Origin of the sequence: Bradyrhizobium sp. HKCCYLRH2015, assembly GCF_051168215.1 — a bacterium.
Lineage (GTDB): Bacteria > Pseudomonadota > Alphaproteobacteria > Rhizobiales > Xanthobacteraceae > Bradyrhizobium.
In genome coordinates, this window is record NZ_JBNPUO010000007.1 from 56,473 (window position 1) to 113,350 (window position 56,878).

Consider the following 56,878-nt stretch of genomic DNA (forward strand, 5'->3'; position numbering starts at 1 on the left):
GCGATCCTGTTGCTTGATAGGTCACACCCGCTCCAGACGGTCCCCTACTCCCGGCGCAGTCCCTCGTGATGTGCGCGGGAAGGCGACGCCACGGGCCCTTTTCTCGAAGCGCGACTCGAACCGCAAGATCTACTTGCGACTCAACTTCCTAACCACGTCGACCGGGTCGAACCCCAGGATCTTCCCCAGCTCAATAAGCTCGACGACATCAATCCGGCGTTGACCAGATTCCATGTGGGTGACCCAGGACTGGTAGACACCCATCTTTTCAGCCAGGTCGACCTGTCTCAACCCTGCAGCCTTCCTGTGCTCGACCAGCATGGCGGCAAGCTTCTTCTGCAGGGGTGATGTGACCGTTTTCGGCATCTCGGCCTCACGAGGGGGCCAGAGACATAAAACGACTTTTCAGATACCGATAAATTCGGTATTCTACGGGGCCACGCTATTCGCTTCGCGGGGGCTTCAATGGGAATGCCGCTCCGTCTCACGCAGCGTGGCTGCAGGCGCGGGCGCTGGCGCGCACCATGACCAATACATGCAATTTCCCCTGGAATGAGTGTCGAGGGGCAAATGGACAACGTACCGTAAGGGCGAGGCGATGAATCCCACTACCTCTCTGAGAGCGGAAGAGTCGAATGCTCGGAATGAGCTTTCACTGGATCGGACGCCTGCAGCTGAGCAGCTTGATCCCGATTTTGCGCTTGTCCAATTAGACACGACCTTCATCACGCTGTTGTCGGAGATTTCTGCGTTAGAGTCCCATCGCGTTGATGAGCCAGAGCCCCCAGATGCAGAGAACGTCCGCTCGGACGACGCCAGCCAAACGCAGAAAATCGAATCGGTGCTGGCTCGTCTGGCGCCCATCGAGCTGGCAATCATGGCTACGCCGGCGCGGACGATCGTAGGCCTGGGCATAAAGGCTCGCCATGCAGCGCACGTTGTGTCAGAACATTGGGATGCGCCTATTGGGCAAATGGAATGGGATGCCCGAGTGGTTCGGCTCCTGATTGAAGCGATTTGCAAAATAGCCGACGTGCGGTTGCCGTTTCCGAACGACGCGTACGGCGCCTCTCTTGATTGTCAGCGAACTCCAAACTTGTGACCTCAGTCGCGCGAAAGCGATCCGTCGCCCGTAATCTACGCGCATCAGCAACGATCAAGACCGCAAGCATCCACTAAACTGATCCCCGTGAATGCGATCTCGGCGGATGTAGGTTCTCATGCTGAGTACCTGTTCGGGCTCCCGATGGCGAGCTTCATCGCGTCGCTATGCGCAATGTGCCGGCCAGCGTTGGCCTAGCGTATTGGACTGCTAACACTAGAGATCTGCCCTGCGAGCACCTTCTCAGTAGGCCGTCGAGGGCGAATGCGCAGCCAAGTATGCGAGCAGGCATTTCAGGCGCGCATCGAAATGATCTTTTTATCCGCGCCTCCGCTCGACGCACAGAACGTTGCCCAATCGGACATCAGCGATTTCCGCTTCTCGAACAGGTCGCCTCGGCGGTAAGCGGCCTCAACCTTGCTACCAATCGTGTGGGCGAGCGCCATCTCGACCACTTCATTTGGATAATTCGTGGACTCGGCGGCCCAATCCCGGAAGGTCGAGCGGAAACCGTGCGCGGTTAAGTCTGATCGTCCCATGCGGTCGAGCAGCGCCAGCATGGCCATATTGCTGAGCGCCTTGTCGCGCTTGCCGCCGGGAAACAGATGTGCGCCGCCCTGCTCTTTACGTAGCTTCTCGACAATCGCCAGCGCCGCTGCCGGCAACGGAACGCGGTGTTCCTTGGAGGATTTCATGCGTCCGGCCGGCACCGTCCAGACCGTGTCCTTGATTTCTTCCCCGCGCGCACCGATCACCTCGCCGGTGCGCGCGGCCGTAAGGATCAGGAACTCGAGCGCGCGTGCTGCGGTACCCTCTTGGCCGCGCAAGGCCGTCATGAATGCGGGCAGCTCATCGTACGGTAGAGCAGCATGGTGCTTGACCGTGCGCACCTTGGCGCGCGCGGGCAGCAGCTTATCGAGATGGCCGCGCCACCGAGCTGGATTTTCGCCTTGGCGAAAACCCCGCGCCGCCGCCCAATCGAGCACCGCTTCAATTCGACCGCGCAGCCGCGAGGCGGTTTCCGGTTTCTTTGACCACAACGGCTCGATAATTTTCATCACCAGCGCGGTGTCGATGCTGTGAACCGAGAGCGAACCGATCACCGGTTCGGCATACGTCTTCAGCGTCGAACTCCATTGCGCCGCGTGCTTGGCGTTGCGCCAGCCGGCGCTGTGAGCCGCCAGATACTGCTTGGTGCATTCCTTGAAATTCAGCGCGGCGGCGGCCTCAAGGGCAGCCTGGGCGCGCTGCGCTCGGCGCGCCTCGATCGGATCAATGCCTTCGTAGACCAGCCGTCGATACTCGGCTGCCTTCGCCCGCGCTTCGCCTAGCCCAAAGATCGAGAAGGAACCAAGACCCATTTCGCGGGAGCGGCCGCGAAGGGTGAAGCGGAAGATCCAAGATTTGGCTGGCGTGTTTTCGCCGTCGCCCGTGACCTGCAGATAGAGACCCGCGCCGTCGGCATACATGCCGGGCTTCTTGACCTTCGCCACCTTCAATGCCGTCAGGCGGCCCACCAGATGCGCCATCTTCGCCTCGCAGCCTTACCCACGATGCTACCCACGTCCTGCACGCGTTTACCCACGTTCTGGGGCGAACCGGCGCGGACTCCAGACGATATCAGATGCTAAAATTGCGGCGATTTTTCAGGGGGTTGGCGGACGCCAGCGAACAGATGCGAACGCTGGGATGGCGGAGAGGGAGGGATTCGAACCCCCGATAGGCTTGCACCTATGCCGCATTTCGAGTGCGGTGCATTCAACCACTCTGCCACCTCTCCAGGCGCAAATCAGGGGCGAGCCCCCGGGTCGGGCGCCGTTCTAGGGCACGATGCGGGGAGTGACAAGGCAGCCGGTCGAAATTTTCCGGGGGCTCGCGCAGGCGCGCCATTGCGGTCCGCTCGGGGAAGCGGACCGCACGCGGCGGCTGAACGGCTGCACCGCTCGCCCCGCGCTCCGACGGCCCCAGACTGACGCGGGCCGTCGAACCCGATGGTCTGCGCAGCGCCCGTCAGCGGAACAGGTCGAAATGGTAGTTCAAGCCGACCCGCACGGAGTGAATCTTGGCCGCCCGCCAGTCCGGCAGGTCGTCGTGCTTGAGGTCAGTGTAGAGATATTCGAGCTTCGCCGACCATTTCGGCTGGAACGCCCATTCGGCGCCAGCGCCCGCGGTCCAGCCCATCTTCATCTTGTGGATCGGCCCGTCCTTCAACTCGCCCGCCGCAAGACCCGCCGTACCATACAGCCACAGGCGCTGGTCGAGCACCGCGATGCCGGCGCGTGCGCGGCCGGAGGTGAGCCAGGGCATGCTGACGGCCGGATTGACGACGTCGCCCTTGCGCGAGAGGCCGGTGAATTCGAGATCGTTCTCGATGCCGACCACGAACATCGGCGAGATCTGGTAGTTGTAGCCGGCCTGCCCGCCGCCGATCACGCCGGACAGCTTGCCGCCATTGCCGCCGGCGGCGTTCGTGAAGGAGTCGTTTCCGGTGAAGGCGCCGCCGACATTGGCGCCGGCATAGAAGCCGGTCCAGGAGAACGGCGCCGGTGCGGCCGCATAGGCCGGCGCCTTGTAGGAAGTCGCCGCCAGGTCCGCCGCCTCCGCCCCGCCGCAGCCCAGCGCCGCCAGCGCCATGGCGGCCATCCCGTATCTCGCGCGTCCGATCATCATGTCCTCACACTCCATCCGGCGCGAGATTGCGCCGTCAAAATCCCACCGCATTCGGGACATTGATTTATAAACCGACTAGTCGGTTTGTAAATAGATCTGCGTGATATCGATGGCGATTTCTGCCTGCGGTCGGCGCGGCGGCCGGCGACGGGAGGTCAGGGACAAAGGTGGGACCGCCGTACGCTGACACATACCGGCGGTCCCGTGTCGCTACATCTTGGGGAAACCGACGGAAGAGACGGGGGTCAATCCGGCCGGCCTGAGCGACACCGGCGACCCTGGGCCATCTGCGCGTGCATCGCAATGCGAACCGTTCCTTAACCTAACCAGTCAAGGTTACCGGGTTCCATCCCATCCGACTGGTTGTACGGCGGTTTTCCGCACGTCCTGGCGCCGGGAGACACCCCTGCTGCAGCGCAACATTGCCATCCCGTCAGGCCCTGGCAGACACGGTGCGGCCGCGTCAATGCTCAATCCTTCTTCTTCTTGGCCGCCTTCTTGTCGTCGGCCTTGTCCTCCTTGGCCTTGTCGTCCTTGTCCTTGCGGCCGTTCTCCTTGCGGCGGTTGGTGAAGCGGGCATTGCCCAGGCCGGTGCCGATGGTCAGCACGCCCCAGCGCTCGAACTCCTGCATGAACGGCACCTCGGAGAGCCCCTGCACGACGCCGTCATTGTGCATCAGCACCGCGGTGTCGTGGTCGCCGATCATCGGGATCGCCTCGACCAGGCTGGCCGGCAGGTTGAACTTGCTGCTCTCCCAATTGCCCGGCAGGTTCTGCGCGCCCTTTTCGATCGAGCCGTCCTCGTTGATGACGCCGGGACAGGCGATGCCGATGAAAGGCGCAAGCTTGAGGCCCTCGGTGTCAGCCTCCTCGATCAGCCCCTTCAGCATCTTGGCGAGCCGCTTGACCGCACCTTCCCGCGTGGGCTCGTCATCGGCATGGCGCCAGAGATCGGACTTCCACACCGACGCTTTCGACAGATCCGGCGACTTCTTCCAGGCGGTCTCGACGACGCCGCAGCGGATGTTGGTGCCGCCGATGTCGACGGCGAGGATGCTGTCATGGGCCTCGAAGATCCACGACGGCGCCAGATGCAGTGCGCCGATCAGGCCGGCATCGTCGGGATGATAGCGGATCGGCTCCAGCTCGACGCCAAAGCCCTCGTCCTTGAGGATGATCTCGGTGCGCGCGATCGCCAGCTCGCCCAGGCGAGAGTCGCGAAAACCGCCGCCGACCACGATGCATTCGGTCTTGGCCCAGGCCTTGGTGCGCAGGAAGCGGCGGGTGACATGGGCAAGCTCCTGGGCGAACTCCTCGATCGCCGAATGCACCACGGCCGAGGCCTCGGTGTCGTCGCCGACCAGGATCGCGTCCAGCGTCTTCTTGCTGATGGTCTCGCTGTCCTCGTCGCCGAACGGGTCCTTGCCGGACTTGCGCAACGGCTTGCGCCAGCGCTCCAGGATCTTGCGGAAGGCGCCCTTGGAGGCGCGGTCGCCGAGGAAGCCGTCCTCGTCCTTGAGCTCGATGTTGAAGCTGTCGATCTCGACCGACGGCAGCCGCGCGGCGCCGTGGCGGGCGATGCCCGTGGTGGTCATGACGTCGTCGGCCATGTGATCCTGCCCTGTTGTACGTTGGGCTCGAACAACGGCGGAGGGAACAGTTGGTTGCGGGTCCGGTGCGCCGGGTCGAGCGAATAGCGGCCGGGGGGGCCGGGCATCCGTCCGGCCGGCAACCGTCCATTCACCTTGACTCGCCGGCTCACCCCGCTATAAGCGCCCGATCGACCGGCGCGGGCGTTCCTGCGCCGTTTGTTGTTGCGCTCTTTTCGGAGGCGTCAAAGCCTCGGGCGTAACTGCCGGCCCCGATCGGGCCGGACTCCATGAACCATAACGACTGAACAAGAAGCCGACCCGGGGCCATCGCGCTCTGAGGCCGGGATCGAACACGAAGGATGAGAACGATGTTCGCAGTCATCAAAACCGGCGGCAAGCAATACCGCGTCGCCCCGGATGATGTGCTCGAGATTGGCAAGATCGACGGTGAGCCCGGAACGATCGTGCAGCTGAACGAGGTGCTGGTGGTCGGCGGCGATACGCCGGTGCTGGGCATCCCTGCGGTGGCCGGCGCGTCCGTGGCCGTCGAGGTGCTGGACCACAAGCGCGGCCCCAAGGTGATCGCGTTCAAGAAGCGCCGCCGCAAGAATTCCCGCCGCAAGCGCGGCTACCGTGACGAGCTGACCTTGATCCGCGTCTCTGAGATCCTGACCGACAACGCCAAGCCGACCAAGGGCCCGCGCCCGAAGAAGGCCAAGGCGGAAGCCCCGGCGGCCGACGCCGCGGAGTAAGCGTGCCGGCGCGCGTCTCGCGCGCCGCACCGGCTTGAACCTCATCGCGCGTGGATTTTTTGTCCGCGCAGGTTGCAAATGTGAATGATCCCTTAGCGGAATCGCGCTAAAGGTGATCGCAAGAGATCGGAGACGAGCGATGGCTCACAAAAAGGCAGGCGGTTCATCCCGCAACGGACGCGACTCCAAGGGCAAGCGCCTCGGCATCAAGGCGTTCGGCGGCGAGCGCGTGATTCCCGGCAACATCATTGCGCGTCAGCGCGGCACGACCTGGCATCCCGGCCTCAACGTCGGCATGGGCACGGATCACACGATCTTCGCGAAAATCGACGGCGTCGTCGAATTCCATGCTCGCGCTAACCGCACGTTCATTTCGGTGCGTCCGGTAGCCGCCGAGGCTGCTGAATAGAATACGGTGGAACGATACGCGTCCGCCGGGTCCTGATGAACCGGCGGAGCGCCAGATGGCTCCAGGGGAGGCGGGACAACCGGCCTCCCCTTTTCATTTTCGCTGATCCGAAACTGATCCCGAAGCGTCGATGGAGCCCGACATGCTGCAGGACATCACCACCCCCACCTTGCGCGAGGCGAGACCTTGCGTCCTCGAGACCCCCCGGCTGACGCTGCGGGCGCCGGTGCTCGCGGACGTGACAGCCATCGCCCGGCTCGCCGACGACCGTGTTATCGCCGAGAATACCCGCCGCCTGCCGCATCCCTATTCGGAGGTCGATGCCGCTCGCTTCGTTCGCGGGCTGGAGCAGACGGGTGAGACCGCCTTCCTGATCGAGCACCTCGATACGCCGATCGGGATGGTCGGGATCAATCGACCAGCAACAGGCCGCGCCGAGCTCGGCTACTGGCTCGGCGTTGCGCATCGGGGCCGCGGCTTCGGCACCGAAGCCGCGCGCGCCGCGATCGACCATTTCTTCGAGACGAGCGAGGACAATGTGCTGATCGGGCACGCCCGCGTCAGCAACCCAGCCTCGCGCAACATCCTCGAAAAGTGCGGCTTCCAATGGACCGGCGTCGAGCTGCACCGCTTCGAGGTGATCGGCTCCTCCGCCCCGGTCGACGCCTTCCGCCTGACCCGGGGGGTCTGGTCGTCGCTGAAGGCCTGGGCCAATGCGGGGCGGCGGATTTAGCCGAGGCGACCGCTCCATCACTCGTGTCGTCCCGGCCTCGAGCCGGGACCCATAGCCACCGAAATCGGTGGTGGGATCACGCTGGAGCCATAGCCTTCTCCACCACAGGCCGCACGGAGTCTGGGTCCCGGCTCGAGGCCGGGACGACGGCGGTGAACGCCGCTACACCGGGGGATTCACCGCACCCTGTCCCTGCCCCAGGCTGCGTTCGCGCAAGTAGATGTACAGCCCCGCGCCGATGATGATGATGGCGCCGATGATGGTCGCCGGGTGCGGCACATCGCCGAACACGACGAAGCCGAACAGCACGGCCCAGACGATCATCGTGTACTGATAAGGCACGACGACCGAAGCCGGGGCCAGCTTCAGCGAGCGGTTGACGCAGAAGAGAGCGGTCACCGAGATGAGACCGGCGGCGGCGAACAGCACCAGGCTGCCGGGTGTCGGCGTCACCCAGCCGAACGAGGACATCGCGGCGCCGAGCAGGAAGGTCCCGACGAACTGCGACGACGCCATCACGATGTCGGGCGTCGAGCGCAGCGAACGCGTGATCAGCATCAGCACCGCGAACGACAGACTGCCGCCGAGCGCGATCAAGGCCGGCAGGCTGAAGGTCTGCGCCGAGGGCCGCAGCGCGATCAGCACGCCGCAGAAGCCGATCAGGATCGCGGTCCAGCGCCGCCAGCCGACATGCTCGCGCAGCACCAGCGCAGACAGCGCGGTGACGAAGATGGGGCCGGCGAGATAGTAGGTGATGACGTCGGCGAGCGGCAGATAGACGGTGGCGAGGAAGAACGCCGCCACCTCCAACGTCGACAGGATCACGCGCACCAGCTGCAGCCAGGGACGCTCGAGCTGCAGGAACGCGGCGCGGTTGCGCCAGATGAACGGTGCGAGCAAGAGCAGGGCCGCACAGGCGCGCAGCCACAGCAGCTGGCCGACGGCATAGGTCGAGACCAGGAACTTGCCCAAGGCATCGCCGAACGAGAACATCGCGATCGACAGCAGCATCAGGCCGATGCCGGCGAGCCGCGCCGAGCGCTCATCGTTGGCGGTGGAGATTCGGGACAGCACGCTCATGACGAGGCTGCCTTATCAGCCCGACCGCGGTGGCTCCAGCCCTTCCGCCGAAAGCGTGACGCAGCCCTGCCGCAACCCCTGCGCAACGCTTGTCCAAGTCGTGCGCAGCGCGGCTTTACCGCTCGAAATTAAGGCTTCGGGCCGAATTAAACCCATTCCGCGGTTGCCGTGGGGACCCGCCTCGCCTACGTAGGGCGCATCATGAAATTCCTCGATGAAGCCAAGGTCTATGTGCGCTCCGGCGACGGCGGCAACGGTTGCGTTGCGTTCCGGCGCGAGAAGTTCATCGAGTTCGGTGGGCCGAACGGCGGCAATGGCGGCCGCGGCGGCGACGTGATCATCGAGGCTGTCGATGGACTCAACACCCTGATCGACTACCGCTACCAGCAGCATTTCAAGGCCCAGAAGGGCGAGAACGGCATGGGCAAGGACCGCCATGGCGCCGGCGGCAAGTCCGTGGTGCTCAAGGTTCCCGTCGGCACCCAAATCTTCGACGAGGACCGCGAGACGCTGATCCACGACTTTACCGCGGTCGGCGAACGGTTCGTGCTGGCCGAGGGCGGCAATGGCGGCTTCGGCAACGCGCACTTCAAGTCGCCGACCAACCGGGCGCCGCGCAACGCCAATCCCGGCCAGCCCGGCGAGGAGCGCTGGATCTGGCTGCGCATGAAGCTGATCGCCGATGCCGGCCTGGTCGGGCTGCCGAATGCCGGCAAGTCGACCTTCCTGTCCAAGGTCTCGGCCGCCAAGCCGAAGATCGCCGATTATCCGTTCACCACCCTGCATCCGCAGCTCGGCGTCGTGAATTCCGACGGTCGCGAATTCGTGCTGGCCGACATTCCCGGCCTGATCGAGGGCGCGCATGAGGGCGCGGGCCTCGGCGACCGTTTCCTCGGCCATGTCGAGCGCTGCCGTGTGCTGCTGCATCTGGTCGATGCCACCTGCGAGCACGCCGGCAAGGCCTACAAGACCGTGCGGCACGAGCTCGAAGCCTATGGCGGCGAGCTGACCGACAAGATCGAGATCGTCGCGCTGAACAAGATCGACGCGGTCGACCCGGACGAGCTGAAGAAGCAGAGAGACCGGCTGAAGCGCGCCGCCAAGAAGACGCCGCTGCTGATCTCCGGCGCCACGGGCGAAGGCGTCAAGGAAGCCCTGCGCAAGCTCGCCGACGTCGTTGGGGAGTCGCCGGTCTCCAACAAGGCCAAGAACGCGGTCGAGAATGCCGCGACCGAAGAGCCGTGGGCGGCCCCGGTGCCACCGCAGGGCTGAGGCTCGAACCGAACCTTGCGCTGCGGACTGAGCCCGGCGCATATGTCGCAGCACCAAATTCGTATCTTACCTCTGAAGGACTGCCGACCGGCATTCGCTCAAGGTTGTTTGCAAGCGATCGCCTAGAGATCGGTGCACTCCCTCCCCCCTTGTGGGGGAGGGTTGGGGAGGGGGGTGCCCCGGCGGCGGTCTTGCCGTGTGGACCCCCACCCCCGCCCCCTCCCCGCAAGGGGGAAGGGAGCGCACCACCTTTCGTGGCGCCAGCTCCGCTCGATCTTGAGAGTCCGCCCATGGCAGCTGACTTGACCGAATTCACCATGGCACCCCGTCTCGAAAATTTCCGCCGCATCGTCGTCAAGGTCGGCTCGTCGCTGCTGGTCGATTCCGAGGCCGGCGAAGTCCGCGCCTCCTGGCTGACGGCGCTGGCCGCCGACATCGCCCGGCTGCATGGCCGCGGCTGCGAGCTGCTGGTGGTGTCGTCGGGCTCGATTGCGCTCGGCCGCAGCCGGCTGAAGCTGCCGCGGGGACCATTGAAGCTGGAGGAGAGCCAGGCGGCGGCCGCGGTCGGCCAGATCGCGCTGGCGCGGATCTGGTCGGAGGTGCTCGGCGCCCATGGCATCGGCGCCGGCCAGATCCTGGTGACCCTGCAGGACACCGAGGAGCGCCGCCGCTATCTCAACGCGCGCTCGACGATCGCCAAACTGCTGGAATGGCGCGCGGTGCCTGTCATCAACGAGAACGATACGGTCGCCACCGCCGAAATCCGCTACGGGGACAATGACCGTCTCGCCGCCCGCGTCGCCACCATGGCCAGCGCCGACCTGCTGGTGCTGCTGTCGGACATCGACGGCCTCTACACCGCGCCGCCCGCGCAGGATCCCAACGCCCGGCTGATCCCCGTGGTCGAGAGCATCACCGCCGACATCGAGGCGATGGCCGGCAGCGCGGCATCCGAACTGTCCCGCGGCGGCATGAAGACCAAGATCGAGGCCGCGAAGATCGCGACCACCGGCGGCACCCACATGCTGATCGCCTCCGGCAAGATCGAGCATCCGCTGGCGGCGATCGCCAATGGCGGCCGCTGCACCTGGTTCCTGACCCCGGCCAATCCGGTCACCTCGCGAAAACGCTGGATCGCCGGCTCGCTGGAGCCGAAGGGCACGCTGACGATCGACGCCGGTGCGGTCAACGCCCTGCGCGCCGGCAAGAGCCTGCTGCCGGCCGGCGTGATCAAGGTCGAGGGACAGTTTGCCCGCGGCGACGCGGTGGTGGTGCGCGGGCCCGACACCCACGAGATCGGCCGCGGCCTCATCGCCTACGACGCCGATGACGCCGAGCGCATCAAGGGCCGCTCCTCGCCTGACGTCGCAATCATTCTCGGCGTGTCGGGACGAGCGGAGATGATCCATCGCGACGATCTGGTGATCGGCCCGGCGGGCGTGGGGCCGGCCTAGAGCCCCGCCGCCGACGTTCGCAAATGGCCGCTTTCCGTGCTACTGGAGAGCCTTAATTCAAGGTTGAACCGCCCATGACCGCGCCTCTCAAGGCTATCGACGGCAGCGCCGATCTGCCCCAGCTGATGAACGATCTCGCCAAGCGCGCCCGTGCGGCGGCGCGTGTGCTGTCGCTGGCGCCGGCCGAGCAGAAGAACCGCGCGCTGGAGGCGATGGAGCGGCGGATCCGCGCCCGCGCCGACGCCATCATCGCCGCCAATGCCGAGGACGTCGCCGACGCCAAAGCGGCCGGCATGACCTCGTCCTTCCTTGATCGCCTGACATTGACCCCGGCCCGCGTCGCCGCGATGGCCGACGGCATCGCCGTGGTACGTGGCGTCGCCGATCCGGTCGGCGTGGTCACCGAGAGCTGGCAGCGGCCGAACGGCATGACCATCGAACGCGTGCGGGTGCCGCTGGGCGTGATCGCCGTGATCTTCGAGAGCCGCCCCAACGTCGCGGCCGACGCCGGCGTGCTCTGCCTGAAGTCCGGCAATGCCGTGATCCTGCGCGGCGGCTCGGACTCGTTCCGCTCCTGCCGCGCCATCCATGAATGCCTGGTGGAGGGCCTGCGCGAGGCGGGCCTGCCGGAGGCCGCGATCACGCTGGTGCCGACGCGCGACCGCGCGGCCGTCGGGCTGCTGCTGTCGGGCCTGAACGGCGGTGTCGACGTGATCGTGCCGCGTGGCGGCAAGAGCCTGGTCGCGCGCGTCGAGGCCGAGGCGCGCGTGCCGGTGTTCGCGCATCTCGAAGGCGTGAACCACGTCTATGTCGATGGCGCCGCCGACCTGGAGATGGCCAAGTCGATCGTGCTGAACGCCAAGATGCGCCGCACCGGCGTGTGCGGCGCGGCCGAGACCTTGCTGATCGATCGCGCCTCGCAGGACAAGATCAAGCCGCTGGTCGACCTGCTGATCGGCGCCGGCTGCGAGGTGCGTGGCGACGATGCCGTGCGCGCGGCGGATGCGCGGGTGAAGCCGGCCAGCAACGAGGATTGGGACACCGAATATCTCGACGCCATCATCGCCGCGAGGGTCGTCGACGGCGTCGATGGCGCGATCGCTCACATCCACGCGCATGGCTCGCATCATACCGATGCGATCGTCACCGACGACAATGCGGCCGCCGACAAGTTCCTCAACGAGGTCGACTCGGCGATCGTACTGCACAACGCCTCGACCCAGTTCGCGGACGGCGGCGAATTCGGTTTTGGCGCTGAGATCGGCATCGCCACGGGCAAATTCCATGCGCGCGGCCCCGTCGGCGTCGAGCAGCTCACCAGCTTCAAATACCGGATCCACGGCACCGGACAGACGCGGCCATGACGGCCGCATCCTGTGGTTGAGTCGCTCGAGCAGCAGGCGGGGGCAGCCGTGACCGACGCCACAGCCATGCGTCTTGCGATCCGCCAGGCGCTGCCGCCCTACAGTGACGGCATGCGCATCGGCCTGCTCGGCGGCTCGTTCAACCCGCCGCACCAGGCGCACCGCGCGATCAGCCTGTTCGCGCTGAAGCGGCTGCAGCTCGACCGTGTCTGGTGGCTGGTCACGCCGGGCAATCCGCTCAAGAACAATGGCGGGCTGCATGCGCTGGCCGAACGCGCCGAAGCGGCGCGCAAGGTCGCCGCCGATCCGCGCATCGAGATCAGCTGTCTCGAATCCGTCATCGGCACGCGCTACACTGCCGACACGATCGATTATCTGCGCCGGCGCGCCTCCCGCCTGCGCTTCGTGTGGATCATGGGCGCCGACAATCTCGCGCAGTTCCATCGCTGGCAGAAGTGGCAGCACATCGCGGCCCAGGTGCCGATGGCCGTGGTCGATCGTCCGCCCCGCAGCTTCCGTGCCCTGAACGCGCCCGCCGCACGCGCCCTGGCGCGGTATCGCATTCCCGAAGCGCAAGCCAGCCGTCTGGCCGACCGCGCCGCTCCAGCCTGGGTCTACCTCACCGGGCTGAAGCTCAGCCTGTCCTCGACGGGGCTGAGGAACCCGGACGGCAGTTGGAAGTCGTTCTGAATGGCCGCGCGTTCCCGTCGCGCGCGGCACCGGATATGCATGGAACTTTCCGTCCCCCGCTACGGTCCGAAGCGGGACGGCGTCGACGCTGTCGGGCCGGACGACCGGGGTACTGGATTGTTGAAACCATTAACCCCACATGCCTAGTATGGTCAGCAGGCCGGGTTGGATTCGGCCTGCGATACAGTGAAAGGAATGGTCCCTGACCACATCTGTATTGTCCCAGTCGGCCTTACCCAAGACGAAGGCAACGACTACCAAGTCGGCGACAGCCAAGTCAGCGCGTAAGACGTCGACCCAAGATGCGGCCTTGCAGGCGCAACCCGGCGCCGACAAGACCCTGCGCACGATCCTCTCCCGCCTCGAAGACATGAAGGCGGAGGAGACGATCACGATCGATCTTCGCGGCAAATCGGCGTATTCGGACTACATGGTCATCACCACGGGCCGCTCGAACCGGCACGTCGGGTCGATCGCGGAAAACGTCGCCAAGGGCCTGAAGGAAGCCGGCACCAAGAAACTCCACATCGAGGGCCTGCCCAATTGCGATTGGGTGCTGATCGATTCCGGCGACGTGATCGTGCACGTGTTCCGACCCGAGGTTCGCGAGTTCTACAATCTCGAGCGATTGTGGACTCAAGGGCCGAACCCGGCCAAGGCGGTCTAGGCGGCCCCACGCCGCGGCGGATGCGAATCGTGGCGCGCACGTGCTAGTCCGTGCGCATGCGCCTGATCGTGGTCGCCATCGGCCGGTTGAAGCAGGGTCCCGAGCGGGAGCTCGCGGAGCGCTACCGCGAGCGTTTCGACGACATCGGCCGAAAGCTCGGCTTTCGCGGCCTCGACATCCATGAAATCCCGGAAAGCCGCGCGCGCGATGCGGCGACACGCATGACCGAGGAGGCCGCCGCGATATCGGCGGCGGTCCCGGACAAGTCCGTGCTCGTCTGCCTCGACGAGCGTGGCCGGAATGTCGACAGCACAACCTTTGCGGGTTATCTTGGGCGCTGGCGGGACGAAGGCATTCCGGCTGCCGTCTTCGCAATCGGCGGCGCCGACGGACTTTCGCCCGATTTGCGGCGCAGAGCCAAGCTCGGGGTTGCGTTTGGCGCCGCCACCTGGCCGCACCAGATCGTCCGCGTCCTGCTGCTCGAGCAGATTTACCGTACTGCTACGATCCTTGCCGGTCACCCCTATCACCGCGCTTGAACAAGGGACGATGGGAGCACAATAAGGACCTCGATGTTCGCTGCGCGGCCCCTCTCCTGCTCCCCAAGATCTGTCCGCGGCGGCCAGTCCTGCCGTGCGTCGCTCATCGCGCTCGTTGTGGTGTTCTCCGGATGTCCGGCGCTGGCGCAGAGCGGACTCCGGCCATCCATCCCCGGTACGGCATCACCGACGCCGGCCACCCCGGAGCAGTTGAAGCAGCGCGAACAGGAGCTCGAGGCCGCCCGCGCGGCCCAGAAGGCCGCCGCTGAGGCCCAGGAGCGGCTGAAGGCCGACATCGCCGCGCTCGGCGAGGATCGCGGCAAGCTCAACCAGCAACTGATCGACGTCGCGGCGCAGGTGCGGAGCGTCGAAGTGCGCGTTGGCGAGGCCGAAACGCGGCTGCGCGGGCTCGACGGCCGCGAGCAGGATCTGCGGACGTCGCTGGAAACGCGGCGGACCGAGATCATCGAGGTTCTTGCCGCACTGCAGCGCGCCGGCCGCCGCACCCCGCCGGCCCTGCTCGTCCGTCCCGAGGATGCGCTGCAATCCCTGCGGACCGCGATGCTGCTGGGCTCGGTGATCCCCGAGATGCGAAGCCGAGCCGAAAAGCTCTCGACCGATCTCGGCGAGCTCGTCGCCATCCGCAAGACGATCGCCAGCGAACGCGACAAGCTCGCCGGCGACCGCGACAGGCTGCGCACCGATCAGACCCGTCTCGCGGCCCTGGTGGAGGAACGCCAGCGCAAGCAGAGCTCGGCCGAAAAGGACATGGAAGCCGAAAGCGCGCGCGCCGCCGTGCTGGCCCAGCAGATCGACTCGCTGCAGGGGCTGATCACGACGATGGAGCTGGACCTCAAGAGCGCGGCCAAGGCTGCCTCGACGGCGAGCCTGCAGGGGGTGCCGGTCAACAGCAAGCCGGACGCGAATGCGCTGCGCAACCCAGGCCGCAAGGCGCCCGCGATCGCGTTCGCCTCGACCAAGGGCATGCTGGCGTTTCCGGTCAACGGCACCAAGATCCGCGAATTTGGCGCATCGGACGGTGCCGGCGGCTCGGATAAAGGCATTTCTCTGGCAACCCGGCCAGGGGCTCAGGTCACAACCCCGTGTGATGGCTGGGTTGTGTATGCGGGTCCCTTCCGTAGCTACGGACAACTCTTGATCCTCAACGCCGGTGGCGGGTATCATGTCCTGATCGCCGGGATGGAGCGCATTTCCGTCAACATCGGGCAGTTTGTTCAGACGGGAGAGCCGGTCGCGATCATGGGTAACAGCTCCCAGGTTGCCTCCATTCTCGCTACCAACGCGAGTCAACCAGTGCTCTATGTCGAGTTCCGTAAGGACGGCACTCCAATCGATCCAGGCCCATGGTGGGCCGCAAATGAAGGCGAAAAGGTACGCGGATGATGCGTAAGACTTCGGTAATTCTCCTGAGCGCGGCCACCGGTGCGGCATTGACCCTGTTCGTCTCGCAACCGCGCGCGGTGTTGATGGGATCGACGGCGCGCGCCGCGACCGCCGATACCTATCGCCAGCTCAACCTGTTCGGCGACGTGTTCGAGCGGGTGCGCAGCGATTATGTCGAGAAGCCCGACGATTCGAAGCTGGTCGAGTCCGCGATCAGCGGCATGCTCTCGGGCCTCGATCCGCATTCGAGCTACATGGATGCGAAGAGCTTCCGCGACATGCAGGTGCAGACCCGCGGCGAGTTCGGCGGCCTCGGCATCGAGGTGACGATGGAAGACGGCCTGATCAAGGTGGTGTCGCCGATCGACGATACGCCGGCCTCGAAGGCAGGCATCCAGGCCAACGACATCATCACCAATCTCGACGACGAAGCCGTGCAGGGCCTGACCCTCAACCAGGCGGTCGAGAAGATGCGCGGCCCGGTCGGCACCAAGATCAAGCTGAAGGTCGTGCGCAAGGGCGCCGACAATCCGCTGGACGTGACGCTGACCCGCGACAACATCCGCGTCCGTTCGGTGCGCTCGCGCACCGAGAGCGACGACATCGCCTATATCCGCATCACCACCTTCAACGAGCAGACCACCGAGGGCCTGAAGAAGAGCATCGCCGACCTGCAGAACCAGATCGGTGACAAGCTGAAGGGCTACATCATCGACCTGCGCAACAACCCGGGCGGCCTGCTCGAGGAGGCGGTCACCGTCTCCGACGCGTTCCTGGAGCGCGGCGAGATCGTCTCGACCCGCGGCCGCAATGCCGAGGAGACGCAGCGCCGCGCGGCACATGCCGGCGACCTCACCAAGGGCAAGCCGGTCATCGTGCTGATCAATGGCGGCTCGGCGTCGGCGTCGGAGATCGTGGCCGGCGCGCTGCAGGACCACAAGCGCGCGACGCTGGTCGGCACCCGCTCGTTCGGCAAGGGCTCGGTGCAGACCATCATCCCGCTCGGCGCCGGCAACGGCGCGCTGCGGCTGACCACCGCGCGCTACTACACGCCGTCGGGCAAATCGATCCAGGCCAAGGGCATCGTGCCCGACATCGAGGTGCTGCAGGACGTGCCGGATGAGCTGAAATCGCGCACCGACACCAAGGGCGAGGCGTCGCTGCGCGGCCATCTCAAGAACGACGGCGACGAGAAGACCGGCTCGCAGTCCTACGTGCCGCCGGACACCAAGGACGACAAGGCGCTCAAAATGGCTGCCGACCTGCTCCATGGCATCAAGAACAGCGCCAACACCCCGGCGCCGACCGAAAAGGCCGCGGCCGACAAGCCGGCCAAGGCGGCGAACTGAGGCCGCCGCCGGAGCGGCGGCCGACAGACGCGAAGTGGGTTTGAAGGGCGGCCTCCAGGCCGCCCTTTGTTTTTTGGACGGCTTCTCGTTTGCGGCTCCGCCGATCTACGGGCTTTCGGACACTGGCCCTGCGTCCGAATCCCTGCCGTGGTATCGTCGACCCGATTGATTCGGGAATTTCGATGACAGAGACGGCCGACGAACTGAGCGCCCCGCTCGGACAGACGGAAAAGCGTCGCAGGCGCCGCGTTCGGCTTCCCTTCACGGCCCTGCAGGCCCTTGCGATGCTGCTGGGACTGTTCCTGGTCGCGTTTGCCGGCTTTGCGATGTTCAACGACAATCCACTCGGTGGCGAGCCGGTCGCCCGCGTCGCGATCAACGAGGGCGCAAAGCCCGCCGACGACAAGGCTGCCGCCAAGCCGGATGGCAAGCCAGACGCAAAGGCCGACCACGGCGCGGCCCCCGCGGCCAAGCAGGAGGGCGGCGAGCGCAAGACGGTCACCATCATCGACGGCTCCAGCGGCGCCCGCCAGGAGGTCGCGATCGGTGCCGGTGGCGAGACGGCAGAGCCTGGATCGGCCACGCCGGCTGCGAGCCAGATGCCCGGCGTCGACCCGCGGCTGCTGGAGAAGTCGCGCTACGGCATGATCCCAGTGATGGCCGACGGGCTGAAGCCGTTCACCGCCTATGCGGCCGAGGCCGACCGCGCCAAGGCGGCGCGCATGCCGGCCGTCGCGATCGTGATCGGCGGTCTCGGCGTCGGCGCCGCCAAGACGGCGGACGCGATCATGAAGCTGCCGCCCGCGGTCACCCTGGCCTTCACGCCCTATGGCTCCGATCCGACCAAACTCGCCGAGCGCGCCCGGGCGCAGCGCCACGAGATCCTGCTGCAGGTCCCGATGGAGCCCTACGACTATCCCGACAACGATCCGGGTCCGCAGACGCTGCTCGCCACACTCGGACCGGACCAGAACATCGACCGGTTGTTCTGGCACATGAGCCGGCTGCAGGGTTACGTCGGCATCGGCAACTTCATGGGTGCGCGCTTCGTCGCAACGGAAGCGGCGATGCAGCCGATCGTGAACGAGGCCGCCAAGCGCGGCCTGGCCCTGTTCGACGATGGCGCAGCCCCGCGCAGCGTGGCGGCGTCACTCGCCACGGGGCTCGCGATGCCGTTCGCGAAGGGCGACGTCACCATCGACGCGGTGCCGACCCCGGTCGAGATCGACAATGCGCTCGCCAAGCTCGAAAGCCTGGCCAAGGAACGTGGCGTCGCCGTCGGGACCGCCTCGGCGCTGCCAGTCTCGATCGACCGCATCGCCACCTGGATCAAGGGGCTCGACCGCAAGGGCATTCTGCTGGTGCCATTGACAACCGCGATGCTGAAATCAAAATCGAACTGAACGAACGTGCGCCGGCCCGACTGGCGACGTGACAGCGTGAGGCCTGCGCAGCGAGGCGCAGGGTCCCCGCAGGAAGGCCGAGACCGGAATGACGCGCTACGAGGACCTGCCTTACCGCACCTGCGTCGGCATTATGCTGATCAATTCGGAGGGGCTGGTTTTCATCGGTCGCCGCGCCGGCGGGATCGAGCATGTCGACGACACCCATGTCTGGCAGATGCCGCAGGGCGGCGTCGATCCCGGCGAGGATGCCTGGGAGGCGGCCAAGCGCGAGCTGTATGAAGAGACCAGCGTGCGCTCCGTCGAGAAGCTGGCCGAGGTCGGCGACTGGCTGACCTACGACATTCCGCGCACGGTCGCGGGCCGCGCCTGGAAGGGGCGCTATCGCGGCCAGCGCCAGAAATGGTTCGCGCTGCGCTTCACCGGGTCCGATGCCGAGATCGACGTCGAGCGGCCCGGCGGCGGCCACCACAAGGCGGAATTCGTCAGCTGGCGCTGGGAGCCGATGAAGAACCTGCCGGGGCTGATCGTGCCCTTCAAGCGACCGGTCTATGAGCGCGTGGTCAAGGAATTCGCTCCGCTCGCCGGCGATTGAATCACGACCCGCGCCCTCGACGCGATACCCGACATCCGCTAGTCCGCATCTGCGCACGGGCTGCAGGGAATCTCTGCAGATGCGTCGCGACGATGCCGCCATGGTGCGCTGCTATGCGAACGACAGCTCATGGATTCGAGGATGACCGAGACCAGACCCTATCGTCCGAACGTCGGGATCGCCCTGCTCAATGCCGAAGGGCTCGTGTTCCTGGGGCGCCGATTCCGCGACGACGGACCGGAGATCGTCCTTCCCGGCCTCGAATGGCAAATGCCGCAGGGCGGCGTCGACCCCGGCGAGGATCTGCAGGCGGCGGCGCGGCGCGAGCTGTGGGAGGAGACCGGCATCCGCGACGCCGATATCCTGGCCGAGACCGACTGGCTGACCTACGAATTTCCGCCATTCGAGGATCCCAACCACCGGCTCGCGCGCTTTCGCGGCCAGCGCCAGAAGTGGTTCGCGATGCGCTTCACCGGCCGGGAGGCCGACATCGATCCGGTGACGCCGCGCAACGGCCAGCCGGCCGAGTTCGACGCCTGGCGCTGGGAGCAGCTCGCGCGCGTGCCGGACTTGGTGGTGCCGTTCCGCCGCGAGGTCTATCGTGCGGTGGCGGAGGCCTTTGCGCATCTCACTGAAGCTGGCGACTGATCCACGTCGAAGAGTGAGGCTCTGCGTCATTCCGATCTCGCGCTCAGCGCGCCTCGGAACAGCGATGTCGAGAGAGTTCGCCGGCTCAATTGTCCTCGACCGTGAACGGCCCGATCGCAATCACCCGGCAGTCGCTGTCGCGCGTGGCGCAGTCGGCCAGCGCGCCGCCGATCGCCGTCTCCTCACGGTCGCCATTGAGGCTGAAGCCGGGGTGGCCGGCCGTTCCGACCGCGACTGCATTCCAGCCCGACGTCGCGGCCTCAAGGCGCCGCGCCACCTCCTCGCGCGCCTCCGGGGCGATCGCCTGATGGATGGCCGCGTGGAAGAAGCCGGTGGCTTTCATCACGGTCGGTATCGGCACCACGAAGGCATCGTCGAGCGCAACGATGATGCAGGCGGTTCCCGCCTGAGCGCCGCAGGCTTCCAGATTGCGCCGAACCACGTCGTCGACGAGGTCGCCGCCGACGCTGTAGAAGAACTGGCCACCGGGCCCGAGCGCGATCGCCTTGGTCCGTCGCGCCGTCCCGTAGTTCGCTTCGAGCCGGGCGCGGCCGGTATCACGCACCAGCGGCATCTCGGCCGCGCTGAAGGCGCGTTCGGTCAGCGGGTCGTGGCGCACCCAGGGCTGCGGCGGCAACGGCGGCTTGCTGTGCACGTAGACGACATTGTCACCAACGGCGTAGAGCTCGCATTTGCGCGGTCCGTTCGCGTTGTCCGCGCGCTGCTGGCACTGCTCCAGCGCGGCCGACTTCGCCGCGTCGTCGCTCGCCTGCCCGGTGACGTAGGCGCTGACGCCGTTGATCGTGGTCGCGAACGCCTTGTGCTCGGGCGCCGGCACGTAGTCGCGCGCCAGCGCAATGCGAGTCCGCTCGCTCACGAACGGCACGGCTTCAGGTGCAAACTTCTCGGCAGCGACAGAGGATGAAGGCGAGGGCGACTGTTGCGGCTGCGGCGAGTCGGCCGGCTGCATGGCGACGGATGACTGCGTCGGCGCGGGGGATGGAGATGAAGACGGGACCGAGGACGGCGAAGCCGGCGTGGCCGACAGCCGGGCCAACGCTTCCGCCGCCGCCTTGGCGGCATCGCGCTGCGCGGGATGCGGATCGCGATAATCCAGGTAGAGCTCGGTCCCGACCCCGACCGCGCCGAGCGCAACCAGGGCGGCCGTAATTCGCCAGATCATGCGGAGCCCGCCGCCGCGGGCGGCTTTCTTTTCTTCCGGCGGCGCGTAGGTGCCGTCCTCGCGGCGCATCGCCACGCGAAAGGCGTGCACCGGGGTGGGGATGTTCTTGACCTCCCGCGCGCCCATGTCGGCGAACTGCACCGACAGCTTGTTGGCAACCTGCTCATGGACGGCGCGCGAGATGCAGATGCCGCCGACGTCGGCGAGGCCCTCGAGGCGCGCTGCAATGTTGACGCCGTCGCCGAGCAGATCGCCGTCGCGCTCGACGACGTCGCCGATGGTGATGCCGATGCGATAGCTCATCTGCCGGCTCGGCGGATAGGCCATGTTGCGCGTGCGCAGGCTCTCCTGGATGTCGATCGCGCAACGAACCGCTTCGACCGCGCTGGGGAATTCCGCGAGCACCGCATCGCCGGCGGTGTTGAAGATGCGGCCGCCGGCGCGCGCGATGAAGTCGTCAACGACCTCGCGATAGGCCGCCAGTCGCCGTAGCGTTTCTTCTTCATCCTCCGCGACCAGGCGCGAATAGCCGGCGATATCGGCGGCGAAAATCGCCGCGATCTTGCGTTTCAAGACGATCTGTCCTGCCATGTCACCGCGCCCGCTGGATCGGCCGGGAGCATGCCGTCAGATCGGTGAGCATGCAACCGGCCCCTTGAAGTAGTCATCGACCGGCGCACGACGTTCGAGCCCCAAACGAAAATGGCCGGGCAGAGCCCGGCCATGAACGTTCATTCATACGTCGTGCGGTTGGATCAATGCAGCGCGGTCGTATTGAGCTGCTGCTGGATCGTCTTGAAGTGATCGAGCCGCTCGATCGCGCGATCGAGCTCGTTGCCCTGCTTCTCGTTCAGCTTGGATTCCATGCCGGCGATCTCGGCCGCGAAGGCGGTCTGGTCGAGCTCCTTCAGCGACGTGGCGACGTCGGCGAGAACCGTCAGACCTTTGTCCGAGATCTCGGCAAGACCGCCGAGCACGATGATCTTCTGCTGCGATCCGCCTGATGTCACTGTCAGGATGCCCGGCCGCAGCGTCGCCACGAACGGCGCGTGGCCCGCGAGCACGCCGAAATCACCCTCCTGGCCGGGAACGTCGACCTGGTCGACCTCACCCGAGAAGGCGATCTTTTCCGGCGAGACGAGATCGAAATGGAAAGTAGCCATGAGGAAACCTGCGAGTAGCGAATAGCGAATGGCGAATGGCGAGTAGTGAATGGAGAAGGGAGCAGCGGATAACCCTATTCGCTACTCCCTATTCGCCATTCGCCCTTAGGCGGCTTCCGCCGCCAGCTTCTTGCCCTTCTCGACCGCCTCGTCGATGTTGCCGACCATGTAGAAGGCGGCCTCCGGCAGGTGGTCGTACTTGCCTTCACACAGGCCCTTGAAGCCCTTGATGGTGTCGGCGAGGTCGACGAACTTGCCCGGCGATCCCGTGAAGATTTCGGCGACGTGGAACGGCTGCGACAGGAAGCGCTCGATCTTGCGGGCGCGGGCCACCGTCAGCTTGTCCTCTTCCGAGAGCTCGTCCATGCCCAGGATGGCGATGATGTCCTGCAGCGACTTGTAGCGCTGGAGGATCTGCTGGACCATGCGCGCGGTTTGATAGTGCTCCTCGCCGACGACCAGCGGGGACAGCATGCGCGACGTGGAGTCGAGCGGGTCCACCGCCGGGTAGATGCCCTTTTCCGAGATCGCGCGGTTGAGCACGGTGGTCGCGTCCAAGTGCGCGAACGACGTCGCCGGCGCCGGGTCGGTCAAGTCGTCGGCCGGCACGTAGATCGCCTGCACCGAGGTGATCGAGCCCTTGTTGGTGGTGGTGATACGCTCCTGCAGCGCGCCCATGTCGGTGGCGAGCGTCGGCTGATAACCCACCGCCGACGGGATACGGCCGAGCAGCGCCGACACTTCCGAGCCCGCCTGCGTGAAGCGGAAGATGTTGTCGACGAAGAACAGCACGTCCTGGCCCTGGTCGCGGAAGTGCTCGGCGACGGTGAGGCCGGTCAGGCCGACGCGGGCGCGGGCGCCGGGCGGCTCGTTCATCTGACCGAACACCAGCGCGCACTTCGACTTGACGCTCGGATCCGGATTGTGCGGATCGGCGTTGACCTTGGACTCGATGAACTCGTGATAGAGGTCGTTGCCCTCTCGCGTACGCTCGCCGACGCCGGCGAACACCGAGTAACCGCCGTGCGCCTTGGCGACGTTGTTGATCAGCTCCTGGATCAGCACGGTCTTGCCGACGCCGGCGCCGCCGAACAGGCCGATCTTGCCGCCCTTGGCATAGGGCGCCAGGAGGTCGACGACCTTGATGCCGGTGACGAGAATTTCAGCTTCCGTCGACTGGTCGGTGTAGCTCGGCGCGTCCGCGTGGATCGGGCGCAGGCCTTCCGCCTTGACGGGGCCGGCTTCGTCGATCGGCTCGCCGATCACGTTCATGATGCGGCCGAGCGTGCCCTCGCCGACCGGCACCCGGATCGGCGAGCCGGTGTCGGTCACCTCCTGGCCGCGCACCAGACCTTCGGTGGTGTCCATCGCGATCGTGCGGACGGTGGATTCACCGAGATGCTGGGCGACCTCGAGCACAAGGCGGTTGCCGGCGTTCTTGGTTTCGAGCGAATTGAGAATGGCCGGCAGGTGACCTTCGAACTGCACGTCGACGACGGCGCCGATGACCTGGGTGATGCGACCGATCTGGTTGGCTGCGGTAGCCATTGAGTGTCTCTCCTTACGATCCGTATACGAAACCACGGTCGGCTCGACCGGGATATTTTCCTGGGTTGCGCTTCAAAGAGGCGCGACGCGATCTGGCTAGACCGCCTCGGCGCCCGAAATGATTTCGATCAGTTCCTTGGTGATCATCGCCTGACGCGTGCGGTTGTAGATCAGCGTCTGCTTGCGGATCATCTCGCCGGCGTTGCGCGTGGCATTGTCCATCGCCGACATCTGCGCACCGTAGAACGAGGCGTTGTTTTCGAGCAGCGCGCGGAAGATCTGCACGGCGAGATTGCGCGGCAGCAGCCCGGCGAGGATCTCGTCCTCCTCCGGCTCGTATTCGTAAGGCGCCAGCGGCGCAGCATTGGCAGGCCGCGCCTCGACCACCAGCGGAATGATCTGCTGTGCCGTCGGGATCTGCGCGATCACCGAGCGGAAGCGCGAATAGAACAGCGTGCAGACGTCGAACTCGCCGGCCTCGAAGCGGGCGATCACCTTCTTGGCGATCTCGTCGGCATTGGCAAAACCGATCTGGCGAACCGAGCGCAGATCCATGTGCTCGACGATCTGCTTGTCGAACTGACGGCGCAGTTGCTCGTAGCCCTTGCGGCCGACGCAGAAGAATTTCACTTCCTTGCCCTGGTTCATCAGGGCTAGCGCACGCTCGCGCGCCAGACGCACGATCGAGGAGTTGAACGCGCCGGACAGGCCGCGCTCGCCGGTGCAGACCAGCAGCAGATGCACCTGGTCGCGCCCGGTGCCCGCGAGCAGGCTCGGGCCGCCGGCGGAGGCGATGGTGGCGCTCGCGATGTTGGAGATCACGGCGTCCATCTTCTCGGCATAGGGACGCGCCGCTTCGGCCGCCTGCTGCGCGCGGCGCAGCTTGGAGGCGGCGACCATCTGCATGGCCTTGGTGATCTTCTGCGTCGCCTTGGTCGAGGCGATGCGGACCCGCATGTCTTTCAGTGACGCCATTGTTCGTCTAGCTCACCCCGGCGGCCGATCCCCTGGAGACCCGACCGCTCAACCCTGAGATTGGTCATGCCCGGCCTGATGCTGGGCATGAGATGTCACGTTGTCCACCCCGAAGGCGTGGATGGCCGGCCGGAGCCGACCACGACCTCTAGCGATCAGGCGAAGGTCTTGGCGAAGCCTTCGACCACCGCCTTCAGCTTGGCGGCGCTGTCGTCGGACAGATCCTTGCTGTCGCGGATCGCGTTCAGGAGGTCGGCATTCTTGCCGCGCAGCAGCGACAGGAGGCCGTCCTCGAAGGCGCGCACCTTGCCGAGCGGAAGCGCGTCGAGATAGCCGTTGGTGCCGGCCCAGATCACGCAGACCTGCTCTTCCATCTTCAGCGGCGAGAACTGCGGCTGCTTCAGGAGCTCGGTCAGGCGCGAACCACGGTTCAGCAGGCGCTGGGTCGAGGCGTCGAGGTCGGAGCCGAACTGCGCGAACGCGGCCATCTCGCGGTACTGCGCCAGCTCGCCCTTGATCTTGCCGGCGACCTTCTTCATCGCCTTGGTCTGCGCCGAGGAGCCGACGCGCGACACCGACAGACCGACGTTCACCGCAGGACGAATGCCCTGGAAGAACAAATCGGTCTCCAGGAAGATCTGGCCGTCGGTGATCGAGATGACGTTGGTCGGAATGTAGGCCGACACGTCGTTGGCCTGCGTCTCGATGACCGGCAGCGCGGTCAGCGAGCCCAGACCATGGTCCTTGCCGAGCTTCGCAGCGCGCTCCAGCAGGCGGGAGTGCAGGTAGAACACGTCGCCCGGATAGGCTTCGCGGCCCGGCGGGCGGCGCAGCAGCAGCGACATCTGGCGGTAGGCGACGGCCTGCTTGGACAGGTCGTCATAGATGATGACGGCGTGCATGCCGTTGTCGCGGAAGTACTCGCCCATGGTGCAGCCGGTGAACGGCGCGAGATACTGCATCGGCGCCGGATCGGAGGCGGTCGCGGCGATGACGATCGAGTATTCCAGCGCGCCCTGCTCTTCGAGCACCTTGACGAACTGGGCGACGGTCGAACGCTTCTGGCCGACGGCGACGTAGACGCAGTACAGCTTCTGGCTCTCGGGAGCGCCGGCGACGTTCAGCGGCTTCTGGTTCAGGATGGTGTCGAGCGCGATCGCAGTCTTGCCTGTCTGGCGGTCACCGATGATCAGCTCACGCTGGCCGCGGCCGACCGGGATCAGGGCGTCGATCGCCTTCAGGCCGGTGGCCATCGGCTCGTTGACCGACTTGCGCGGAATGATGCCCGGCGCCTTGACGTCGACGCGCTTGCGCTCGGTGAACTGGATCGGACCCTTGCCGTCGATCGGGTTGCCGAGCGCGTCGACGACACGGCCGAGCAGGCCCTTGCCGACCGGCGCGTCCACGATGGCGCGGGTGCGCTTGACGGTCTGGCCTTCCTTGATCTCGCGGTCGGCGCCGAAGATGACGACGCCGACGTTGTCGGTCTCGAGGTTCAGCGCCATGCCGCGGGTGCCGTTCTCGAACTCGACCATCTCACCGGCCTGGACGTTGTCGAGACCGTAGACGCGGGCGATACCGTCGCCGACGGACAGCACCTGTCCGACTTCGGTGACTTCGGCTTCCTGCCCGAAATTCTTGATCTGGTCCTTGAGGATCGCGGAAATTTCCGCGGCGCGGATGTCCATCAGCCTGCCTCTTTCATCGCGTGCTTGATCGAGTTGAGTTTGGTGCGAAGCGAACTATCGATCATGCGGCTGCCGAGCTTGACGACGAGCCCGCCGATAATCGCTGGATCGACTTTCACGTTGAGCGCGACGTCCTTGCCGGTCACCGTCTTCAGTGAGGCCTTCAAGGCGTCGAGATTCTTGTCCGAGAGCGGCTCGGCGACGACGACGTCGGCCGTGGCCTCTCCCTTATACTTGGCGACCAGCGCGTTGAAGGCGCGGATCACGTCGGCGACCGCGAACAGGCGGCGGTTGGTGGTCAGCACACGCAGCACGTTGGCGGCGACGCCGGCGATGCCGGCCTTGTCCAGCACCGCATTGAGCGCCTTGAGCTGCACGTCCGCGCCGAACACCGGGCTGCGGACCAGGCGCTTGAGGTCGGCGCTCTCATCGAGAAGGGCATTGAACTTGTCGAGATCGGCCTTGACCGCATCGACGGACTTTTCGTCACGGGCCAGTTCAAACAGGGCCGTCGCGTAACGACCGGACACACCGGATACGGAGGGATCTTCAGCAGCCACAGACGTGCTCTTTTTATATGCGCCCAACCCACAAGAGGAACACCGGCGCGCCGCTGCGGCGCAAACCAGTTAAGCCCTTGGAATTCAAGCAGGACTTTGATTTTCGATCGCCGCAAGAGCAGCTTGATCACGAAAAGCGGCGCTTTGCTAACATAGCGTACGCGCAGCCGCAACAAGCGGTGGCCCGCTATTCGGCACCTTGTTGCCGCGCTGCGGTCGGAGCCCGGGACGGACCCGGAAGCGGCGCGATCGCCGCCGGCGGTGCACCCCGAACCCAGTACCGACGATCCGCGTATTCGTTCCGCCTGTTGCTGCATGGCCGCTATGTCCGTTTGGCCTTGACTGCCGCCTTGGCGGCTCCAGCGGCGATCGGCCGGATCGATATCAATTACTTGGCAACATCTTCACAACCTCAATGACGACTTAACACGACAGTACTTGAAAGTATTAATTAGTTAATGAAGCGTTAAGCGGGCGGATTACGGAATTTTCGGTGATGAAGATCACCAGTCCCAAGATATTCCGATCCGAGCGGAACAATTTCTACTGCCCCATTCGTGCCTCATTGCGACATCAAACGGCGCGCGCCTCAACACCTGACGGGGGTCCACTGGCTGCAGAACGCAGCAATACTGTTTCGAGGGACAGATCCAGATGCTGAAACTGAAGAACCTCTCGGCTGGCAAGATCGCCGGCTCGCGCACCGCGCTCGCTGTTGCCGTGACGCTGATCGTCGGCGGCAGCGCCACCGAAGCCTCGGCCCGGTCCAGGCACCACCATCACCACGCGCGCCACCACCATCATCATATGGCGCGCCAGGCCGCCCAGCCCGCGGCAGACTCGTTTTCGAACGGCTGGTCGAACAACTCGTCCTGGATGAATGCCAACGCATCGGTCGCGCCGTCGTCCGGAACGGGCCGCACCTTCTCCGGCATGGCATCGTACTACGGCAACGAGTCCGGCAGCCGCACCGCATCCGGCCAGCGCATGAACGCCAACGCCATGACCTGCGCCCACCGCTCGCTGCCGTTCGGCACCAAGCTGCGCGTCACTCATGGCGGCCAGAGCGTCATCGTCACTGTCAACGACCGTGGCCCATTCATCCGCGGCCGTGTGCTCGACCTTTCGACGGGCGCCGCCCGCGCCATCGGCCTGACCCGCGCCGGCGTCGGCCGCGTCACCGCCGAGGTCGTGTCGTAAGTCACCCATCTATCCGCGCGTCATTGCGACCGCAGCGAAGCAATCCAGGGCTCCTTTGGGACTCTGGATTGCTTCGTCGCTTCGCTCCTCGCAATGACGGCGGTGATGGCGTGCCTTGTGCTACAAGAAGCTCTGCGGGTCGACGTCGACCTCGAGCTTGAGATTGCCCCTGGGCTTCTCCGCATGCGCCAGCCAGTGGCGCAGATAATCCGACAGATCGAAATTGCGCGCCGACTTGAGCAGCAGCCGGAAGCGGTAGCGGCCCTTGATGACGGCGAGCGGCGCCTCGGCCGGTCCGAGCAGCAGCACGCCCTCCTCTGAAGGCGCTGACGCCACCAGCCGGCGCGCGAAGCCCTCCGCGGTCGGCCTGTCCCCTGCCGAAATGATCAGGCTCGCCAGCCGGCCGAACGGCGGGTAACCCGTGCGCTCGCGAACGTCGATTTCGCTGGTGTAGAAGGCCTCGCGGTCGCAGGCGATCAGCGCCTTCATGACGGGATGCTCGGGCTGGTGCGTCTGCAGATAGCCCCTCCCCCTGCCCTGCTCGCGGCCGGCGCGACCGATCACCTGGTTGAGGAGCTGCCAGGTGCGCTCGGCGGCGCGCGGATCGCCGTTGCCGAGGCCGAGATCGGCGTCGACCACGCCGACCAGATTGAGCCGAGGGAAGTTGTGGCCCTTGGCCACGAGCTGGGTGCCGATGATGAGGTCGACGCGGCCTTCCGCGATCTCCGTGAGTTCGGCGCGCATGGTCTCGATCGAGGTGATCAGGTCGCTCGACAGCACCATGCTGCGCGCGTCGGGAAACAGCGCGGCCGCCTCCTCCTGCAGCCGCTCGACGCCCGGGCCGACCGCGACCAGCGATTCCTCGGCGGCGCAATGCGGACAGGCCGGCGGCCGGGCCATCGAGAACCCGCAATGGTGGCAGACCAGGCGCTGGCGAAAACGATGGTCGACCAGCCAAGCGTCGCAGATGGTGCAAGCAAAACGGTGGCCGCAGGCGCGGCACAAGGTCAGCGGCGCATAGCCGCGGCGATTGAGAAACAGCAGCGCCTGCTCGCCGCGCTCGATCGCGGTGCGGATCTCACCCGCCAGCCGCGGCGAGATGTAGCGGCCGCGCGGCGGCGGCTCGCGCCTGAGATCGATCGCCTCGATGTGCGGCATGTGCTGGCCGCCGAAGCGCGACGGCAGCGCGACGCGCTGGTAGCGGCCCTTGCGCGCATTGACCTCGGTCTCGACCGAGGGCGTCGCTGACGCCAGCACGACCGGGAATTTCGCGATGTGGCCGCGCACCACCGCCATGTCGCGGGCGTGGTAGTGCGCGCCCTCGTCCTGCTTGTAGGCCTGGTCGTGCTCCTCATCGACGACGATCAGGCCGAGATCGGCGTAGGGCAGAAACAGCGCCGAGCGCGCGCCGACCACGACCGGCGCCTCGCCGGCGGCGATGGCCGCCCAGTTGCGCTGGCGCGTGCGCGGCGTCAGCTCGGAATGCCATTCCAGCGGGCGCACGCCGAAACGGCGCGAGAAGCGGTCGAGGAACTGCCCGGTCAGCGCGATCTCCGGCATCAGGATCAGCGACTGCCGGCCGCGGCGGACGGTCTCGGCCACCGCCTCGAAATACACCTCGGTCTTGCCGGAGCCGGTGACGCCATCGAGCAGCGCGACCTGAAAGCCGCCATCGGCGGCCAGCGCCCGCATCGCCTCGACGCCGGCCAACTGTGCATCGAAGAACTCGGGCTGGGCGAAGGACGGGTCCGGCGTCGGCGGCGGCAAGGCCCGCGGCATCGCCTCGACCGTCAGCGTCCCCTCGTCGACCAGGCCGTCGATCACGCTGCCGGAGACGCCGATCTCGCGGACGAGGTCGGACTTTCCGTGCAGCAGGCCATCCGACACCGCCTCGATCACCCGCCGCCGCGCCGGCGTCAGCCGCTTTGGCGGCTCGCCGACCAGCCGGACGCCGAGGCGAACGCGCTCCGGCCCGAGATGCTCGCCCATGCGAAGGCACATCCGCAGCACCATGCCGCGCGGCGACAGCGTGTAATTGGCGACCCAGTCGACCAGCGACCGCAGCTCCGGCTTGAGCGGCGGCACGTCGAGCTTCTCGCTGACGTCCTTCAGCCTGTTGTGCAGTCGCGGATCGGGATTGGCGTTCTCCGCCCACACCACCGCCAGCACCTCGCGCGGCCCCAGCGGCACGCCGACGACATCGCCGGGCTTCAGCGCCATGCCGCGCGGCACGCGGTAGGAATAAGTTTGGTCGAGCGCGACCGGAACCAGCACGTCGACCACGCCGGCCGTGCTGACTGCACCTGGAAAGAGATCGGTCGGGCGGTCCATGAGGGCGGAGATAGCCTTGCTCGGGCTGAAGCGAAAGCCGCCCGGCAAAGTTAGCGAACGGTAAAGGACGAGGATGCGATATATATAGATGAACCGACGGGTTGAGACCGAGCTTCTCGCCGCGAGCGCCGCTGCGCTCCCTCGCCCCACTCTTGCGGGGAGAGGGCTGGGGTGAGGGGCAGACGCACGGGACGTGTTCGCCGTGAGACCTGTACCCCCTCACCCGGATTGCATCTGACGATGCAATCCGACCTCCCCCCGCAGGCGGGGAGAGGCGCAGACCGCATTCGCGGCGGCCGACAAGCTCGCAGGACCTCGTCCCATCGCTGGGCACGCACGCATGGCAAAGCAGACGCGACCACCTGAAACGGATGCCGACGATGCGCCGGAGTTCTCCGACCTGATCGGCGCCGATGACGGCGTGGTGCGCGCGATGATGCAGTGGCTGGCGCATCTGCGCAGCGAGCGCCGGCTGTCCCCGAAGACGGTCGAGGCCTATGCCCGCGACCTGCGGCAATGCCTGCAATTCCTCTGCACCCATTGGGGTGAGCCGGTGACATTGGCGCGCTTTGCGGTGCTGGAAGCCGCCGACGTCCGGGCCTTCATGGCGATGCGGCGCGCCGACGACATCGCCGGACGCTCCCTGATGCGGACGCTGGCAGGCTTGCGCTCGTTCGGTCGTTTCCTGGAGCGCGAGGGCAAAGGCAAGGTCGGCGCCCTCTCGGGAATCCGCGCGCCAAAGATCGCCAAGAGCCTGCCGAAGCCGCTGCCGATGGACGCCGCCAAGCGCCTCGCCGATGCCGACGAGCGTGCCGGCGAGACCCGCGAGACCTGGGTGCTGGCGCGCGACGCCGCGGTCATGGCGCTGCTGTATGGCTCCGGCCTGCGCATCTCAGAGGCGCTCGGATTGAAACGCCGCGAGGTGCCGCGGCCGGGCGAAGGCGACGTGCTGGTCGTGACCGGCAAGGGCAACAAGACGCGCATGGTGCCGGTGCTGCAGAACGTGCTGCAGCTGATCGACGAGTACGCCAGGCTCTGCCCCTACCCGCTTCCGGGAGCTGGGCCGATGTTCGTCGGCGCCAAGGGCGGTCCGTTGAGCCCGCGCATCATTCAGCTCGCGATGGAGCGGCTGCGCGGCGCGCTCGGCCTGCCCGACAGCGCCACGCCGCACGCGCTGCGCCACTCCTTCGCCACGCACCTGCTGTCGCGCGGCGGCGATCTGCGCGCGATCCAGGAGCTGCTCGGCCACGCCTCGTTGTCGACCACGCAGATCTATACCGGCATCGATTCTGAACGGCTGCTGCAGGTCTACGCGTCGGCGCATCCGCGGCGCTGACACCGTTCCGTCACATCGTTTCCCTTGCGCGACCACCGTGGTTCCGGCAATCGTCTCCCTCGCTTGATCCGGAGGGGAACAGATGAGCGCACATGAGAGCATGGAGCATGCGGAGCACGCCGAGCATGCCTCCGGCGAGAACAAGAAGATCGCGCTGCTGATCGCCGTCATCGCGCTGTTCCTGGCGCTGTCGGAAACGCTCGGCAAGGGCGCGCAGACCGAATCGATCAGCAAGAACGTCGAGGCATCCAACCTCTGGGCCTTCTTCCAGGCCAAGACCGTGCGCCGCACCGTGGTGCAGACCGCGGCCGAGCAGGGCAAGCTGAACCTGCCGGCGCTGCCGGACGAGGCGGCCAAGGCGGCGTTGCAGAAGCAGATCGATGACTGGCAGAAGAATGCCGCGCGCTATCGTTCGGAGCCGGAGACCGGCGAAGGCAGCGAACAATTGGCCGAACGCGCCAAGCATGCCGAGCACGAGCGCGACGAGGCGACGGCGAAATATCACCACTACGAATTGGCGTCAGCCGCTTTCCAGATCGGCATCGTGCTGGCGTCGGCGACGATCATCACGGGAATGATCGTGCTGGCCTGGGCCTCCGGTGGGCTCGCGCTGATCGGGATCGTCATGACGCTGCTCGGCCTGTTTCAGCCGCATCTCTTGCATCTGCATTAGCCACGAAAGCCGTCATTCCGGGGCAAGGCCACAGGCCTTGAACCCGGAATCTCGAGCTTGGCTTGCGTTCATTCTCAACAATCTCGAGATTCCGGGCTCAATCGCCGGCACGCTGCCGCTTTGCGGCCGCACACGGAGGATTGCCCCGGAATGACGCGGGTGGTGAGCAGGCGAATGAAGCCGCCCAATGGCTCTTCTTGATCAGCGCGCCTGCACGCTGCGACGGAAGCGCAGGATCTGGCGAACCACGCGGGCCGACCAGCCGCGGGCATTGCCCCGAAGCAACTCGCCGACGACCTCACGGACACGCTGCTTGATCGGCTCGACGAGGGCCGAGGCTTTGCTGCGCAGCGTGAGCACGGCCTCATACAGCCAGGCGAACCAGCCCATCTGCAGCAGCTTGCTGCGCGTGACGTCGAAGATGAATGCGGTGACACCGACACCGACGATCTTGCCGGACACGATCGTGGCCAGCGCGAGCTTCCACTGATGGTGCATCAGCAGCCACATGCCAAGCAGCTTGAGCGGAAACAACAGCACGACCGGCACGACGAAGACGATCAAGGTCAGCGCCGGAGACAGCGTTTCGATCCGCGCGGCAAGCCAGTGCTTCAAGCTCCGCAGCGGAATCGCGGCGACGATGCGCGCCACGACCGGCTCGAGATGGTCCCACAGCCAGGCCTCGATCAGGAAGATGATCGCAAGCAGAACCCAGAACGGCTGAAGCAGGCGGCGCAGCATCGGACTCCATCTCCGCCGGGCCCCGAGGGTTGAGGCCGCTATGACGATAGGACCTCGCGCCTTGCCGTTCGGTTCAGCGTCATAAGCGGGGCGTTTTGTCGCACCCACCTAAGGCGCCTCCGGGCGTCCATCACATATGGATGGCCCGCTTACCCACCGCAAGCGCGGCTTCCTTGACGGCCTCCGAGCGCGTCGGATGCGCGTGGCAGGTGCGCGCAAGATCCTCGGCAGAGCCACCGAACTCCATCAATACGGCGGCCTCGTGAATTATTTCCCCGGCCTCGCGGCCGATGATATGGGCGCCGAGCACGCGGTCGGTCTTCGCATCGGCGAGGATCTTCACGAAACCGTCAGTGGTCTGGTTGACCTTGGAACGGCCGTTCGCGGTAAACGGAAACTTGCCGACGGTGTAGGCGACGCCGGCCTGCTTCAACTCGTCTTCGGTCTTGCCGACGGAGGCCACTTCGGGCGTGGTGTAGACCACGCCCGGAATGACGTCGTAGTTCACGTGGCCGGCCTGGCCCGCGAGAATCTCCGCGACAGCGACGCCCTCGTCTTCGGCCTTGTGCGCGAGCATCGGGCCCGCGACGACGTCGCCGATGGCGTAGACGCCGGGCACGCTGGTCGCGAAATGATGATCGATCTGGACGCGGCCGCGATTATCGAGGATGACGCCCGCTTCCTGCAGACCGAGTCCCTCGGTGTAGGGCACGCGGCCGATCGCCACCAGCACGACATCGGCTTCGATCTTTTCAGCCGCTCCGCCCGCTGCGGGCTCGATGGTCGCCGACAGCGTCGCGCCCGACGTGTCGACGCCGGTGACCTTGGCGCCGAGCTTGAACGCAAAGCCCTGCTTCTCGAGGATGCGCTGGAACTGCTTGGCAATCTCGCCATCCATGCCGGGCAGGATGCGGTCGAGGAATTCGACCACGGTGACCTTGGCGCCGAGGCGGCGCCACACCGAGCCGAGCTCAAGGCCGATCACGCCGGCGCCGACGACGAGCAGGCTCGACGGCACCTTGTCCAGCGACAGCGCGCCGGTCGAGGACACGATGCGCTTCTCGTCGATCTCGATGCCCTTGAGGCGCGCGATGTCCGAGCCGGTGGCGATGACGATGTTCTTGGTCTCGACGGTCTGCGCAGCACCGTCATTGCCGGTGACCTGCAGCTTGCCGGTGCCGAGGATCTTGCCCTTGCCCACGAGCACGTCGATCTTGTTCTTCTTCATCAGGAACTCGACGCCCTTGACGTTGCCGTCGATGCCCTGCTGCTTGAAGTTCATCATCGCCGGCAGATCGATCTCCGGCGCCGGGACCTTGATGCCCATCTTGGCGAAGGAGTGCCCGGCCTCCTCGAACAATTCAGACGCGTGCAGCAGCGCCTTCGATGGCATGCAGCCGACATTGAGGCAGGTGCCGCCGAGGGTCGCGTTCTTCTCGACCACGGCCACCTTCAAGCCGAGCTGCGCCGCGCGGATGGCGCAGACATAACCACCGGGTCCGGTGCCGATGACGACGAGATCGTAGTTAGCCATGGTCGAATGTTCCGTAAGCTAGCAAGTCAAAGAAAAATGACGGTCGTCAGCGTCCGCCCGACACGTCGAGAATGGCCGAAGTGACATAGGAGGCCTCGTCCGACAGCAGCCAGACGATGGCATTGGCGATTTCCTCCGCGGTGCCGACGCGCTTCATCGGCACCATCGGCGCGAGGCGATGGGCGCGATCGGGCTCGCCGCCGGAGGCGTGAATGTCGGTATCGATCAGGCCGGGGCGAATGGCGGCGACGCGGATGCCCTCGCTCGCGACCTCGTGGGCCAGACCGATGGTGAAGGAATCGATCGCCCCCTTCGAGGCGGCGTAGTCGACATAGGTGTTCGGCGAGCCGAGCTTGGCGGCGACCGACGACAGGTTGATGATGACACCACCCTGGCCGCCATGCCGCGTCGACATCCGCTTCACGGCCTCGCGGGCGCAGAGGATGCTGCCGGTGACGTTGACCGCCATCAGCCGCTCGATGCGCTCCGCGCTCATCTCGTCGACGCGCGAGGTCGGGCCGACGATGCCGGCATTGTTGATGAGCGCGCCGAGCGTGCCGAACTTGTCGGCGGCCTTGAACAGCGCGAGGATGTCGTGCTCGCGGCCGACGTCGCATTTCACCGCGATCGCCTTGCCGTTCTTGGCCTCGATCGCGGCGACCGTGCTCTGCGCTGCCGCCTCGTTCGAGGCGTAGCCGACCACGATCTTGAAGCCGCGCGCCGCCGCGGCAAGGGCAGTGGCGCGGCCGATGCCGCGGCTGCCGCCGGTGATCACTGCAACCCTGTCGGTCATGCTGGCCCCCGTTAGGTCTGAGGCGCGCTGCCAGGCGCGCCTCAATTCGTCAAGTCGTTGTTCGCCTCAGAGATCCAGCACCAGCCGCGCCGGATCTTCCAGGCTCTCCTTGACGCGCACCAGGAAGGTCACGGCTTCCTTGCCGTCAATGACACGATGGTCGTAGGACAGCGCCAGATACATCATCGGCCGGACCTCGATCTTGCCGCCGACCACCACCGGCCGTTCCTGGATCTTGTGCATGCCGAGAATGCCGGACTGCGGCGCGTTCAGGATCGGGGTCGACATCAGCGAGCCGTAGATGCCGCCATTGGTGATCGTGAAGGTGCCGCCCTGCATCTCGTCGATCTTGAGCTGACCGTCGCGGGCGCGGCGGCCGAAATCGGCGATGCCCTTCTCGATGTCGGCGATCGACTTGTGGTCGCAGTCGCGCACGACCGGCACGACCAGTCCCTTGTCGGTGCCGACGGCGACGCCGATGTGGTAGTAGTTCTTGTAGATGAGATCGCTGCCGTCGATCTCGGCGTTCACGGCCGGGATGTCCTTCAGCGCCTGCACGACGGCCTTGGTGAAGAAGCCCATGAAGCCGAGCTTCGAGCCGTGCTTCTTCTCGAACACATCCTTGTACTGACTGCGCAGCGCCATGACGTTGGTCATGTCGACCTCGTTGAAGGTCGTCAGCATCGCTGCGGTGTTCTGCACGTCCTTGAGGCGGCGCGCGATGGTCTGGCGCAGCCGGGTCATCTTCACGCGCTCCTCGCGCGCGGCGTCATCCGCCGGCGACGGCGCACGCACTTGCACGGAAGCCGCCGGCTGATTGACCGGGGTCGGGGCGGAGGCCGCGCGCTCGATCGCCGCCAGCATGTCGCCCTTGGTGACGCGGCCATCCTTGCCAGAGCCCGGCACGGTGGTGGCATCGACGCCGCTCTCGGCGGAGAGCTTGCGCACCGACGGGGCCTGCGGCGTATCGGCGGGCAGCGCCTTGGCCGGCGCTGTAGCGGCAGCAGGGGCAGCCGCGGCGGGCTTCGCCGGAGCCGCGGCGGGAGCAGCAGCGGCCGACTTCGCGGCGGCCGCGCCATCGGTGATCTGGCCGAGCAGCGCGCCAACGGCGACGGTCTCGCCATCCTTGGCGATGATCTCACCCAAGGTGCCGGCCGACGGCGCGGGCACCTCGATCGTCACCTTGTCGGTCTCGAGCTCGACGAGGGGCTCGTCGACCGCCACGGCGTCGCCGGCCTTCTTGAACCAGCGGCCGATGGTGGCTTCGGTGACGGATTCACCCAGCGTCGGAACGCGAATTTCAGTCATGGTCTTTGTCCTCAATAACCCGTGCGGTCATAAAGCCTGTCCGCCATCGCCTTGCGGCGAGCAAGCGATGCGGGACGGACGATCAACGCGATGTACTTGCGCCCCGCAGGTTGCGGGGCGCGTCAAAAAGGCAGGTTCAGTTCAAGGCTTCGTCGAGCAGCGCCTTCAGCTGGGCGAGATGCTTCGACATCAGGCCCGTCGCGGTCGCTGCAGAGGCGGCACGGCCGGCATAGCGCGGACGCTTGCTCTTGCCGCCGGTCTGGTTCATCACCCATTCCAGATAGGGCTCGATGAAGTGCCAGGCGCCCATGTTGCGCGGCTCTTCCTGGCACCACACCACTTCGGCGTTCTTGAAGCGGCCGAGCTCGGCGACCAGCGCCTTGAGCGGCACCGGATAGAGCTGCTCGACCCGCATCAGGTAGACGTCGTTCAGCCCGCGCTTCTCGCGCTCGTCATAGAGGTCGTAATAGACCTTGCCCGAGCACAGCACGATGCGGCGGATCTGCTCGTCCGGCACCAGCCTGGTCTTGTCGTCCGCCTGCATCTGCGCGTCATCGTACAGGATGCGGTGGAACGTCGTGCCCTTGGCGAGCTCCTCGAGCCGCGACACCGCGCGCTTGTGGCGCAGCAGCGATTTCGGCGTCATTACGATCAGCGGCTTGCGGATCTCGCGATGCAACTGTCGCCGCAGCACGTGGAAGTAGTTCGCCGGCGTAGTCGGATAGACCACCTGCATGTTGTCCTCGGCGCACATCTGCAGATAGCGCTCGAGGCGTGCCGACGAATGCTCGGGGCCCTGGCCCTCGTAGCCGTGCGGCAGCAGGCAGACCAAGCCGGACATGCGCAACCATTTACGCTCACCCGACGAGATGAACTGGTCGAACAACACCTGGGCGCCGTTGGCGAAGTCGCCGAACTGTGCCTCCCAGAGGGTCAGCGCGGTCGGCTCTGCGAGCGAGTAGCCGTATTCGAAGCCGAGCACGGCTTCTTCCGAGAGCAGCGAGTTGATGACCTCGAAGTGGCCCTGCTCCGGCGCCAGATGGTTGAACGGCGTGTAGCGGCTCTCGTCCTCCTGGTCGATCAGCACCGAATGGCGCTGCGAGAAGGTGCCGCGCTCGCTATCCTGACCGGAGAGACGAACCTTGTGGCCTTCGAGCAGCAGCGAGCAGTACGCCAGCGCTTCGCCGGTCGCCCAGTCGAGCCCGATGCCGCTGTCGATCGCCTTGGCGCGGTTCTCGAGGAAGCGCTGGATCGTCCGGTGCACGCGGAAGCCGTCCGGCACCTTGGTGATCTTGCGGCCGATCTCCTTGAGGCGGTCGATCTCGACGCCGGTAACGCCGCGGCGCGCCTCCTCCTCCTGGTCGGCGGATTTGAAGCCTGCCCACTTGCCGTCGAGCCAGTCGGCCTTGTTCGGGCGATAGGACGTACCGGCCTCGAACTCGGCGTCGAGACGGGCGCGCCAGTCGGCCTTGGCCTTCTCGACCTCGCCCTCGGTCATGACGCCTTCGGCGACCAGGCGCTTGGAGTAGATCTCCAGGGTCGACGCATGGGCGCCGATCTTCTTGTACATCACCGGCTGGGTGAAGGCCGGCTCGTCGCCTTCGTTGTGGCCATGCCTGCGGTAGCAGAACATGTCGATCACGACCGGCTTGTGGAATTTCTGCCGGAACTCGATCGCGACCTTGGCCGCGAACACCACGGCTTCCGGATCGTCGCCGTTCACGTGGAAGATCGGCGCATCGATCATCTTGGCGACGTCGGACGGATAGGGCGACGACCGCGAATAGCGCGGATAGGTCGTGAAACCGATCTGGTTGTTGACGATGAAATGAATCGAGCCACCGGTCCGGTAGCCTTTCAGGTCGGACAGCGCGAAGCACTCCGCCACGACGCCTTGGCCGGCGAACGCAGCGTCGCCATGCATCAAGAGCGGCAGCACCGAGATGCGCATGTCCGGCGGATCGCCATGCTGGTCCTGCTTGGCGCGGACCTTGCCGAGCACCACGGGATCGACGATCTCCAGATGCGACGGATTGGCAGTCAGCGACAGATGGATGCGGTTGCCGTCGAACTCGCGGTCCGAGGAGGCGCCGAGGTGGTACTTGACGTCGCCGGAGCCTTCGACCGCGTCGGGATTGGCCGAGCCGCCCTTGAACTCGTGAAACAGCGCGCGGTGCGGCTTGCCCATCACCTGGGTCAGCACGTTGAGGCGGCCGCGATGCGGCATGCCCAGCACGATCTCCTTCACGCCGAGATTGCCGCCGCGCTTGATGATCTGCTCCAGCGCCGGAATCAGCGACTCGCCGCCGTCGAGGCCGAAGCGCTTGGTACCGGTGAACTTGACGTCGCAGAACTTCTCGAAGCCCTCGGCCTCGATCAGCTTGGTCAGGATGGCGCGACGGCCCTCGCGGGTGAACGAGATTTCCTTGTCCGGTCCCTCGATGCGCTCCTGAATCCAGGCCTTCTGCGCGGCGTTCGTGATGTGCATGAACTCGACGCCGAGCGTCTGGCAGTAGGTGCGCTCGCAGATCGCGACGATCTCACGCAGGCTGCCGTATTCGAGGCCGAGCACGTGATCGAGGAAGATCTTGCGGTCGTAGTCGGCCTCGGTGAAGCCGTAGGAGCGCGGATCGAGTTCCTCACGGTTGCGCGGCGCCTCGATGCCGAGGGGATCGAGCTTGGCGTGGAAGTGGCCGCGCATGCGGTAGGCGCGGATCAGCATCAACGCGCGGACAGAGTCGCGGGTGGCCTGATTGACGTCGGCCACCGACAGTTCGACGCCCTTCGTCTGGGCCTTGGCGGCGATCTTCTCGCCGACCTTCTTCTCGACGACGGCCCAGTTGCCGTCCAGCGCCGAGGTCAATTCGTCGCGGGGGGAGACCGGCCAGTTGCTGCGCGCCCAGGAGGGGCCCGACGCATTCTTCTGCACGTCGGCCGGCGCGTCCTTCAGGCTCTTGAAGAACTCCTGCCACTCCGGGTCGACCGAAGCGGGGTCCTTCTCGTAGCGGGCGTAGATCTCATCGATGTAGGTGGCATTGGTGCCCTGCAGAAAAGACGACAGGGCGAAGGCGGCGTTCGCATCTTGGCGAGACATGGTGGCGTCCTGGTAATTTCGATGCGCCCAATCAAAACGGCGCAATGCCTGATCCGCGGGGGACGCGGATCAGGCTCGGGTTAGGACCGTTTACCTTATTTATTGTAAATATTCGCGCCGAAAAGCACTAAGTCCTGAATCAGGATTTCAACTTTTCGACAAGCGTCTTGCCAAGCCGCGCCGGAGACGGAGAGACTGTAATACCAGCAGCTTCCATCGCAGCGGTCTTCGAGCCGGCATCGCCCTTGCCGCCCGAGATGATCGCGCCGGCATGGCCCATACGGCGGCCGGGAGGGGCGGTGACGCCGGCGATGAATCCGACCATCGGTTTCTTGCGGCCGCGCTTCGCCTCGTCCTTGATGAACTGTGCCGCGTCCTCCTCGGCCGAGCCGCCGATCTCACCGATCATGATGATCGAGGTCGTCTTGGGGTCGGCCAGGAACATCTCGAGCATGTCGATGAACTCGGTGCCCTTGACCGGGTCGCCGCCGATGCCGACCGCCGTGGTCTGGCCCAGGCCCTCGGACGTCGTCTGGAACACCGCTTCATAGGTCAGCGTGCCCGAGCGCGACACGATGCCGACCGAGCCGGGCTTGAAGATGTTGGCCGGCATGATGCCGATCTTGCACTCGCCGGCGGTCATGACGCCCGGGCAGTTCGGCCCGATCAGGCGCGACTTGGATCCCACAAGCGAGCGTTTGACCCGGACCATGTCGAGCACCGGGATGCCCTCGGTGATGCAGACGATCAGCGGGACCTCGGCGTCGATCGCCTCGCAGATCGCGTCGGCCGCGCCCGGCGGCGGCACGTAGATCACGGATGCATCGGCGCCGGTGGCCTCGCGGGCCTCCTTGACGGTGTCGAAGACCGGCAGGCCGAGATGGGTCGAGCCGCCTTTGCCCGGCGAGGTGCCGCCGACCATCTTGGTGCCGTAAGCGATCGCCGCCTCGGAGTGGAAGGTGCCGTTCTTGCCGGTGAAGCCCTGGCAAATGACCTTGGTGTTCTTGTCGATGAGGATGGACATCGTGCTTTCTCTAAAAGCGTTGCGGTGAGGAATGAGCGAGCGCCTGAAACGGCGCTCAGCCTCCCTTGACGGCCTTGACGATCTTCTGCGCGGCGTCGTCGAGATTGTCGGCGGGCAGCACGTTCAGACCGGACTCGCTGATGATCTTCTTGCCGAGATCGACATTGGTGCCCTCGAGGCGCACCACCAGCGGCACCTTCAGGCCCACTTCCTTGACCGCGGCCACGACGCCCTCGGCGATGACATCGCACTTCATGATGCCGCCGAAGATGTTGACCAGGATGCCCTTCACGTTCGGGTCGGCGGTGATGATCTTGAAGGCAGCCGCGACCTTCTCCTTGCTGGCGCCGCCGCCGACGTCGAGGAAGTTGGCGGGCTCCATGCCGTAGAGCTTGATGATGTCCATCGTCGCCATGGCGAGGCCGGCGCCGTTGACCATGCAGCCGATGGTGCCGTCGAGCGCGACGTAGTTGAGGTCGTACTTCGACGCCTCGATCTCCTTGGCGTCCTCCTCGGTCTCGTCGCGCAGCGCGACGACTTCCGGGTGCTTGAACAGCGCATTGGAGTCGAACGAGACCTTCGCGTCCAGGACGCGCAGCTGGCCCTGCTTGGTGACGACCAGCGGGTTGATCTCGAGCATCGCCATGTCCTTGGCGACGAAGGCGTTGTAGAGCTGGGTGGTCAGCTTCTCGGCCTGCTTGGCGAGGTCGCCGGAGAGCTTCAGCGCCTTGGCGACGGCGCGGCCGTGATGGCCCATGACGCCAGTGGCCGGATCGACCGAGAAGGTGATGATCTTCTCAGGCGTGCTGTGGGCGACGTCCTCGATGTTGACGCCACCTTCGGTCGACACCACGAAGGCGACCCTCGAGGTCTCCCGGTCGACCAGCAGCGACAGATAGAATTCCTTGTCGATGTCCGAGCCGTCCTCGATGTAGAGGCGGTTGACCTGCTTGCCGTCCGGACCGGTCTGCACGGTCACCAGCGTGGCGCCCAGCATTTGCTTGGCGAACTCGTTGACCTCCTGGATCGACTTGGCGAGGCGGACGCCGCCCTTGTCGCCGGCCGAGGCCTCCTTGAACTTGCCCTTGCCGCGGCCGCCGGCGTGGATCTGGCTCTTCACGACCCAGACCGGGCCACCGAGCGTCTTCGCCGCCGCATCCGCGTCCTCCGGACGGAGAACCGGCACGCCCTTCGAAATCGGCACGCCGAACTCGTGCAGCAGTGCCTTGGCCTGATATTCGTGAATGTTCATAAGCGCTTGCTCCCCGAACCCGCGATGGGGTGACGACCAGAATTGTTGTTAGGATGTCTGGTATACCATATACCAAACATCCTGCAACTCGATGTGGGCGAGACTACGCCCCGTGAATGACCCCTGATCAGCGGCCGAGCAGGTCGGGCGCGATCTTCTTGCAGGCGTCGACCAGGCCCTGGACGGCGGCGACCGACTTGTCGAACGCCTCGCGGTCCTTCCCGGCCAGCTCGATCTCGACGATGCGCTCGACACCCTTGGAGCCGATCACGACGGGCACGCCGACATACATGTCCTTGACGCCGAACTCGCCGTTGAGATGCGCCGCGCAGGGCAGCACGCGCTTCTTGTCGCGCAGATAGCTCTCGGCCATCGCGATCGCCGAGGCCGCCGGGGCGTAGTAGGCCGAGCCGGTCTTGAGCAGGTTGACGATCTCGGCGCCGCCATTGCGGGTGCGGTCGACGATCTCGTCGATGCGGGCCTGCGAGGTCCAGCCCATCTTGACGAGATCCGGCAGCGGAATGCCGGCGACGGTCGAGTACTTGGTCAGCGGCACCATGGTGTCGCCATGGCCGCCGAGCACGAAGGCAGTGACGTCCTCGACCGAGACGTTGAACTCATCAGCCAGGAAGTAGCGGAAGCGCGCGGAGTCGAGCACGCCGGCCATGCCGACGACCTTCTTCGCCGGAAGGTTCGAGGCCTTCTGCAGCGCCCAGACCATCGCGTCGAGCGGGTTGGTGATGCAGATGACGAACGCATCGGGGGCGTACTTCTTGATGCCGGCGCCGACCTGCTCCATCACCTTCAGGTTGATCGACAGCAGATCATCGCGGCTCATGCCCGGCTTGCGCGGCACGCCGGCGGTGACGATGCACACCTTGGCGTTGTCGAGCGCCTCGTAAGAGTTGGCGCCGGTGAAGTGCGCGTCGAAGCCATCGACCGGCGAGGACTGCGCGATGTCGAGCGCCTTGCCCTGCGGAACGCCTTCGGCAATGTCGAACATCACGACGTCGCCGAGCTCCTTGAGGCCGACGAGGTGAGCCAGCGTTCCGCCGATCTGACCGGAGCCAATCAAAGCAATCTTGTCGCGCGCCATGGCAAATTTTCCTTTGAACCCGAAGGGGTGAGGGAGGTTGAAAAGTCGAGTGGGTGGTTATCCCTTTCGCCCGGGCCGTTCAAGTCACGCTATGGCCAATTGGCGGGCGTGCCTTGATTTCGATCAGGACCGGGCGACGGCTGCTGATGATCCTTTCAGCATGATTGGCGTGGCCTTTTCGCGGCTGTGTGCCCGGCGGCAGGCGCTCGCCAAAACTCCGGTATTTGTCAGGTTTCGACCAACCCCGTGGAAGTCCCGGATGCCGCCGAGTCCTTCCGCCCGTGCGGCAGGGCCAGGTAGGAGTCCGAGCCCATCTCGATCAGGCGCGAGGTGGTCCGCTTGAACTCCATGGCCTCGATGCCCTCGGTCGCGACGTAGAGCGAAATCGGGTCGGCTTCGGCGGACGCGATCAGCTTCACGGCGTTGTCGTAGAGCGTATCGATCAGGGTGATGAACCGCTTGGCGGCATTGCGCTCGGCCAGATCCATGACCGGAACGTGATCGATCAGGATCGTATGATAGTCGTGCGCGAGCCGCAGATAGTCCGAGGCTGCCAGCGGCTTCTCGCAGAGATCGGTAAAACCGAAGCGGGCGACGCCGTTGGCGGAGCACGGGACATGCAGGATACGCCCCTTGATCGTCATGTCGCGCGGCTTGCACTTGGCATGCCCCGTGAGCCGCGCCCAGGCCTTGTCGAGCGCCGCTCGCGCGTCGACATCGGCCGGCACCAGCCACATCTTCACGCCGGCCAGCTTCTCCAGCCGGAAATCGGTGCGCGCATCCAGCCGCATCACGTCCATATGGTCGGCGATCTGCTTGATGAAGGGCAGGAACAGCGCGCGGTTGAGGCCGCCTTTGTAGAGGTCTTCGGGCGCGACGTTCGAGGTCGCCACCACCACGGTGCCGAGCTCGAACAGCCTGGCGAACAGACGTCCCAGGATCATCGCGTCGGCGATGTCGGTGACATGGAATTCGTCGAAGCAGAGCAGCCAGGCCTGATCGAAGATCGCCTGTGCCGTGAGCCCGATCACGTCGGCATCGGCGAGCTCGCCGCGCGCGATGTTCTGGCGGTAGCCGTAGATGCGCTCGTGCACCTCGGCCATGAATTCGTGAAAATGGGCGCGGCGCTTGTGCTCGACGGGACAGCTCTGGAAGAACAGGTCCATCAGCATGGTCTTGCCGCGCCCGACCTCGCCGTGGACATAGAGGCCGTTCGGCGGCTCGCTCTTGTCGGCAAAAAGGCGGCCGAACAAGCCTTGCTTGCGCGTCGGCTTGTAGGTCGAGAGGCGGCGCTCCAGCGCCGCCAGGGCGTCGGCGACCTCGGCCTGGGCGAGGTCGGCCTCGATCGCACCGGTATCGACCAAAGACTGATATTGCGCGCGGAACGCGTCTGACGGAGTGGACAGCATGAGCCCACTCTAGGTCACGAGACTTACGGAAAATGCAATCCGCAAATGGTGGAAGCCGCCATGCGTCGGAGCCGTGAGGTCGTGGTATATGGCACGCAAACGCCGCCGTGACCGTTAGTCCGGGGCTAACGACGTTAGTCTTCGCTCCCGGCCTCAGCGAGCGGCTGGCTTGAACGACCGCGCTCCAGACCTCACCCCGGGGAAAGGTCGTAGGCGTCCTCGACCACGTAGGGGCCACCGCCGGTCGAGGCGCGCGACGAGAACAGCACGAAGCGCTCGGCCGTGAACACGCGGCTCGGGAAATAGCCGCGGACGGAGAGATAGTCGGCGACGTCCTGGCTCGACGCATCGTGCAGCCGCGCCAGCGTGACGTGGGGCACGAATTTACGACCTTCCGGATCGAGCCCGATCCGCTGCATGAGCCGCTCGAGCTCGGCCTGCAGCTCGATCAGGGGGCGGCTCGGCGCGACGTTGGCAACGACGGCGCGCGGCTTGCGGCCGCCGAAGCTGGAGAGACCCTGCACCGTCACTTCGAACGGCTTGCGGTTCACCCGCCACAGCATCGAGGCGATCTCGTTGGCGGAGGCGCCGTCGATGTCACCTATGAAGCGCAACGTCACATGGTAATTTTCGGGATCGATCCAGCGGGCGCCGGGGAGGCCACCCCGCAAACCGGAAAGCGTGTGGCCAACCTCGGCCGGGATTTCCAGTCCAGTAAACAGACGCGGCATCGTTTCAGGACTCCCGATGCTGGAGGCTGATCTCGAAAATTGACGAGATCATGCCTTCGAGAAATGATCGACGACGAATCGCCAATGCATCATTCCTACCGAATTTATATGACTCCGCGACGGAAGGCGGGTTAACGCCGGTAAAAGCTGCGGAAAACCCGGCCCTTAAGGTTATCGCAAATGATCGACGCGGCGCTTCGTTCCGTCATTGCCCACGAAGTGGACGCAGGAATGCTTCCGCCGTAGGCAACATCCGGGACACGATGATGTCGACGCCGGCTGCGGTGGGGTGGATGCCGTCGGCCTGGTTCAGCTTGGGGTCGGCGGCGACACCGTCGAGAAAGAACGGATACAGCGGGACGCCGAATTCCTTGGCCAGATCGGGATAGATCGCGTTGAATTTCGCGGCATAGTCGCTGCCGTAGTTCGGCGGCGCCAGCATGCCGCACAGCATGACGGCGATGCCCCGCGCCTTCAGCCGGGTCACGATCTCGGTCAAGGCCTTGCGCGTCACCGCGGGATCGATGCCGCGCAGCGCATCGTTGGCGCCGAGCTCGACGATGACGGCCTCGGTCCCGTCAGGCACCGACCAGTCGAGCCGATCGCGGCCGCCGGACGAAGTATCCCCGGATACGCCGGCATTGGTGAGGTCGATCGGCAGGCCCTGGGCCTGCAACGCCTTCTGCAGCTTGGCTGGAAACGCATCCGAGGCGGACAGGCCAAGACCCGCGCTCAAGGAATCGCCGAGCACGACCAGCTTGATCGGCTTGACGTCGTCAGCGCCCGCAAACGCGGGCCCGACTGTCATCAAGGCGAGCATCAACACGAGTATGTGCACGAAGATATGTCCGCGCCTCTCGACCCGGCTTGCGGAGTTGCCATATGACCGAGCCATGGACAGTCTCATCGAAACCTCGCGTTTGGCCGGCCTTGCGCCGGACACCATTACCATCTCCAACGTCAACCTCTCGCTCGGCACCGGAGCGGCACGTGTTCATATCCTCAAGGACATCAGCCTGCGGGTGGGACAGGGCGAGACGATCGGCCTGATCGGCCCCTCGGGATCGGGGAAGTCCACGCTGCTGATGGTGATGGCGGGGTTGGAACGTCCTGACAGTGGTGAGGTGGTGGTCGGCGGCACCGCTTTCAATGCCCTGGACGAGGACGCCCTGGCCCGGTTCCGGGGTCGCCAGGTCGGCATCGTCTTCCAGTCCTTCCACCTGATCCCGACCATGACCGCGCTGGAGAATGTGGCAGTGCCGCTCGAGCTGGCCGGCCATGCCGGCGCCGCGGAGCGTGCCGCCCGCGAGCTCGAGCAGGTCGGGCTCGGCCACCGTCTGCATCACTATCCGACGCAGCTCTCCGGCGGTGAGCAGCAGCGCGTGGCATTGGCCCGCGCTCTCGCTCCCGACCCCGCAATTCTCGTGGCCGACGAGCCGACCGGCAATCTCGACGAGACCACCGGCCAGCAGATCGTCGACCTGCTGTTCACCAAGCATGCCGAGCGCGGCATGACGCTGGTGCTGGTGACCCATGACAGCGGCCTCGCGCATCGGTGCGACCGGGTGGTGCGGCTGCGCTCGGGACGGATCGAAGCCGAGAGCGACGCACACGAGCAAGCCGACGCATGAGCACGGTATCCGAACCGATCGCGGGCGGCCGCATGGCCGCGTTGCCGGTGCGCTACGCGCTGCGCGAGCTGCGCGGCGGCTTGCGCGGCTTCTACGTCTTCATCGCCTGCATCGCGCTCGGCGTGCTCGCCATCGCCGGTGTCGGCTCGGTGGCGGCCAGCCTCAATGACGGGCTGGTCCGCGAGGGCCGGACCTTGCTCGGCGGCGACGTCGCTTTCTCGCTGTTTCAGCGCGAGGCCAAGCCCGAGGAGATCGCCTTCCTGCGGACGCGCGGCCAGGTCTCGCTGGCGGCAACCTTGCGGGCGATGGTGCGCGCCGGTGACGCCAAGCTGGCCTTGGTCGAGCTCAAGGCGGTCGACGGCGCCTATCCGCTGCTGGGCAAGGCCGAGCTGCAGCCCGACCTGCCGCTACCGGACATTCTCGCCGAACGCGACGGCGTGTTCGGCGCGGCGGCCGATCCGGCACTGCTGGCGCGGCTCGATCTCAAGGTCGGCGACACCGTCAGCATCGACACGGTCCGCTTCCAGATCCGCAGCGCGCTCCAGGCCGAGCCGGACAAATTGTCCGGCGGCATCGGCCTTGGGCCGCGCTTCCTGATCAGCGAGGCCGGCTTGCGCGCCACGTCGCTGCTGCAGCCGGGCAGCCTGGTGCGCTGGACCTACCGGGTCCGGCTGCCCGACAATGCCAAGGACGACCACGCCGCAGCGTCCTTCATCGCCGACACCCGCCTGACCTTGCCGTCGGCCGGGTGGGAGATCCGCAGCCGCAGCAATGCCTCGCCGCAGCTCGAGCGGACGATCGGCCGCTTCACCCAGTTCCTCACCCTGGTCGGTCTCGCCGCGCTGCTGGTCGGCGGCGTCGGCGTCGCCAACGCGGTCAAGAGCCATGTCGACCGCCGCACCGAGGTGATCGCGGCGTTCAAGGCCCTCGGCGCCACCAGCCGCGACGTGTTCGGCATCTACCTCGTGCAGGTGATGGTGCTCGCCACGATCGGTTCGATCATCGGCCTCTGCGCCGGCGCGGCCCTGCCCTTCGCCATCGTCGGGCTGTTCGGCAACATCCTGCCGCTGCCCGTGATCCCGGCTATTCATTCCGACGAGCTGGCGCTGTCCTTCGTCTATGGCCTGCTCACCGCACTGGCGTTCGGTCTGTGGCCGCTCGGGCGCGTGCGCGACGTGCCGGTGGCGGCGTTGTTCCGCGAGGCGGTCATCGCCGAATGGCACCGGCCGCGCTGGAGCTATCTGGTGCTGATCGCGGGCACCGTCGCGCTGCTGATCGCGGTCGTGATCGGCTTGTCCTACGACAAGCGCATCGCCGCGGTGTTCGTCGTCGCCGCCGCGCTGGTGTTCGTGCTGTTGCGCGGCATTGCCGCCGCGGTGATGGCAATTGCGCGCGCCCTGCCGCGCAGCCGCTTCCCGATGCTGCGGCTGGCGGTCAGCAACATCTACCGCCCGGGCGCGCTGACACCGTCCGTGGTGCTGTCGCTCGGACTGGGTCTCGCGGTGCTGGTCACAATCACCCAGATCGACGGCAATCTGCGGCGCCAATTCCTGGCGCAACTGCCGGAGCAGGCGCCGTCGTTTTTCTTCATCGACGTCCCCTCCGGCGAGGCCGACCGCTTCCGCGGCTTCCTCAAGGACCTCGCCCCTCAATCCGCTGTCGAAGACGTGCCGATGCTGCGCGGGCGCATCGTCTCCGCCCGCGGCGTCCGCGCCGAGGACCTCAAGGCGACGACGGACACCGAATGGGTGCTGCAGAGCGATCGCGGCCTGACCTATACCGCCGAGATTCCCAAGGGCTCGAAGGTGGTCGAGGGCGAGTGGTGGAGCGAGACCTACAGCGGACCGCCGCTGGTCTCGATCGAGAAGCGCATCGCCGACGGCCTCGGCCTCAAGCTCGGTGACGACATCGTCGTCAACGTGCTCGGACGCGATATCACGGCGCGGATCGGCAACATGCGCACCATCGACTGGCAGGGGCTCGGCATCAACTTCGTGCTGGTGTTCTCCCCGAATGCCTTCAAGGGCGCGCCGCACACCCATGTCGCGACCCTGACCGAAGCGCGCTCCGATGCCGCCGAGGATGCCCGTGTCATCCGCAAGGTGGCCGACGCCTTCCCGATGGTGACCAGCGTGCGGGTCCGAGAGGTGATGGAGACCGTGGGCTCGGTGGTCTCCAACCTCGCGCTCGCCATCCGCGGCGCCAGCGCGGTGACCTTGATCTCGGCCATCCTGGTGCTCGGCGGCGCGCTGGCCGCCGGCCACCGCCACCGGGTCTACGACGCGGTCATCCTGAAGACCCTGGGCGCGACGCGGCTGCGGCTGCTCGGCGCCTACGCGCTCGAATATCTGATGATCGGGTTTGCCACCGCCGCGTTCGGCGTCATCGCCGGCTCGGTCTCCGCTTGGCTGATCGTGACCCGGCTGATGACCTTGAGCTTCGCCTGGCAGGCGGGCAGCGCCGCGCTGGTCGTCTTGGCGGCGCTGATCGTGACCGTCGGCCTCGGACTGGCCGGCACCCTGCTCGCGCTGAACCAGAAGCCGGCGACGGTTCTTCGGAATCTCTAGCGGCTTGATCGAGCGCTTGCGCGCTCATGCCGCACGGTTAACGCGATTTATACGGCTGAGACGCGTTCGGAGCGACATTCAGCCGCGCGTGGAAGCTTGCGGCGGATATGCTAGTTTCCCATCTAGGGAATGGGCTCAGAGACCTGCCAAAGATGGCGAATTTGCCGATGACGCAAATTTAATATCGATGGCAGCGGGTATGAGATAGGGTTTTTCGAGAACCGGCTGAAGGTCCTGCCAGGATCGGGCTGCCGGGCAACCAACGGGAATTCGACCATGTCGGACCTCAACCGCAACTATGCTTCACCCTTTGGCCGGGTGGCCGGGCGCGCCGATGCCGCGACCGTCGACGCCGGTCTGCGCGCCTACATGCTGCGCATCTACAATTACATGAGCATCGGCCTGGCCATCACCGGCCTCGCGGCGCTCGGCGTCTACATGGCGTCGGTGACCGGCGATCCGGCGGCCGGCGTGTTCAAGTTCGGCAACGCCTATCTGACGCAGTTCGGCTACGCGATGTTCGTGAGCCCGCTGAAGTGGCTGTTCATCCTTGCCCCTCTGGTCATGGTGTTCGCGATCTCGGCCGGCATCAACCGCCTCGCGCCGTCGACCGCGCAACTCCTGTTCTGGGTGTTTTCGGCCTTGATGGGCATCTCGCTGTCGTCGATCTTTCTGGTGTACACCCACACCTCGATCGTGCGGGTGTTCTTCATCACCGCGGCGACGTTCGGCGCGCTCAGCCTGTACGGCTACACGACCAAGCGTGACATGACGGGCATGGGCTCGTTCCTGTTCATGGGCCTGATCGGCATCGTGCTGGCGAGCCTGGTGAACCTGTTCCTGGCGAGCTCGATGCTGCAGTTCATCGTCTCGGTGATCGGCGTGTTCGTGTTCGCCGGCCTGACCGCCTGGGATACGCAGCGCCTGAAGAACGAGTACATCTACGGCTACGCCTCCGCGGGCGGCGACATCGCCGAGCGCGCAGCGATCACCGGCGCGCTGTCACTGTACCTGAACTTCATCAACCTGTTCACGCTGCTGCTGCAGCTGCTCGGACAGCGCGACTGATCCAACCGCTCGAACGAGCGACCTTCGAAGCCCCGGCCTCACCGCCGGGGCTTTTCGTTTGCACAAACCCGATTGCGACCGGCGCAAAGCGGCAGCGACAGCCATGCCGCGAGGCCGGATTGATCGCCGCGTCCGCATGGGTATGCTTGCACCCCATGTCGAACATTGAAATCCGGCCCACCCAGGAGGCCGACCTCCCGGCCATCACCGCCATCTACGGCCAGGCCGTCCGCGAGGGCACGGCCACCTTCGAGCTCGACCCTCCGGATCTGGCGGAGATGACGCGCCGCTTCCGGGCGCTCCGCGACGGCGGCTTCCCCTATTTCGCCGCCCTGCTGGACGGAGAGGTGGTGGGCTATGCCTATGCCGGGCCCTACCGGCCCCGCCCTGCCTATCGCTTCACGGTGGAGAACTCGGTCTATCTCGCTCCCGCCAGCCAGCGTCGCGGCATCGGGATGCGACTAATGCGGCGGCTGATCGACGCCTGTGAGGAGGGAGGCTTTCGCCAGATGATCGCCGTCATCGGCGACTCCGCCAATGCCGGCTCGGTCGGGCTGCATACCGCCTGCGGCTTCCAGATGATCGGCACCCACCCGAGCGTCGGCCTGAAATTCGGCCGCTGGCTCGATACTGTGATGATGCAGCGCCCGCTCGGGGCCGGGAGCAGCGACGTCCCGGCGTAAGCGACGCCGGTCGAAATGTCGTGATCACCCGGCGGGTCGGATCAGACCAGCGCCGGCTTCGGCGCGATCGCCAGCAACACGCGCTCAAGCTCGTGGCCGCGGCGCAGGATCAGCCCGGTGGCCGAGATCACGCTGTACATGCCCTGCTTGCGTGCGAGACGCGGATCCTTCTCGATGCGGTAGATCGGCACCTCGGACGCCCGGCGAAACACGGAGAAGACGGCCCGGTCGCGCAGAAAGTCGATCGAATAGTCGCGCCACTCACCGTCGGCGACCATGCGACCGTAGAGGTTCAGGATGCGGTTCAGCTCCAGGCGGTCGAACGTCACCCGGTTCGGCGCTGCGGCCGCACTGCGCGCCGCCGCGCGGTTCTCGCTGGGGTCGGCGTCCTCCGGCGTGAGGTTCATTGGCGTCCTCCTGTCATCTGTGTGACATGATCGCGCCATCCGGCAGAAGCCGCAAGGGGCCGTTTTCGTTGTTGAAGTTCGACCGAGCCTGCGAGGTCATCAGTTCCGCGAACACGCAAGCGTCACGGGATCGTTAGCGGAATCATAATCGCGCCGTCTTTCCGCCCACCGACCGCCCCCGACCTTCGGCATAAGATTCGTGTGCGTTGGCCCGGTCCTTTCGGTTCCGGATTCCTCAGCCCCCAGCCCCCCGGGGTCGTCAGGATCGGGTCTATTCACAAGTAAGGCAAAGGGCCAACGCAAGTTGGTCCTTTTGCTTTTCTGGCGTGAGCTGCCGGAAGATGTCGCGGCGCGCCGTCGCACGGACGTGACGCGCCTCACGCAGGTCAGCGAAAACGAAGATCGGGACGACGGAAGATCAGCGCTCGGGACCACGCGCCGTTGCTGAAGCCCGTCCGCCCAACGGCAACTCGGAAAAGGCGGCGCCGAGCATCGGCCCAGGGCGGTCGCGACTGCCGTCCTGCACATAGACGACGGTGCCATCGACGCCCTCGCGGGCGATCTTCTCCAGCGGCACGCTCCAGCTGACCGGCGACCCGTTCCAGTCACCCAGCTTCTGGAGACCGCGAACGACGTTGTAATAGGTCAGGTCGCGGCCGCTGTTCTCGCCGCGCCCGACCGAGATCGGGACCACCCGCGAGATCGAGCAGACCCAGACCTCGCCGTGCCGGCGCGGCGCATGCTCGCTGGCCGCGGCGACCGAGACGGCGAGCTCCTGGCCGTCGACCGACAGCCTCACCGGCACCGACATCACCGCGCCGCCCTGGACGGTTTCCTCGATCGCGCCTTCGATCGCCTCGCGGTCGCTGCCGATCACATGCACAGAGCCGTTGATCACCGCCTGCGGCGTATAGACCTCGCGGTCCCCGCGCGCACGAGAATAGGCCCGCTGCCGGGCCGTGAAGCGGGAGTCGGCCAGCGTGTCCTTCCAGCCGAGATAGTCCCAGTAGTCGATCGGCAGCGACAACGCGATGACCGAAGGATCTCTGGCGAGCTCGCCGAGGATCTTGTCAGCCGGCGGGCAGGACGAACAGCCTTGAGAGGTGAAGAGTTCGATCACCGCACGGGGATCGGATGCGGCTGGCCGGACGAAAGCGATGACCGCACAGACACTCAGCGCTGCGCGCGACCACCACGACATCTGTCCACTCATCGCCACTGTCCCGTCTGGACCACCGTCCGCTGCGCCCTGCGCATCACTGCATCCGCGATGCCGTCCTCGTAGTTAACAAACCGAAAATGCAAAGGAGGCGACCCTTGTCATAGGCCGCCTCCTTCATCACCCGCTACTCACTTCAGAGTGAGCCAAACTGTCGCATCGCGCTTTGGTTAAGCGGCGAGCTTGCGCAGCACGTAGTGCAGGATGCCGCCGTTGCGGTAGTAGTCGAGCTCGTCGAGCGTATCGATCCGGCAGAGCAGCGGCACCTGCTGCGCCGCACCGTCGGCCGAGACGATCTCGGCGGTCAGGGTTTGGCGCGGCTTCAGGTCGCCCTGCAGGCCCTTGATGGTAACCTTCTCGTCGCCCTTGAGGCCGAGCGAGGACCAGGACGTGCCTTCCTGGAAGGTGAGCGGCAGCACGCCCATACCGACCAGGTTGGAGCGATGGATGCGCTCGAAGCTCTGGCAGATCACGGCGCGGACGCCGAGCAGCCGGGTACCTTTGGCGGCCCAGTCGCGCGATGAGCCGTTGCCGTATTCGGCGCCGGCGAACACCACCAGCGGCACACCCTCTTCCTGATACTTCATCGCGGCGTCGTAGATCGACATCTGCTCGCCGTCGGGCCAGTGCTTGGTCAGACCGCCCTCTGGGATGTTGCCGTCGGCGCCCTTGAGCATGAAGTTCTTGATGCGGATGTTGGCGAAGGTGCCGCGCATCATGATCTCGTGATTGCCGCGGCGGGTGCCGTACTGGTTGAAGTCGGCCGGGCGAACCTGGTGCTCGCTGAGGAACTTGCCGGCGGGCGAGGTCAGCTTGATCGAACCGGCCGGCGAGATGTGATCGGTCGTGATCTTGTCGCCGAACAGCGCCAGCACGCGGGCCTCGACGATGTCCTTGATCGGCTCCGGCTCCTTCTTCATGCCTTCGAAATACGGCGGGTTCTGCACGTAGGTCGACGACATGTTCCAGCGATAGGTTTCGCTCTCGACGGTCTTGATCTTGCGCCAGTTGGTGTCGCCCTTGAACACGTCGGCATAGCGCTTCTTGAAGATCGACGCCTTGACGAACTTCTTGACGAAGTCGTTGACCTCCTTCGTCGTCGGCCAGATGTCCTTCAGGTAGACCGGCTTCTTGTCCTTGCCGATACCGATCGGCTCGACGGCGAGGTCCTTGGTCACAGTGCCGGCGAGCGCATAGGCGACGACCAGCGGCGGCGAGGCCAGGTAGTTGGCCTGCACGTCCGGCGAGACGCGGCCTTCGAAGTTGCGGTTGCCCGACAGCACCGCCGCCGCGACGACGCCATTGTCGTTGATCGACTTCGAGATCTCTTCCGGCAGCGGGCCTGAGTTGCCGATGCAGGTGGTGCAGCCGAAGCCGACCAGGTTGAAGCCGACCTTGTCGAGATCCTTCTGCAGGCCGGAGTTCGCGAGGTATTCAGCAACCACCTGACTGCCCGGGGCGAGCGAGGTCTTCACCCACGGCTTGGCCTTGAGGCCCTTGGCGGCGGCGTTGCGGGCCAAGAGGCCGGCGCCGATCAGCACGCTCGGGTTCGAGGTGTTGGTGCAGGAGGTGATGGCGGCGATGACGACGTCGCCATGGCCGATATCGAAGTCCTTGCCCTCGACCGGGAAGCGCTGCTCGGCCGCATCGGGCTTCTTGTACTCGCCGGCCAGCGCGGTCGCGAAGCCTTCGGCGACTGCGGGGAGCGCGATGCGGCCCTCGGGACGCTTCGGACCGGCCATCGACGGCACGACGTCGGCGAGATCGAGGGTCAGCGTCTGCGTGAACACCGGGTCGGCCGACTTGGCGGTGCGGAACAGGCCCTGCGCCTTGGCATAGGCCTCGACCAGCGCGACGCGCGGCGCCTTGCGGCCGGAGGTCTTGAGATAATCGATCGTCGCGGTGTCGACCGGGAAGAAGCCGCAGGTCGCGCCGTATTCTGGAGCCATGTTGGCGATGGTCGACTTGTCGGCGACCGAGAGATGGTCGAGGCCGGGGCCGAAGAACTCGACGAACTTGCCGACCACGCCGAGCTTGCGCAGCATCTGGGTGACGGTCAGCACGAGGTCGGTCGCGGTGACGCCTTCCTTCAGCGCGCCGGTCAGCTTGAAGCCGACGACGTCGGGCAGCAGCATCGACAGCGGCTGGCCGAGCATGCAGGCCTCGGCCTCGATGCCGCCGACGCCCCAGCCGAGCACGGCCAGACCGTTGACCATGGTGGTGTGCGAATCGGTGCCGACCAGCGAATCCGGATAGGCGACCTCGAAGGTGCCCTTGGTGCGGCCGATCGTCATCTTCTCCTTCTTGGTCCAGACCGTCTGCGCCAGATACTCGAGATTGACCTGGTGGCAGATGCCGGTGCCGGGCGGCACGACGGAGAAGTTCGAGAACGCCTTCTGGCCCCACTTCAGGAATTCGTAGCGCTCCTGGTTCTGCTTGTACTCCTCGGCGACGTTCTTGCTGAACGCCTTGTTGTCACCGAAGTAGTTCACGATCACCGAATGGTCGATGACGAGATCGACCGGCACCAGCGGGTTGATCTTCTCGGCATCGCCGCCGAGCGCCTGCATCGCGTTGCGCATCGCCGCGAGGTCGACGACAGCCGGGACGCCGGTGAAATCCTGCATCAGCACGCGTGCCGGGCGGAAAGCGATCTCGTGCTCCAGCGACTTCTTGCGCAGCCATTTCGACACCGCGACGATGTCGTCCTTGGTGACGGTACGGCCATCCTCGTTGCGCAGCAGATTCTCGAGCAGCACCTTCATCGAGTACGGCAGCTTCGAGATGTCCTTGAGACCGTTCTTCTCGGCTGTGGGCAAGCTGTAATAGATGTAGCTCTTCGTTCCGACCTTGAGGGTCTTGCGACACTTGAAGCTGTCGAGCGAGGTCATGCGTGGAAATCCCAATTGATCTGCATACCCGGAGGGGGTATTTAAGAACCGTCAGCGCGAGGCGCCGGATGGCTTGCAGCGGACGATTGTGTGCTGCATCAAGGTCGGGCTTATAGAAGCTTTCTAACTGCGCCGCCACAGAGACAAGCAAGTCCCGACGTGGCATCACCCACAAATTCTCACGCGCTAGCCATCAATTTCGTAAGGGCGCTCACGACAGGCCATGCAGGCGACTTCAACACTGTCTCCGAAGCTGTTCGGCCGCGACGTCAGATGCGTGCGCGGCGGCCGCGAGGTGTTCGCAGGACTGGCCTTCGAAGCAGTCGCGGGCGAGGCGCTGGCAGTGACCGGACACAATGGTGCGGGCAAGACATCACTGCTGCGGTTGATTGCCGGCCTGCTGCTGCCGGCGGGCGGCTCCATCGCCATCGAGGGCGGTGAGAGCGAGCTGACGGTGCCCGAGCAGGCGCATTATCTCGGCCACCGCGACGCGCTGAAGCCGGCGCTCAGCGTGCGCGAAAACCTGACCTTCTGGGCCGACTTCCTCGGCGGCGGGGTCACGCGGCCGATCTCCGACTGCCTCGCGGCCGTCGGCATCGCCCACGCCATCGACCTGCCCGCCGCCTATCTGTCGGCCGGCCAGCGCCGCCGTCTGTCGCTGGCCCGCCTGCTCGCGGTGCCCCGCCTGCTGTGGCTGCTCGACGAGCCGACCGCCGCGCTCGACGTCGCCGGACAGGCGATGTTCGCCGGGCTGATGCGGGAGCATCTCGCCGGGGGTGGGCTGATCGTCGCGGCGACGCACGGCCCGCTCGGCATCGACACGCGCGAGTTGCGGATCGGAACGATCGGATGATGCCCCCCTTCTTCACGACGCCCGCCGGCCCCTCCATTCCCTCCCTCCTTGTGGGGGAGGGTCAGGGAGGGGGGTGCCATACGACGTGGCCTATCGAACTGAGCGCAACCCCATCGCTCCACCCATCCTATCGATGCGCGCCCCCCTCCCCCTTGCGGGCAGGGGTCGGGGGTAGGAGTCCCCACCGGCGGTCTCGC

At 65.9% G+C, this 56,878-nt stretch carries 50 protein-coding genes and 1 tRNA gene; 24 read left to right on the forward strand and 27 right to left on the reverse strand.

Annotation, left to right across the window (positions count from 1 at the left end; all coding sequences use genetic code 11):
- Window positions 1–129 precede the first annotated feature (129 nt).
- Window positions 130–366, reverse strand: a complete 237-nt coding sequence (locus ACQR1H_RS19065; protein ID WP_172182118.1) for a helix-turn-helix domain-containing protein — start codon at window positions 364–366, stop codon at window positions 130–132.
- A gap of 232 nt (window positions 367–598) precedes the next feature.
- On the opposite strand from ACQR1H_RS19065, the gene ACQR1H_RS19070 reads away from it, so the two are divergent.
- Window positions 599–1,102: a hypothetical protein gene (locus ACQR1H_RS19070; protein ID WP_434908036.1), complete on the forward strand. Its 504-nt coding sequence runs from the start codon at window positions 599–601 to the stop codon at window positions 1,100–1,102.
- Window positions 1,103–1,395: 293 nt separating this feature from the next.
- Here the strand turns inward: ACQR1H_RS19070 and ACQR1H_RS19075 are convergent, their stop codons facing one another.
- From ACQR1H_RS19075 to ACQR1H_RS19090, 4 genes are all read right to left on the reverse strand, one after another.
- Complete coding sequence (locus tag ACQR1H_RS19075) at window positions 1,396–2,631, reverse strand: tyrosine-type recombinase/integrase (RefSeq protein ID WP_434908037.1); 1,236 nt, start codon at window positions 2,629–2,631, stop codon at window positions 1,396–1,398.
- A 161-nt stretch (window positions 2,632–2,792) separates the two neighbouring features.
- Window positions 2,793–2,882, reverse strand: a tRNA-Ser gene (locus ACQR1H_RS19080).
- Between the two features lie 230 nt (window positions 2,883–3,112).
- Window positions 3,113–3,769, reverse strand: coding sequence for an outer membrane protein (locus tag ACQR1H_RS19085; protein ID WP_409997874.1), 657 nt, complete (start codon window positions 3,767–3,769; stop codon window positions 3,113–3,115).
- A gap of 473 nt (window positions 3,770–4,242) precedes the next feature.
- The gene (locus ACQR1H_RS19090; RefSeq protein WP_316238515.1) at window positions 4,243–5,382 is read right to left on the reverse strand and encodes an ROK family protein; all 1,140 of its coding nucleotides are present in this window, start codon (window positions 5,380–5,382) and stop codon (window positions 4,243–4,245) included.
- Window positions 5,383–5,732: 350 nt separating this feature from the next.
- Between ACQR1H_RS19090 and rplU the strand changes: the two genes are divergently transcribed.
- The 3 genes from rplU (at window position 5,733) to ACQR1H_RS19105 (ending at window position 7,258) form a co-directional block, all read left to right on the forward strand.
- The gene (rplU, locus tag ACQR1H_RS19095) at window positions 5,733–6,116 is read left to right on the forward strand and encodes a 50S ribosomal protein L21 (RefSeq protein ID WP_035648644.1); all 384 of its coding nucleotides are present in this window, start codon (window positions 5,733–5,735) and stop codon (window positions 6,114–6,116) included.
- Window positions 6,117–6,255: 139 nt separating this feature from the next.
- On the forward strand, window positions 6,256–6,525 hold the full coding sequence (rpmA, locus tag ACQR1H_RS19100) for a 50S ribosomal protein L27 (protein WP_315715952.1): 270 nt from the start codon (window positions 6,256–6,258) through the stop codon (window positions 6,523–6,525).
- A gap of 142 nt (window positions 6,526–6,667) precedes the next feature.
- A complete protein-coding gene (locus ACQR1H_RS19105; protein WP_434888017.1) occupies window positions 6,668–7,258 on the forward strand; it encodes a GNAT family N-acetyltransferase in 591 nt (196 codons plus the stop codon).
- 162 nt (window positions 7,259–7,420) lie between these two features.
- Here ACQR1H_RS19105 and ACQR1H_RS19110 read toward each other — a convergent pair whose 3' ends face one another.
- Window positions 7,421–8,338, reverse strand: a complete 918-nt coding sequence (locus ACQR1H_RS19110) for a DMT family transporter (RefSeq protein WP_315800680.1) — start codon at window positions 8,336–8,338, stop codon at window positions 7,421–7,423.
- Window positions 8,339–8,539: 201 nt separating this feature from the next.
- Here ACQR1H_RS19110 and obgE point away from each other — a divergent pair, with 201 nt between their 5' ends.
- The 11 genes from obgE to ACQR1H_RS19165 all read left to right on the forward strand — a co-directional run bounded on the left by obgE (window position 8,540) and on the right by ACQR1H_RS19165 (window position 19,723).
- Entirely contained in the window at window positions 8,540–9,610 is a 1,071-nt protein-coding gene (gene obgE, locus ACQR1H_RS19115) for a GTPase ObgE (RefSeq protein WP_315800681.1), read from the forward strand.
- Window positions 9,611–9,927: 317 nt separating this feature from the next.
- On the forward strand, window positions 9,928–11,064 hold the full coding sequence (gene proB / locus ACQR1H_RS19120) for a glutamate 5-kinase (protein WP_315800923.1): 1,137 nt from the start codon (window positions 9,928–9,930) through the stop codon (window positions 11,062–11,064).
- Window positions 11,065–11,138: 74 nt separating this feature from the next.
- On the forward strand, window positions 11,139–12,428 hold the full coding sequence (locus ACQR1H_RS19125; protein WP_316238517.1) for a glutamate-5-semialdehyde dehydrogenase: 1,290 nt from the start codon (window positions 11,139–11,141) through the stop codon (window positions 12,426–12,428).
- 66 nt (window positions 12,429–12,494) lie between these two features.
- Entirely contained in the window at window positions 12,495–13,118 is a 624-nt protein-coding gene (locus ACQR1H_RS19130; RefSeq protein WP_315800924.1) for a nicotinate-nucleotide adenylyltransferase, read from the forward strand.
- A gap of 310 nt (window positions 13,119–13,428) precedes the next feature.
- On the forward strand, window positions 13,429–13,785 hold the full coding sequence (gene rsfS / locus ACQR1H_RS19135; RefSeq protein WP_315800683.1) for a ribosome silencing factor: 357 nt from the start codon (window positions 13,429–13,431) through the stop codon (window positions 13,783–13,785).
- Window positions 13,786–13,841: 56 nt separating this feature from the next.
- Window positions 13,842–14,324 (forward strand): 23S rRNA (pseudouridine(1915)-N(3))-methyltransferase RlmH, encoded by a 483-nt coding sequence (gene rlmH / locus ACQR1H_RS19140; RefSeq protein ID WP_315800684.1) that lies wholly within the window; start codon window positions 13,842–13,844, stop codon window positions 14,322–14,324.
- Between the two features lie 33 nt (window positions 14,325–14,357).
- Window positions 14,358–15,728, forward strand: a complete 1,371-nt coding sequence (locus ACQR1H_RS19145) for a murein hydrolase activator EnvC family protein (RefSeq protein WP_434908038.1) — start codon at window positions 14,358–14,360, stop codon at window positions 15,726–15,728.
- Entirely contained in the window at window positions 15,725–17,077 is a 1,353-nt protein-coding gene (locus ACQR1H_RS19150) for a S41 family peptidase (protein ID WP_315715943.1), read from the forward strand. Before ACQR1H_RS19145 ends, ACQR1H_RS19150 begins: the two co-directional genes overlap by 4 nt.
- Before the next feature lie 182 nt (window positions 17,078–17,259).
- The gene (locus tag ACQR1H_RS19155; RefSeq protein WP_434900067.1) at window positions 17,260–18,480 is read left to right on the forward strand and encodes a divergent polysaccharide deacetylase family protein; all 1,221 of its coding nucleotides are present in this window, start codon (window positions 17,260–17,262) and stop codon (window positions 18,478–18,480) included.
- Window positions 18,481–18,568: 88 nt separating this feature from the next.
- A complete protein-coding gene (locus ACQR1H_RS19160; protein ID WP_316215527.1) occupies window positions 18,569–19,075 on the forward strand; it encodes an RNA pyrophosphohydrolase in 507 nt (168 codons plus the stop codon).
- Between the two features lie 141 nt (window positions 19,076–19,216).
- Window positions 19,217–19,723, forward strand: a complete 507-nt coding sequence (locus ACQR1H_RS19165; RefSeq protein ID WP_316180337.1) for an RNA pyrophosphohydrolase — start codon at window positions 19,217–19,219, stop codon at window positions 19,721–19,723.
- A gap of 85 nt (window positions 19,724–19,808) precedes the next feature.
- On the opposite strand, the gene ACQR1H_RS19170 is transcribed toward ACQR1H_RS19165, so the two are convergent.
- The 6 genes from ACQR1H_RS19170 to ACQR1H_RS19195 all read right to left on the reverse strand — a co-directional run bounded on the left by ACQR1H_RS19170 (window position 19,809) and on the right by ACQR1H_RS19195 (window position 26,840).
- Window positions 19,809–21,497 (reverse strand): adenylate/guanylate cyclase domain-containing protein, encoded by a 1,689-nt coding sequence (locus tag ACQR1H_RS19170; protein ID WP_316180336.1) that lies wholly within the window; start codon window positions 21,495–21,497, stop codon window positions 19,809–19,811.
- 164 nt (window positions 21,498–21,661) lie between these two features.
- The gene (locus ACQR1H_RS19175; RefSeq protein WP_315715938.1) at window positions 21,662–22,069 is read right to left on the reverse strand and encodes a F0F1 ATP synthase subunit epsilon; all 408 of its coding nucleotides are present in this window, start codon (window positions 22,067–22,069) and stop codon (window positions 21,662–21,664) included.
- Between the two features lie 105 nt (window positions 22,070–22,174).
- The gene (gene atpD / locus ACQR1H_RS19180) at window positions 22,175–23,617 is read right to left on the reverse strand and encodes a F0F1 ATP synthase subunit beta (protein WP_172112903.1); all 1,443 of its coding nucleotides are present in this window, start codon (window positions 23,615–23,617) and stop codon (window positions 22,175–22,177) included.
- A 96-nt stretch (window positions 23,618–23,713) separates the two neighbouring features.
- Window positions 23,714–24,592 (reverse strand): F0F1 ATP synthase subunit gamma, encoded by an 879-nt coding sequence (locus ACQR1H_RS19185; protein WP_315800690.1) that lies wholly within the window; start codon window positions 24,590–24,592, stop codon window positions 23,714–23,716.
- Window positions 24,593–24,747: 155 nt separating this feature from the next.
- Window positions 24,748–26,280 carry a F0F1 ATP synthase subunit alpha gene (gene atpA / locus ACQR1H_RS19190; RefSeq protein WP_316215525.1) on the reverse strand — a complete coding sequence of 511 codons (1,533 nt, stop codon included), beginning with the start codon at window positions 26,278–26,280 and terminating at the stop codon, window positions 24,748–24,750.
- Window positions 26,280–26,840, reverse strand: a complete 561-nt coding sequence (locus tag ACQR1H_RS19195) for a F0F1 ATP synthase subunit delta (protein WP_315800691.1) — start codon at window positions 26,838–26,840, stop codon at window positions 26,280–26,282. The genes atpA and ACQR1H_RS19195 overlap by 1 nt, the downstream gene beginning before the upstream one ends.
- Window positions 26,841–26,917: 77 nt before the next feature.
- Here ACQR1H_RS19195 and ACQR1H_RS19200 point away from each other — a divergent pair, with 77 nt between their 5' ends.
- The gene (locus ACQR1H_RS19200; protein ID WP_316215524.1) at window positions 26,918–27,259 is read left to right on the forward strand and encodes a hypothetical protein; all 342 of its coding nucleotides are present in this window, start codon (window positions 26,918–26,920) and stop codon (window positions 27,257–27,259) included.
- Between the two features lie 235 nt (window positions 27,260–27,494).
- Window positions 27,495–28,040, forward strand: coding sequence for a septal ring lytic transglycosylase RlpA family protein (locus tag ACQR1H_RS19205; protein ID WP_316215523.1), 546 nt, complete (start codon window positions 27,495–27,497; stop codon window positions 28,038–28,040).
- Between the two features lie 120 nt (window positions 28,041–28,160).
- Here ACQR1H_RS19205 and ACQR1H_RS19210 read toward each other — a convergent pair whose 3' ends face one another.
- Window positions 28,161–30,371, reverse strand: a complete 2,211-nt coding sequence (locus ACQR1H_RS19210) for a primosomal protein N' (protein ID WP_434908039.1) — start codon at window positions 30,369–30,371, stop codon at window positions 28,161–28,163.
- A gap of 433 nt (window positions 30,372–30,804) precedes the next feature.
- On the opposite strand from ACQR1H_RS19210, the gene ACQR1H_RS19215 reads away from it, so the two are divergent.
- Both ACQR1H_RS19215 and ACQR1H_RS19220 read left to right on the forward strand, forming a co-directional pair.
- On the forward strand, window positions 30,805–31,707 hold the full coding sequence (locus tag ACQR1H_RS19215; RefSeq protein WP_434838895.1) for a tyrosine recombinase XerC: 903 nt from the start codon (window positions 30,805–30,807) through the stop codon (window positions 31,705–31,707).
- Window positions 31,708–31,789: 82 nt separating this feature from the next.
- Window positions 31,790–32,380: a DUF4337 domain-containing protein gene (locus tag ACQR1H_RS19220; protein ID WP_434874218.1), complete on the forward strand. Its 591-nt coding sequence runs from the start codon at window positions 31,790–31,792 to the stop codon at window positions 32,378–32,380.
- Between the two features lie 201 nt (window positions 32,381–32,581).
- Here ACQR1H_RS19220 and ACQR1H_RS19225 read toward each other — a convergent pair whose 3' ends face one another.
- The 11 genes from ACQR1H_RS19225 to ACQR1H_RS19275 form a co-directional block, all read right to left on the reverse strand.
- On the reverse strand, window positions 32,582–33,121 hold the full coding sequence (locus tag ACQR1H_RS19225; RefSeq protein ID WP_434908040.1) for a hypothetical protein: 540 nt from the start codon (window positions 33,119–33,121) through the stop codon (window positions 32,582–32,584).
- Between the two features lie 130 nt (window positions 33,122–33,251).
- The gene (lpdA, locus tag ACQR1H_RS19230) at window positions 33,252–34,655 is read right to left on the reverse strand and encodes a dihydrolipoyl dehydrogenase (RefSeq protein ID WP_434908041.1); all 1,404 of its coding nucleotides are present in this window, start codon (window positions 34,653–34,655) and stop codon (window positions 33,252–33,254) included.
- 46 nt (window positions 34,656–34,701) lie between these two features.
- Window positions 34,702–35,448 (reverse strand): SDR family oxidoreductase, encoded by a 747-nt coding sequence (locus tag ACQR1H_RS19235; protein WP_315800699.1) that lies wholly within the window; start codon window positions 35,446–35,448, stop codon window positions 34,702–34,704.
- Window positions 35,449–35,514: 66 nt separating this feature from the next.
- On the reverse strand, window positions 35,515–36,756 hold the full coding sequence (gene odhB, locus ACQR1H_RS19240; RefSeq protein WP_434908042.1) for a 2-oxoglutarate dehydrogenase complex dihydrolipoyllysine-residue succinyltransferase: 1,242 nt from the start codon (window positions 36,754–36,756) through the stop codon (window positions 35,515–35,517).
- 136 nt (window positions 36,757–36,892) lie between these two features.
- Window positions 36,893–39,850 carry a 2-oxoglutarate dehydrogenase E1 component gene (locus ACQR1H_RS19245; RefSeq protein WP_315800701.1) on the reverse strand — a complete coding sequence of 986 codons (2,958 nt, stop codon included), beginning with the start codon at window positions 39,848–39,850 and terminating at the stop codon, window positions 36,893–36,895.
- Window positions 39,851–39,989: 139 nt separating this feature from the next.
- On the reverse strand, window positions 39,990–40,874 hold the full coding sequence (sucD, locus tag ACQR1H_RS19250) for a succinate--CoA ligase subunit alpha (protein ID WP_172112915.1): 885 nt from the start codon (window positions 40,872–40,874) through the stop codon (window positions 39,990–39,992).
- 55 nt (window positions 40,875–40,929) lie between these two features.
- Window positions 40,930–42,126 carry an ADP-forming succinate--CoA ligase subunit beta gene (sucC, locus tag ACQR1H_RS19255; RefSeq protein ID WP_434838845.1) on the reverse strand — a complete coding sequence of 399 codons (1,197 nt, stop codon included), beginning with the start codon at window positions 42,124–42,126 and terminating at the stop codon, window positions 40,930–40,932.
- Between the two features lie 127 nt (window positions 42,127–42,253).
- The gene (gene mdh, locus ACQR1H_RS19260) at window positions 42,254–43,222 is read right to left on the reverse strand and encodes a malate dehydrogenase (protein WP_315800703.1); all 969 of its coding nucleotides are present in this window, start codon (window positions 43,220–43,222) and stop codon (window positions 42,254–42,256) included.
- A gap of 227 nt (window positions 43,223–43,449) precedes the next feature.
- Complete coding sequence (zapE, locus tag ACQR1H_RS19265) at window positions 43,450–44,631, reverse strand: cell division protein ZapE (protein WP_315800704.1); 1,182 nt, start codon at window positions 44,629–44,631, stop codon at window positions 43,450–43,452.
- A 191-nt stretch (window positions 44,632–44,822) separates the two neighbouring features.
- Window positions 44,823–45,362 carry an RNA 2',3'-cyclic phosphodiesterase gene (gene thpR / locus ACQR1H_RS19270; RefSeq protein WP_315800705.1) on the reverse strand — a complete coding sequence of 180 codons (540 nt, stop codon included), beginning with the start codon at window positions 45,360–45,362 and terminating at the stop codon, window positions 44,823–44,825.
- A 205-nt stretch (window positions 45,363–45,567) separates the two neighbouring features.
- Window positions 45,568–46,200, reverse strand: coding sequence for an arylesterase (locus ACQR1H_RS19275; RefSeq protein WP_315800706.1), 633 nt, complete (start codon window positions 46,198–46,200; stop codon window positions 45,568–45,570).
- Between the two features lie 55 nt (window positions 46,201–46,255).
- Here ACQR1H_RS19275 and ACQR1H_RS19280 point away from each other — a divergent pair, with 55 nt between their 5' ends.
- From ACQR1H_RS19280 to ACQR1H_RS19295, 4 genes are all read left to right on the forward strand, one after another.
- On the forward strand, window positions 46,256–46,993 hold the full coding sequence (locus tag ACQR1H_RS19280) for an ABC transporter ATP-binding protein (RefSeq protein ID WP_315800707.1): 738 nt from the start codon (window positions 46,256–46,258) through the stop codon (window positions 46,991–46,993).
- A complete protein-coding gene (locus ACQR1H_RS19285; protein WP_434888011.1) occupies window positions 46,990–49,560 on the forward strand; it encodes an ABC transporter permease in 2,571 nt (856 codons plus the stop codon). The genes ACQR1H_RS19280 and ACQR1H_RS19285 overlap by 4 nt, the downstream gene beginning before the upstream one ends.
- A 276-nt stretch (window positions 49,561–49,836) precedes the next feature.
- The gene (locus tag ACQR1H_RS19290; protein WP_315800709.1) at window positions 49,837–50,628 is read left to right on the forward strand and encodes a Bax inhibitor-1/YccA family protein; all 792 of its coding nucleotides are present in this window, start codon (window positions 49,837–49,839) and stop codon (window positions 50,626–50,628) included.
- Window positions 50,629–50,783: 155 nt separating this feature from the next.
- On the forward strand, window positions 50,784–51,311 hold the full coding sequence (locus tag ACQR1H_RS19295; RefSeq protein WP_316180312.1) for a GNAT family N-acetyltransferase: 528 nt from the start codon (window positions 50,784–50,786) through the stop codon (window positions 51,309–51,311).
- 41 nt (window positions 51,312–51,352) lie between these two features.
- Here the strand turns inward: ACQR1H_RS19295 and ACQR1H_RS19300 are convergent, their stop codons facing one another.
- The 3 genes from ACQR1H_RS19300 to acnA all read right to left on the reverse strand — a co-directional run bounded on the left by ACQR1H_RS19300 (window position 51,353) and on the right by acnA (window position 55,828).
- Window positions 51,353–51,718: a DUF2794 domain-containing protein gene (locus ACQR1H_RS19300; RefSeq protein WP_315800711.1), complete on the reverse strand. Its 366-nt coding sequence runs from the start codon at window positions 51,716–51,718 to the stop codon at window positions 51,353–51,355.
- Window positions 51,719–52,136: 418 nt separating this feature from the next.
- The gene (locus ACQR1H_RS19305) at window positions 52,137–52,919 is read right to left on the reverse strand and encodes a DUF1223 domain-containing protein (RefSeq protein ID WP_316215574.1); all 783 of its coding nucleotides are present in this window, start codon (window positions 52,917–52,919) and stop codon (window positions 52,137–52,139) included.
- A gap of 188 nt (window positions 52,920–53,107) precedes the next feature.
- Complete coding sequence (acnA, locus tag ACQR1H_RS19310) at window positions 53,108–55,828, reverse strand: aconitate hydratase AcnA (protein WP_434908043.1); 2,721 nt, start codon at window positions 55,826–55,828, stop codon at window positions 53,108–53,110.
- Between the two features lie 223 nt (window positions 55,829–56,051).
- Here acnA and ccmA point away from each other — a divergent pair, with 223 nt between their 5' ends.
- A complete protein-coding gene (gene ccmA / locus ACQR1H_RS19315; RefSeq protein ID WP_434846031.1) occupies window positions 56,052–56,681 on the forward strand; it encodes a heme ABC exporter ATP-binding protein CcmA in 630 nt (209 codons plus the stop codon).
- Window positions 56,682–56,878: the final 197 nt, after the last annotated feature.

Coding starts and splice junctions, on each gene's coding strand:
- ACQR1H_RS19065 (WP_172182118.1), bottom strand. CDS start 366: ATGCCGAAAACGGTCACATCACCCCTGCAGAAGAAGCTTGCCGCCATG.
- ACQR1H_RS19070 (WP_434908036.1), top strand. CDS start 599: ATGAATCCCACTACCTCTCTGAGAGCGGAAGAGTCGAATGCTCGGAAT.
- ACQR1H_RS19075 (WP_434908037.1), bottom strand. CDS start 2,631: ATGGCGCATCTGGTGGGCCGCCTGACGGCATTGAAGGTGGCGAAGGTC.
- ACQR1H_RS19085 (WP_409997874.1), bottom strand. CDS start 3,769: ATGATCGGACGCGCGAGATACGGGATGGCCGCCATGGCGCTGGCGGCG.
- ACQR1H_RS19090 (WP_316238515.1), bottom strand. CDS start 5,382: ATGGCCGACGACGTCATGACCACCACGGGCATCGCCCGCCACGGCGCC.
- rplU (WP_035648644.1), top strand. CDS start 5,733: ATGTTCGCAGTCATCAAAACCGGCGGCAAGCAATACCGCGTCGCCCCG.
- rpmA (WP_315715952.1), top strand. CDS start 6,256: ATGGCTCACAAAAAGGCAGGCGGTTCATCCCGCAACGGACGCGACTCC.
- ACQR1H_RS19105 (WP_434888017.1), top strand. CDS start 6,668: ATGCTGCAGGACATCACCACCCCCACCTTGCGCGAGGCGAGACCTTGC.
- ACQR1H_RS19110 (WP_315800680.1), bottom strand. CDS start 8,338: ATGAGCGTGCTGTCCCGAATCTCCACCGCCAACGATGAGCGCTCGGCG.
- obgE (WP_315800681.1), top strand. CDS start 8,540: ATGAAATTCCTCGATGAAGCCAAGGTCTATGTGCGCTCCGGCGACGGC.
- proB (WP_315800923.1), top strand. CDS start 9,928: ATGGCACCCCGTCTCGAAAATTTCCGCCGCATCGTCGTCAAGGTCGGC.
- ACQR1H_RS19125 (WP_316238517.1), top strand. CDS start 11,139: ATGACCGCGCCTCTCAAGGCTATCGACGGCAGCGCCGATCTGCCCCAG.
- ACQR1H_RS19130 (WP_315800924.1), top strand. CDS start 12,495: ATGCGTCTTGCGATCCGCCAGGCGCTGCCGCCCTACAGTGACGGCATG.
- rlmH (WP_315800684.1), top strand. CDS start 13,842: ATGCGCCTGATCGTGGTCGCCATCGGCCGGTTGAAGCAGGGTCCCGAG.
- ACQR1H_RS19145 (WP_434908038.1), top strand. CDS start 14,358: ATGTTCGCTGCGCGGCCCCTCTCCTGCTCCCCAAGATCTGTCCGCGGC.
- ACQR1H_RS19150 (WP_315715943.1), top strand. CDS start 15,725: ATGATGCGTAAGACTTCGGTAATTCTCCTGAGCGCGGCCACCGGTGCG.
- ACQR1H_RS19155 (WP_434900067.1), top strand. CDS start 17,260: ATGACAGAGACGGCCGACGAACTGAGCGCCCCGCTCGGACAGACGGAA.
- ACQR1H_RS19160 (WP_316215527.1), top strand. CDS start 18,569: ATGACGCGCTACGAGGACCTGCCTTACCGCACCTGCGTCGGCATTATG.
- ACQR1H_RS19165 (WP_316180337.1), top strand. CDS start 19,217: ATGACCGAGACCAGACCCTATCGTCCGAACGTCGGGATCGCCCTGCTC.
- ACQR1H_RS19170 (WP_316180336.1), bottom strand. CDS start 21,497: ATGGCAGGACAGATCGTCTTGAAACGCAAGATCGCGGCGATTTTCGCC.
- ACQR1H_RS19175 (WP_315715938.1), bottom strand. CDS start 22,069: ATGGCTACTTTCCATTTCGATCTCGTCTCGCCGGAAAAGATCGCCTTC.
- atpD (WP_172112903.1), bottom strand. CDS start 23,617: ATGGCTACCGCAGCCAACCAGATCGGTCGCATCACCCAGGTCATCGGC.
- ACQR1H_RS19185 (WP_315800690.1), bottom strand. CDS start 24,592: ATGGCGTCACTGAAAGACATGCGGGTCCGCATCGCCTCGACCAAGGCG.
- atpA (WP_316215525.1), bottom strand. CDS start 26,280: ATGGACATCCGCGCCGCGGAAATTTCCGCGATCCTCAAGGACCAGATC.
- ACQR1H_RS19205 (WP_316215523.1), top strand. CDS start 27,495: ATGCTGAAACTGAAGAACCTCTCGGCTGGCAAGATCGCCGGCTCGCGC.
- ACQR1H_RS19210 (WP_434908039.1), bottom strand. CDS start 30,371: ATGGACCGCCCGACCGATCTCTTTCCAGGTGCAGTCAGCACGGCCGGC.
- ACQR1H_RS19215 (WP_434838895.1), top strand. CDS start 30,805: ATGATGCAGTGGCTGGCGCATCTGCGCAGCGAGCGCCGGCTGTCCCCG.
- ACQR1H_RS19220 (WP_434874218.1), top strand. CDS start 31,790: ATGAGCGCACATGAGAGCATGGAGCATGCGGAGCACGCCGAGCATGCC.
- ACQR1H_RS19225 (WP_434908040.1), bottom strand. CDS start 33,121: ATGCTGCGCCGCCTGCTTCAGCCGTTCTGGGTTCTGCTTGCGATCATC.
- lpdA (WP_434908041.1), bottom strand. CDS start 34,655: ATGGCTAACTACGATCTCGTCGTCATCGGCACCGGACCCGGTGGTTAT.
- ACQR1H_RS19235 (WP_315800699.1), bottom strand. CDS start 35,448: ATGACCGACAGGGTTGCAGTGATCACCGGCGGCAGCCGCGGCATCGGC.
- odhB (WP_434908042.1), bottom strand. CDS start 36,756: ATGACTGAAATTCGCGTTCCGACGCTGGGTGAATCCGTCACCGAAGCC.
- ACQR1H_RS19245 (WP_315800701.1), bottom strand. CDS start 39,850: ATGTCTCGCCAAGATGCGAACGCCGCCTTCGCCCTGTCGTCTTTTCTG.
- sucD (WP_172112915.1), bottom strand. CDS start 40,874: ATGTCCATCCTCATCGACAAGAACACCAAGGTCATTTGCCAGGGCTTC.
- sucC (WP_434838845.1), bottom strand. CDS start 42,126: ATGAACATTCACGAATATCAGGCCAAGGCACTGCTGCACGAGTTCGGC.
- mdh (WP_315800703.1), bottom strand. CDS start 43,222: ATGGCGCGCGACAAGATTGCTTTGATTGGCTCCGGTCAGATCGGCGGA.
- zapE (WP_315800704.1), bottom strand. CDS start 44,631: ATGCTGTCCACTCCGTCAGACGCGTTCCGCGCGCAATATCAGTCTTTG.
- thpR (WP_315800705.1), bottom strand. CDS start 45,362: ATGCCGCGTCTGTTTACTGGACTGGAAATCCCGGCCGAGGTTGGCCAC.
- ACQR1H_RS19280 (WP_315800707.1), top strand. CDS start 46,256: ATGGACAGTCTCATCGAAACCTCGCGTTTGGCCGGCCTTGCGCCGGAC.
- ACQR1H_RS19285 (WP_434888011.1), top strand. CDS start 46,990: ATGAGCACGGTATCCGAACCGATCGCGGGCGGCCGCATGGCCGCGTTG.
- ACQR1H_RS19290 (WP_315800709.1), top strand. CDS start 49,837: ATGTCGGACCTCAACCGCAACTATGCTTCACCCTTTGGCCGGGTGGCC.
- ACQR1H_RS19295 (WP_316180312.1), top strand. CDS start 50,784: ATGTCGAACATTGAAATCCGGCCCACCCAGGAGGCCGACCTCCCGGCC.
- ACQR1H_RS19300 (WP_315800711.1), bottom strand. CDS start 51,718: ATGAACCTCACGCCGGAGGACGCCGACCCCAGCGAGAACCGCGCGGCG.
- ACQR1H_RS19305 (WP_316215574.1), bottom strand. CDS start 52,919: ATGTCGTGGTGGTCGCGCGCAGCGCTGAGTGTCTGTGCGGTCATCGCT.
- acnA (WP_434908043.1), bottom strand. CDS start 55,828: ATGACCTCGCTCGACAGCTTCAAGTGTCGCAAGACCCTCAAGGTCGGA.
- ccmA (WP_434846031.1), top strand. CDS start 56,052: ATGCAGGCGACTTCAACACTGTCTCCGAAGCTGTTCGGCCGCGACGTC.